The following is a 54838-nucleotide window of genomic DNA, read 5'->3' as shown; positions in this document are numbered from 1 at the left end:
ATCAGGGCGGCTCCGGCGGCCAGTGCCTGGGCCGGGGTGTAACGCACCCGTACGCCTCGCTCGCCGCGGTCGAAGGTGCCGCGCACCTCGATGACGCCTCGGATGTGGGTGCACACGGGTAGCTCGGTGTCGGGGACGGCGTGCACGGTGGGGCGTAGCGCCTTCGCTAGCGCGGTCCGTAGCTCGGCGCGCCTGCGTGCGACCTCGGCGTCCGCTCGCTGGGTCTCGGCGCGGGTGGCGGTTTCGTCCGCGTCGGTGTCTGTAGACAGCGTCAGCCCTTGGCTGCGGCCGGCGCGGGCGGCGGCCTCGGCATACGCGGTGGCGAGGGTGAGTAGTCGTTCAACGGTAGTCAAAGGGTCTCCCAATCGCGAGGGTGGTCGGAGGGCTCGGGCCGGGCTGTGCGGCTGTCGTGCCGCACCGCCCGGTGTTGGTTCATCGCGGGGTGGGTGCGGGCGCGCGGCCGGTGGCCGGGGAGTCGCCGGTGGTGGCCGGCGGCGGTTGGGTGGGTATTGGCGGCAGGACGCGGTCGACGTTGGTGCCGGTGCGGTCGAGGCCGATTGCGGCGTGCGCGGTCAGGTGCACGCCGACGGTGACGGCCTGCGCGCCGGTGAGCGCGACGACCACGGGGCGGGCGTGCTGGTCGCGGGCGTGGATCTCGACGTGGCCGTTGGGCAGTGTCCGGACGGGCAGGAACGCCTCGACCTGGGCGCGCCGCGCGAGTGTTGCCTGCACCGCGTCGGCTATGGCGGCGTATCGGGTGCGGGCCTCGGTGTCCCAATAGTGGGCGCGGGCGAGGTGGTGGTCACGTTCTTCGATGGTGGTGGCGTGCTCGGCGACGGTGCGGGCAACGTGCGCCTTCGCGTACGCCTCGCACAGTGCGGTGATCGAGGTCAGGACAGCGTCGGCGTTCGGCGTCGCGGCGACGGCCGTTGCGGGGTCGGTGGGCATGGACGGGGCCTCCATGGTGGAGTGAGTTCGAGGCGTTCGAGGTGCGGTGCGGCCGTGGCGGCGCCCGACGGGCCGGGGGTAGGGATCACCCCGGGGCAGGCAGAAGGCGGCACCGGCGGGTGCCGTGGGCCGGTTCGCGTGGCCGGGTGGGAGCGGACCGAGGTGCCCGGCCGCTCGGCGACGGTGGCGCGCTCGGCGGTGGTGGTGCCCGCCGGTGTCGGGGCCGGTCGCCGTTGACGGTGCCGGCCCCGATACCGGGCCACCACTCAGACCGCCAGCAGCTCGAACGCGCGGGCCTTGAGGTCGGCACCCGCGCCGGTGACCGCGCGCCGGGCACGCACGGAGGCATTGGTGGACTTGGCGTAGTGGTCGAGGTACTCGGTGATGGCCTGGTAGCCGGCCCACCGGGTGCCCTTGATCGCCTTCTGCGTGTCGGCGTCGCGGATCAGGTAGCGCAACGTGGCAGTGCGCTGCTTGGCGTTGTTGCGCGCGGTGTCGGAGGCGTCCTCGGCCACCGGCCACAGCTCGGCGACGATCCTGTCGAACTCGCCCATGGTGAGCGTCTCGTTGATCATCTTTTCGGCTTCGCGCTCGAACGCGGCGAAGTGCTTCCACACCAGGCGCAGGGCCTGCCGCGCCTCGCTGATCTTGGCGGTGATGTTCGAGGTGTGCCGGAACGTGTAGGAGCCCTGCGACCGTTCGTAGGCCATGCGCTGGGTGTTGGCGCACACGATGCGGACCGGGGTGGCGTCCACGCGCAGGGAGGCGGTGCCGTCGTGGCTGGTGGTGGCCGCGAGGTAGAGGTCCATCCGGTCGACTCCGGCGATCTCCATGCTCGTCGGCAGCTTCATGGTCACGAACACCGAGCGGCCGTTGCGCATGCTGCCGGCGGTCTCGAAGTGCGCCCCGGACTCGTCCACCAGCAGGTTGAGCACCTCGGCAACCTGCTCGTTCTGCACAGTGGTGTAGTCGTCGCCGACGACGCCGAGGTACTCGGTGGCGCCGGTCGCCGGGTTGGTGCGCACGGTCATGAACTTGTCGGTGCAGTCGACCTTCGTCACTCCCCTGTCGGTAATCTCGATGCCCTGCAGTGGGATCTTGCGGACCTCCCAGCCGCCGAGCCACGCCTTGCTCATGACCTCCTCGGCGGTCATGCAGTCGTCGGTGATCTGGCCGAGCTGGTGCCAGGCGGACAGCCGGGCGGAGGCGAAGGCGGTCTGGCCGTTGGCGAGGGTTTCGAGTTCGTGTGCCACGGGTGCTTCCTTCCGGGTCGTCGTATGCGATCGGTGGCGGCGGGCCGGGGGTTGCGACCCCGGCCGTGCCGTCACAAACAATGTTTCCTACCTAGGTGGGTGGATCAAGTCGATCCGGGCTGGTCTATCGAGGTTTCTGCGGCGAATCTGACGCCCGCCGCCGGCGTGCCCTACCGGGTTACCGGGTCAGGGTTCAGGCGCCCGTCCGGGCCGTAGGTGTACTCGTGGACGGTCTTGAACGGGGCCGGCAGGTACACGGTGAAGCCGTACTCGGGGATGAAGCGGGTCCGGTAGGAGCGGGTGATGCCGAGCAGGTACCGGTCGGGTTTGTCGCCGTGCGAGCCGGGCGGGATGATCCCGGCTCCGGGCCCGTCGGCGCGGACGCGCCGGTGCCGGGCGAGAGCGATGTGCGGGCACAGCGTGAGCGCGGCCGTCATGCACTCGACACAGCCGGGCGGGTCGGCGTAGCGCATCAGCTCTGCGGCGCGGGGACCGCCGAGGAATGCCACCCAGTAGCCGATCGGCTCGCCGCACAGCGAGCACCCCCGCTCGACTGCGAGCCGGGTCGCCGTCGTGGTGTTGATGGCGGTGAAGTCCACGTGCGGCGCGCCGCCGGACGGGTTCGGGTGCACGTTGACCGGCGGGATCGGCAACCCGCGCCGAGCGTCGTGGGGCCGTGCGGCCAGCCGCGCCGGGATGCCGGGGCCGTCCGGGGTGCCGGTGCCAGGTGGGCGGGTCACCGGGTGCCGCCTGCGCGTCCGGGCCGGGTGTCGGTGATGGTGACGCCGGGCACGCGCGCCAGCAGGCGCGCGCGGACCTCGTCCCATTCCACCGCGCTCAGGCGTGCGGTGATCGGTTCGAGGTTGGCGCCGGTCATCGTGGTGGCCATGATGTCGGCCGCGTCGCGGGTGTCGAACACGGCCACCATGTCGCCACCGGCGACCAGGTACACCGGGGCGGTCGTGCCGGGCCGGCTGGTGACCGTCGGGGCGGGCGCGTCGGGGCGGGCGCTGGTGCCGGGCGGCGGGGGTGGTGTGGTCATGTGAGGGAGTTCCTTTCGGTGTGGGTCGGGTGAGTGGGTCTGGATCGGGGTCAGTCGTGCGCCGGTCGCCACGCGCTCCACCGGCCGCCGGTTAACGTGCGCGTCATCGGCGTGCCACATCCCTCGCACCGCCAGTCCTGCCGGCCGGTGCGCCACATGCGTTGCGGCATGGCGTTGAAGTCCGCGCACACCAGGTGCGGGCCGAGCGGGCACATGCCGTCGTGGGCCGGGGTGTACGCGGCGGGGGCGGGTGTCGTCGTCATGGGGGCTTCCTCCTTGCGGTGGTCGGTGGTCACAGCGGGGCGCCGCGCCGGGGCCGGCGGGGAAGGCCGGCCCCGGCGCGCGGCGGCTCATCGCCCGGCGGCGGTCAGCTCGGCGGGGGCCTCGTCGATGGTCGGGGCGTCAGCGGTGGTCGCGGCCTCGTCGGTGGCCGGGGCATCATCAGTGCTCGCCGGGGTGTCGTCGTCGCTGATCACCGGGCGGGCCATCAGCGCGGCCACCTCGGCAGTGGGGGCGGGCGCGTCGTCGGCGAGGGCGTACTTCACCGGCGCCTCACTGGTCAGCACCAGCACCCCGGCGACCACGAGCTTCTCCATGGCGTTGCCGCACGCGCCCGAGCTACGTCCGCCCAACTCCCGCCCGACGGTGCCCGGGGTCACGTCGTGGCCGGGGCCGAGGTCGCGCATGAACGCCTCGACCAGGTTGCGCAGGCCGTTCTTGCCGAGCTTCGCCGACCCGTCACTGTTGATCTCGCCGGTGGTGCGGCCGGTGCGACGGGTGGTGACCGCGACGCCGGTCCTCACCCGGTGCCGGTGCCCGCAGGTGCACACGCACTCGCGGTACGGGGCCGCGTTGGCGAGGTCCACAGTGCTCAGGTCCGCCTCACCCCGAATCCACAGGTCGGCCCCGTCGGGGCCGTCGGCCGGCTTGCGCACCGCCGCCCCAGCAACCTCCATCGCGGTCAGCACCCGCGCCACGACCGCCGCCCGCAGGCCGGACTGCTCGACTACGTCGGCCGCGCTCACCCCGTCGGGGTGGTCACCGAGCACCCCGGCCACCATCACGATCTTCAGGTGGTCGCCGGTGCCGGACGGTGCGCCCGACACCGGCGCCCCGGACACCGGCGCCTCGACCAGCGTCACCGGCGCCGCGTCGTCGGCGGTGCTGGTCTCGCCGGTCGCGGGGGCCGCGTCGTCGGCGGTGCTGGTCTCGTCCGTCGCCGGGGACGCGTCGTCGGCTGCGGTGGTCTCGTCGGTGGTGGTCACGGTGGCCTCCTCGGTGGCGGTGGCGGTGGCGGTGGCGGGGCGCCAGATGTCTGCGGCCTTGCGGTTGCCGTTGGCGGTGCCGGCGGTGCGGGTGGCGGTGCCGGCGGTCTCCATGGCGGCGAGGATCTTGGCGGCGGTGGAGTTGCCGACCCCGGCGGCGGCGGCGAGGTCGCGGGCGGTGATGCCGTCGGGGTAGGCGGTCAGGGTGCGGGCGACGGTCTCGGCGGCGGGGGTGGTGGTGGGCGCGGTCATGGCGGGTAAACCTCCGTACGGAAATGGGGTTGGCAATAGCGATTCCGCTAATGCGGTGCGCTTTACTTTGGCGTTTCGCCGGGGCGGTTTTTGTTGCCCACGTCCATGGACGCTCGATGCCCGGTGATTGTCAATCCCGGTTTTCATGACTCTTTCCGGGAACCCCAACAGGGGGACGTTACGGTCTCGATGTCGGGGGGCGTTTCGGTGCGGGCGCTATTTGGTGGCCCTGTAATCGCCGTGGCACGACTTTCCATGGGGGGCGCGTGGCGATACATAGACGTGGCGGGGCACGGGGCGTACGGGGCCGTGGGCGGGCCGGGTCTTGGGTGCCCGGAAACGCACCGCGCCCGGCCGGTCGGCCGGGCGCGGGGTGACGGTGGGGCGGGGGTGGGTCAGCGCGCGGAATTGATCATGGCGATGAGTCCGTCACAGATGCCGCCCCACCGGTCGCGGCGTAGCGGCTCGGTCGGGGCTCCAGGGAGTTGAATGTGGTGGGTGCGCCCGGCCCGGTCAGCGGCGAACGCGACGCGCTCACCGGGCAGGACGACGGCGTACCCGGCCACGTCGGCGCCGAACATGCCGGGGTGGCGGGCGATCAGCCACGCCATGCTGGCAAGCGTCGCGGCGGCCGCGTCGGCGGTCAGCGCACCGCCGGGGACCGCTTCCGCGCGGCCGGTGACCGTGGCCCCAGTGCCGATCAGCGTGACCAACGTCGGGGCGGCACAGTCAGCCGCTACCAACTTCACGGCGTCGCGCACGGACTCGAATCGAACGCTTGCGGGGGCGGTAGTCGGCATTGTCTTTCCCCTTTCGTTCGGCAATTGCTTACATGTCCATGGACGCTCGATCCGGCAATGAAGTCAAGTCGATGACTGTGTGGAATCTCTCTTTACCGCACCGCCTTTTCCGTGTCCATGGTGAGCCTCGGTTATTGGGGAACGATTCTCCGAATAGCGGCCACCTCCGACACCCACCCGGATAGTTTGCTGACCTTCACCACGTCGCCGGTTTGGGGCGCTTGCACCAGCAACCCGGACCCGATCGCCATACCCACATGCCCGGGATCGTCGCGGGTGCCGTCGCTACCCGGAATCAGGATCAGGTCTCCGGGCCGCACATCGGCCAGACTGCCCACCGGCGTACCGGCGTGGACCTGTTCGTGGGTGGTGCGCGGTAGCCCGATGCCGGCCGCCCGGTACGCCTGTTGCATCAGCGACGAGCAGTCACATTGGTGCGACGGGACACCGGAATGCGGGGCCGTGCAGTCCCCGCCGAAGGTGTACGGGGTGCCGAGCTGGCCCAACGCCCACCGGATGGCCACCACCACCGGCGGCGGGGTGTCGGCCGGCAGCGTGAAGTCCGGCGGCAGGCTCGGAAGGTCCCCGCCCGGTCCCCCGGCGCCTCCGTCACAGGTGATCCCGCCGGTGTACGCGGCGACGATGGCCGCCGCCCGCGCCTCGTGCGTGGCGTACGCATCTGGGTACGCCGACCGTTGCACTGCCTGCGCCGCGTCGGTGAGCGTCATGGCCTGCCACCCCGGCACCCGCACGAGCCGTTCGTAGAACTTCGTCGCGGCGTAGTCCGGGTTCATGATCTGGTCCACGGTGCCCCACCCCTGGCTCGGGCGTTGCTGGAACAGCCCTACCGAGTCGTGGTCGGTGGCAACTGGCGAGTTGATCAGGTTGGACTCTTGCAGCGCCGTGGCGACCGCGATCACCCACCCGCGTGTCGGGACGGCCATGCGCTGACCGACGGCCACGATCACCCCGGCGTTACGGGTCTGTTCGGCGGTGAGCCCGGCCGGGGTGGCGCCGGGGTTGGCGAGGGTCGCTCGGCACGTCACCCCTGCGCCGGTGCCGGCTATCGCCCCGATGATGCCGGCGGCGGCAGCGGCCACCAGGACCACCAACGCCAGGGCCGCCACGGCTACGCAGGTGACTATCCGTCCCACGGCGCACCATCCCCCGACGCGGGCATGTCTGCCAGGCTGACCCGGCCGGGCCGCCCGACAACGCGCCATACCGCCCCGGCCGGGCCGTCGGGCGCGGTGTCGGCGGCGGCCGTCACCACGCTCACCCCGGCCGGGACGCCGGTACGGGCGAGATGGGCGTGCAGGTTGGCCTCACGGGCGGCCGTGGGCAGCCAGAACAGCACCGGATACGCCCGTGCCGGAAGGAGCGCGGCGTAGCCGGTTAGCTTGCCGACGACCCGCGCCAGCGTTTCGGTGCCGAGATCGGCCTCCAGCCAGAACGGCACCGCCCGGCCGCCGTCGTCCCACACGCCGTGACCGTCCGGGCGGACCACCGTGCCGACCGCTTCCCGGCACCGGGCCTCGTTCCACCACCGCGCCAACCGGCCGCCGTGGGTGCGGGCGTGCGCGGTCAGCGCCGCGAAGAACCCGTTGACGGTCAGCAGGTGCGCCAGCGTCGGGGACATGGCGAGTCGGGCCGTGGCGTCGCGCACGGCGGCCGGGCGGGGCAGCGTGTCACCGCGTCCGGCCGCCACGATGGCCGCGCCGACCGGACCGAGGGTCCACCGCCAGGCTTGCGAGCCGGGGCGCTGGTAGTGGCGGAACCGGTCGAGGATGTCGCGGGCGAGCAGGGTGTTGAGCCGGGCGCGGGCGCGGCCGACCGATCCGAAGGCGACGTCGACGAGCTGGCCGGTGGTGAAGGTCTTGTGCTGGTCGAGCAGGTCGAGCAAGAGCTGGTCACGAGGTGTGAGCCGGGTCAGTTCGCCGGCCACGATGGACGCCGTCAGGCGGTCCCCGGAAGGGGCAGAACGCAGGGTGCTAGTAGGAGTGATATCTCTTATCAGTCGGTTCCGGTCCACCAGTCCTCCTCAACCGGTGTGACGTGCGCGTACGACGTGTCATAGGGGGCGCGGTCTAACGAGCGTTCGGACTCGTTAGAAAACTCGTTAGATCGCTCGTTTGACGTCTCGTTAGAGGTCTCGTTAGACCGCTCGCCCGCAGCAGCGAAGGTGTTGCGGAAGACCAGCTCCGGCACCGCAACCTCGTCCGACGGCTCCTCCTCAGAGCCGGGGGCAACGGTCACCGCGGCGCCGAGCAGGTTCCTGCGTTCGTCGTGTGACAGGCCGGTGTGCTCCCGCGCCGCCTCACGCAGCTGCGTGGCTCTGCCCTTGACCGGCGGTGGGGGCGGTTCGGTGTCGGCGGTGACCGGGGGCACCACTCGGCCCTGGGCGACCGGCCGCAGCACGACCTCGTAGCCGCCGAGGCGAATCAGGTCCCCGTCGTCCAGGTACGGGCGCAGGTGCCTCGCCTGGTCGACGGCGTCTCGCGGGGCGAGGGCGAAGTACACCTTGTTGCGGGCATTGGCGTCGATGGCCTCCACCATCTCCCTGGACAACTGGCCCAGATACTGATGCGCGAGCACGAAGCTCGTGTGCAGGCCGCGGGCCTCGGCGAGAGCGTCATCGATACCGATGGGCAGGTGCAGGAAGTTGTGACACTCGTCAAGCACGACCATGGCGTCCGGCCGCTGGGCCTCCGGGATGCGGGCGCGGGCGGTAGTGGCCTGCCACAACCCCGCCAGCAGCAGCGACCCGATGAGCCGGGTGCCGTCCTCCCCGAGGACACCCTTCGGTAGCCGGGCCAGCAGCACGCCGCCGTCGAGGATGTCGGCGAAGGAGAACGTCGTGGCCGGCACGCCGAACAGCGAGTTCGCCATCGGGTGTGCGAGCACCAACCGGAGTCGGGATAGCAGCGGGGCGACCAGGCCGGCGCGCTGCCCAGCCGGGAGGCCGTCGAAGCCCTCCCAGAACTCGGCCAGGGTGGTTCCCTCCCACGCGTTCAAACCCTTGGTGACGACCTTGACCCGCTCGGCGCGCCACTTGGTGTCCGACAGCAGCCGCGGCAACTGGGCGAGGGTGGAGCCTTCCCGGTGGGCCAAGGTGAGCAGGGCGTGGTAGCAGATGTCGGCCGAGCGGTGGCCCCACCAGCGCGCCCATACCTTGGACATGACGGCGGTGACGTTGGCGGCCACGTCGTGCGGGGTGCCGCCGTGCACAGCCGGGTCGAGCAGGTTGATCACCGGGGGCGCGTGCCGCTCGTCCGGGTCGATCAGCACGAGGCGGTCACCGGCCTCTTTGGGCATCCGGTCCAGGAGGTCGCGGATCAGGTCACCTTTGGCCGGGTCGAACGCGGCGACACCGCGTCCGGCCTCGACGTCGTCGAGGATCATGTTCATCAGCAGGGTGGTCTTGCCGGTGCCGGTCGGGCCGAGCGCGTGCACGTGGTAGCGGCAGTCCGGCAGCGAGATCCCGACCCGCATGCGCGGGCCGGCGTTGGTGACGCCGATGACCTTCCCGCCGATGCCCTGCCGCTGGTCCAAGGGCACCAGGTTCAACCTCGGCCGCGCCGTGCCTGCCCTCTCCGTACTGCTGCCGCCGGCGGTGTTGTTGCTGGTGGGATTGATGGTCATGCGGGGCTCCAGACGCTCGGCAGGTCATCGTCATCGGGATCGGGCTTGGTGGTCGACGGCAGGCGGCGCGGCCGGTCGGCGGTGCCGATGCGGAAGGTGTCGCGGTTGGCGGTGCGGCGCCGGGACGCGGCACCGGGCAGCCCGTAGGCGGCGGGCTCTGCGGGCAGCCCGGCGAGGGCGGCGGCTTCGGCCACCGAGGCGAGGCTCATCCGGGCCTCCGGCACCCACCGCATCGCCTCGGTGGTGGCGCCTCGACGTAGCCGCCGGCGGGTCAAGTGCGCCGACAGCAGCCCGTACCCGGAGGTGATGTCGGCGGCGGCGGCCAGGGCGGCCGGCTTGGTGGGGCCGACCGCAACCGCGTGCACCGCGACGAGCAGGTGCGGCGCGTTGGCGTACTTGGCGCGTGCCCGCCGGGCCAACTCCGCCATGTACGGGTCGGCCGGCCCTGGGCGGCGCTTGCTCGCGGATGGGCCAGGGGTGACGAGATCGAGCACGCCGATGATCAACGTCCGGAGTCCGTCCGCGAGCAGCCCGACCGCGCGGGATGCACCCCGGGTGCGGCGGACCCGCTCGGGGTGGGTCATCGCCCGGCGCAACACCCGCAGCCGGTGCGCCGGTGCCCGGCTGATGTGCACCTGCAGCAGCCCGCCGCCGGTGCGCCCGGCCGAGGCGAGCCCGTCGTAGACGGCGCGGAGCTGGTCCTCCTCCGGCGCGTTCGGATCGGGGCCGCCGCGCCGACCGGCCTGGGCGGTGTCCTCGACCAGCGGGAGCCAGTCCGGCTGGGTCGGCACGAGCGCGAGGGTCGTCACGGTGCCGGTGGTCGGCACGGCCGGCGGGGCGCTCTGTTCGGCACGGACGCCGGGCCAGGCGCGTTGCAGCAGCCGGACCACGGCGGTCGGGTTCACCCCGGGCGGCAGCCACAGGCCCGCGCGCATCCCGTCGGGATCGGCGACGACCTCCCACACGATCCGGGCCGGGCGCAACGTCCACCGGCCCGGCACCGGCAGGGCGGTGGCGAGCAGCCGCCACAGCCCCACAGTGGCGGCCGGGGTGGCGGTGACCGGCGGGGTGATCTGCAACCAACGCGCCTGCGCGGCGTGCGAGCGCCACACCCGGCGTCGCCACGCCCGCCAGGCGAGGATCAGAGCGACGAGCAGGGCGAAGCTGGCGAGCAGCAGCGGCCACCGCTCGCGGACGAAGGACCACACCGCCGCCGGTGCGTCCGGTCCCCACGAGCCACACAGCACCTTGCCGAGCACTGAGTCGGGGATGCCGTCGCGGCCCGGCACACACCCGGGCGGGGACGGCGGGGGCGGAGCCGGGGACGGCGGGGACGACGCCGCCAGCAGGCGGGACGGTACGGTGAGCAGCGCGACGAAGGACATTGAGGGGTCTCCTGGATCAGCTGAGGGGATTACCGGCGGGCGGAACCTGTGCCGGACTGCGGGCCGGTCACGACCAGGTCGTGCTCGGCGTCGGAGGCGAGACTGTGGAACGCCACCCGCGAAGATCCACTTGCGAGGAGTGCGTCCCCGCGTGCGCTGGACAGCAGGAACGCCCGCTCGCCGTCGGTGAGCCCGAACGCCTCGGTGACGGCGTCGATGGCCTGTGGCGCCTGCCGCAGCAGCACCTGCGTGGCCGCGTTGGACACCACCGCCCGGCCGACCTCGGTGGCGAGCACGTCGGCGGCGTCCTGGGTGATCACCGACAGGCCCGCGCCGTACTTGCGGGCGCTCTTGGACAGGCGGAACAGGAACTGCGCACCGAGGCCGGCGCGCAGCATCAGCCACGCCTCGTCCACCAACACCAGCCGCCGGGCCTCCGATCGGGAGCCTGATGCTCCGGTGCGGTTGGCGGTGCTGACAGTGCGCCAGATCGCGTCGAGGATGAGTAGCGTGCCGATCGGCTTGAGCTCTTCGGGCAGGTCCTTGATCGCGTAGACCACGAGGTGCCCGTTCGGGGTGGTGCTGGTTGGGCCGTCGAACAGGCCCTTGAACGAGCCGGCCACGTAGGGGTGCAGCCGCGCGGCGAGGGTATGCCCGGCGTCGCCCGCCCCGGCGAGGGCTTCGGCGACGTCGGCCAGTAGCGGCGCCGGGCGCTGCCAGGTGCGCGGATCGGTGGTGATGCCCTTGGCCCGGTACGCGGCCAGGACCGCGACGTCGAGGGCGGCGGCCTCCTGTGGCGACACCGCAGCCGCGCCGGTGGTGCCGTCACCGCTGGTCAGGACGGCGACGAAGGTCTGCATGAACAGCGCCCGCCGCACCAGGGCGTCGTCACCGTCCGCCTGGGACAGGTCGAGCGGGTTGATCCGTACGCCGGGGGCGCCCGGTCGGATGATGGTGCCGCCGACAGCCTCGGCGAGCTTGACGTACTCGTCTTCGGGGTCGATGACGAACGCCTCAACCCCCAGGTAGAGGTTGCGCAGCAGGTCGAGCTTGGCCAGGTAGGACTTTCCCTCACCGGAGCGGGCGAGGATGACCGAGTTGTAGTTCGACTGCGCCCACCGGTCCCACACGACGACCCCGGGCGAGTACAGGTTCAGCCCGTACAGGACGCCCATGCCGCTGTCCCCCGCCGTGGTGGGCAGGTCCGGCGACGTGAACGGGAAGCTCGCGGCGAGGGCGTCGGTGTCGAACACCCTCTTCATGCCCAGGGCGTCGAAGGCCAGGGGCAGGCCGGTGATCCAGCCCTGCAGCTGCCGCCAGGTGGCCGGGGCCACGTCGAGCAGCAGCGACGATGCCAGGGCACGGACCTCGGTGACCCGATCGGCCAGCTCGTCCTCGGTGTCGGCGTGCACGGTCAGGTACAGGCCGAGGCGGAACAGCCGGGCCTCGCCCCGGGCGACGCGGGCGGCCAACTCGGCGGCGTCGACCGCGGCGGCGTCCAGCTCCGGGTCATCCAGGCGGCCCTTGGCCGCATCCTGCCGACGGCTCGCCTCGAACCGGCCGCGCTGCTTACGCAGCCGCTGCGAAGCCACCACGGACGGGACGGGCTCGATGTGCAGCGAGACGTCCACCCGACCCGGGTGGGCGAGCAGCGGCTCGAGCCAGCCGGGGCCGACTTCAGCCGGGTAGCCGGTCACGGCCAGGGTGGCGGTGTAACCGTCCCCGACGCGCACGGACCGTCCGCCGACCTCGACGGCGTCCGGGCTGCCGGGGACGATCGTCCCCACCTCGGGGACGGCGCGGGGACGACGACGAGTCAACAGGTTCACAGCTCCCCATTTCCATCAAGATCGAGGTCATTCGTCCCGGCCGTGGAGACGGGTCGTCCCGGCAGCGGGGACGACGAGGCGGCAGGGTTGAGGGCGCCGGCCAAGGTGGCTGCCGCGTCGACCGGGCCGAGCACCCTCGCCGCGACCTCACAGCCGGACAGCGCTCGGACGGTCTCGGCGGCCTGATGGCTCGTGTGGCCGGGGCTGCGGGTACTGCGCACGGCGACGGTGACGTGCCGGTGCAGCAGCTCCCGGCGGGCGGCGAGAGCATCGAGGAACTCCACGTGTGAGCGGGCCGCGTCCTCCAAGGCAGGATGCGGCAGGCCAGGTGCGCGGGAGATGATCCGGTCGGCCACGTGGGTCAGGTCGACCCGCTGCGCCCGAACGAGGATCTGCGCCGGCCCGCCCAACGAGTGCAGCCAGCGCGCGAACCCCGCCACCAGGCCGTTCTGCTCGGCCGCGGTCCTCAATCCGAACGCCACCGTCGAGGCCGCCACCAGGCCCGTCGTGCCGTCCGACCCCAGGTCAATGAGGCCCTCGGGCGTGATGCCCTTGGCCGGCAGCCGCAGCGGGGCGGGCAGCGGGAGCCGGTCGCCCGGCCCCCGCGTGGTGGACACCCACGCGGGGGCCGGGGCGATCGGCCCCTCGACCGGGACGAGCCGGTGCGGGGCGCGGCGGTGCCGCAGGCCGGCGAGCAGCCACCGGTCGAGGCTGATCCCGTCTCGGCGGCCGACCGCCAGGAAGAACGCCGCCCCGAGGATCGGCACCGCGCAGGCGACGAACACCAGCGGCGGCACCACCCGCACCAGCGCCGTCCACGCCGCGTACAGCACCAGACCGGTGACGGTGAGGATGACGAGCTGACGGCCGGTCAGCCCGAACGCGATGCGGTCTGGGCGCTCCACATCAGCGTGGACCCGGGCGCGCAGCGGTGCCTCGTCGTCGCGGCGGCTCACGGCTTACCTCCTGTCGGTGGCCGCCGGGCGGGCGGCGGGGGCGGTGGCGACGGCGCCGGCCGGAAGACCGGCGAGGCGCTCGGTCGCGGACGTGGGAACGGGCTCGGGGACGGCCGAGGCACGGGTGCCGGTGTCGTGGCCGGGCGTGGTGCCGGCGGTTGGCTACCGCTGGCGGCCGACGGCCGGGTGGTGGGCCGCTGCGCCGCCGTTGGCCGGCGACCCGGAGTGGGTGTGGAGGAGAACACCGGCGTCACGGACACCGGTGGCCGGCGCGGTGCGCTCTGCGCGGCCGGCAGGTTGGAGAACGTTGCCGCAGGTGGCGGCCCGGCCGGTGTGGGGCTGGCCGGCGAGGGCGGGGTGTTGCTGAACGCCACCGGGGCCGGGCGGCCGGGCGGGCGGGGCGTGGCCGGCTGCGCCGGATTGGGCTGGGAGAACCGGGCGGCCGATGCCGGGCCGGTGGGTGCCGGTGCCGGGGTGGCCGGCTGCTGGCCGTGGCTGAACGTCGGTGCCCCGTTGCTGCCGGCCGGCGCCGGCAGCGGCGTCTGCGTGGCCGGGGCGTGGCTGAACGCCACCGGGGCGGCCGGGGACGGCCGGGACGGCGCCGGGGACGGTCCCGGGGGACGGCCGCCCGCGTTGGGGACGCGCCGCGCCGGGGCCGTCCCCGTCCCGCCGCCGGCCCCGGAGCGGGCCGCCGCCCCGGCGGTGGCCGCCCGCTTGCCCTTGCCGAGGCCGGTGACGGCACCGAGGGTCTTGAACGTCAGGTACGCCTGCAGGAGCTGCCCGAACAGCCCTCGGCCCTGGTTGCGCAGCCCGAGCGGGCTGAGGACGAACTGCTTCATCAGGCCCGGCAGCTTGAGCAGCAACCAGAGCATCGTGATGCAGACCAGCACGCCGAGCAGGCCGCTGGCGGTGGCCGGCACCCCGAGCAGGACCAGGCCGGACGGTGTGAGGAACACCTTGATCGTGGCGAGCACGATCACCGCCTGCGCCACCTGCAGGCCCAGGCAGGCACCGAACGCGCGCCACCAGGTGTAGGCCAGGCCCTCGGTCTGCGGCGTGGCGTGGCACGCCAGCGCCAACGGAGCCGTGCCGACGAGCACGACCATCAGCGCCACCCGCAGCACGAAAGTGATGACCACGATCAGGGCAAGGATGGACGCGGCGATGACCAGCAGCGCGAGCAGCAGATTCGGGCTCGTACCGTTGAACGGCTGGTAGAGGATGCCCATGATGGCGTTCGCCGCGCTCGGCCCGTCGACGCCTTGACCGGCGATGGCGGCGGTCAGGGCGTTGGTGACCTCGATGGCCTTGCCGCACAGGATCAGCGAGACGTTGGAGATCACCGCGCCCAGGGCCAGCCGCGGCGCGATCTCCTTGAACCCGTACTGCGTTTGCAGGCTCTCCCGCGACGTGATGATGAAGGCGCCGGCGATGACGAACAGCACATAGATGCCGTTCGCGGCCACCAGGCACGTCGTCCAGATCGCCTTGACGTGCTCGTTGTTGGTCAGGTCCGGCGTGGACAGGGCCGTGGCGCCGAGGGCGTCCATGACCGGTTTGAGGCCGGTCTTGGCAACCCACATCAGGAACTCATTGATGGCCTTGCGGATCTGGCCCGGGATGTCGAACATCCCCGGGTCGTCGTCGGTGTCGTCCCCACCGGGGACGGGCATCGGGGACGGGATGACCGGTGACGGGGACGGCGTAGCCACAGGCGGGACGGTCGGGGACGACGGGCGCACGCCGGGGTCCGGCACGCTCGGGCCGGGGACGGGTGCCGGGGACGGCTCGGCCGCCGCCGGCCCTGCGAACACGGGACCGGCGGCGAGCCCGAGGCCGAGCACCACGGCCACCAGCAGCCGGTTGGGACGGCGGGACGGGGTGGAGTGGGTCATCACTTCACCCACTGACCGACGATGGTGACGAACAGCGGCGCCAGCATGGCCAGCGCGTAGCCGATCGCGGCGGACTTGAGCGCGAGCTTGGCCTTCTCGACCTCGCCGGGGTCGCCATTGGCCGCGAGATAGCGCAGGCCGCCGACGGTCAGGAACAGGGTGGCGACCGCGACGAGGATGCCGACCAGCCAGGCGCGGATGTTGTTGACAACCTGCGGGATCGAGTCGGCGGCGAAGGCCGCGTCCGCCGTCAGGGTCACGGCCAGGGCGGTGCCGGCGGTGACCGCGAGCGCCGGGGCAAGGCGGCGAACGGTGCGGGTCAGGCGCCTGCCCGGCCGGTCGGTGGCCGGGCGACGCGGGGTCGGGGTCGGGCGGTGCAAAGGGCGGTGGCTCATGGGACGTGGGCACCTCCGGGACAGCCCCGCCCCACACCCCGACAAGGCGTGGGGCGGGGCAAACGGGCGAGGGATCAGGTGACCTGCGACCGGCGCGGTGGCCGTCCTCCTTCGAAGGGTTCGGCGGGCCGTTGCGGGTGTCAGCGCCGTCGACGGGGCCGGTCGAAGAGGGTCACCAGGTGCGGGAAAGGCCCGCACTAAGAGATACAGATTTTGGGTCCGTTTTCGACATCGCGCCGTAAAGGCCCAGCTCAAACGTGATGCGCCGGGTCCGGGACAACGGTCATCGTCGCCTCGGCGATCACCTGCGCGTCCTCATCGGACAGATCACCGGAACACACCGCCGCGACCAAGCGCTCCTCGGCCCGGTCCCGGGCCTTGTAGACCGCCTTCGGTGCCTTGCCGAGCCGGGCGGCGTAGTCGGCCACCGCGACCCCGTCGAGACGGGTGGCGCCGATCAGCTCGGCCTCGGCGGGCGTGATGACCCCGACCGCGACGGCGCGGGCGAGCACCACGTCCGGGTGCCCGGTGGTCGGTGCCGGCACCGGCAGCTCCCCCGGGGCCTTGGCGCGCGGCTCGTCGGCGCGCAAGGCCGCGCGGGCGGCGGTGAACGTGGCGGACAGCAGCCGCTGCACCACCCGCGGCCCGCCGACCTTCACCTCGCGCAGGGCGGCGACGAAGGCGGTCAGCAGCTCGGCCTGCACGTCACCGGAGAAGCCGCGCAGCCGATAGGCCGCCTGCCGCAGTCCAGGCAGCGCCACCCCAACGGCGCCGACCACCCAGGCCGAGCCGTCAGTGCGCGCCCGCTCGATCAGCAGCCGCCACGCTCGGTCACTCGCGGCGTAACCGCACGAGGGGTGCATCAGGATCGCGGCCAACTCCGACAGCGCGATCCGCCGACGCGGCAGCCCGCCGCCGAGCGCAGCACCATCGATCGACAGCGGATCGGGCCCCGTGGTCAGCAGCCGAAACGCGGTCGCGGCGACGTCGAAGGGCTGCTCGCCGAGCACGAGACCGACGGCGGGCAGCACGGAACGAACGAACTTGGGCATGGAAGATCCCCCGAGAAGTGGGTACGGGATGCCGGGGCCTCGAAGGGGCGTCCCGGCTGGACAGCACCCATCCCTCCACTCGGGTGTAACAGATCATGAACACTGTGGATCTTGTTTGAGGGTCACAGCGCGTGTTCAACCTCTGCGCGACCGCCCCGGCCGAGCGCCCCCAAACTCCTGGTGTTGAACGCCTGCCGAGGGGTGTCACAGGGGAGCTGAGCTACGTGTTCAACCCTCGCCGGCCGCGCGCGCAGCCTCGACCCCCGAAGGTCGAAGACCCACCGTGAACATCAATATCTTGCGGAGTGTCGGTCGCCCTTGACGACCCACGCGATCGAGGGGGCAAGGCGTGCTCAACCCTCAGGCAGCCGAGAAACGCCGTCATTGATCTTGTTATACCCACAGGTGGATCTTGTTCGAGAGATTGGCGATCCCGTTAACCCTCAGCGGCGATCCTGATACTGGATCCCGTGATCTTGTTACAGGTGACCGCGATCACCCAACATCCCGTCGGCCGCTCGCTGCCGGGCGGAAATCATCCCAGCCACAGCTCCGGCCTGCGCGTTCAACCCTGAATCGATCTTGTTATAGGCGCCCAGCCGGTGGCGTTACCCAGGTTCGGCGACCCGCGCGGGGCCGGGGCCGATGTCGAAAACAGGCCCGGAACCTGTATCTCTATGTGTCAGCGTTCGTCGGCGGACATGGCCCACCGCACCCATGCCGCAGACCCGCACTCCCGACACCCGCCCTCCGGCGCCCGTCGGACTGCTCCTTCGCCCGACCCACAACCACCGACCCGCCGACCCGGCCGGGCGAGCGTTGCCCGACTGGTACGGCATCCACCCCGACCACGTCGCGCACCTGATCGCCCGCTACACCCGCGACGGCGACATCGTGCTCGACCTCGACGGCCACCCGACCGTCGCGGCAGCCGCGCGGTACCTGCACCGACGGCACGGCCTCGCCGTCACCGACGGTGGCAGCCCGCACGTCGGGCCCGAGCCCCTCGCCGGGTGCTCGGCCACCGCCCGAACCGAGGCCGGGCTCGTCCTGGCGACGCTGCCGCGCCTCGACGTCGACAACCGGGACCCGCACGACCTGAGCCGGGCCATCGGCACCTGGCGGGAGCTACTTCGCCCCGGCGGATACCTCGTCGTCCTGCTGACGGCCGGGCCGGGTGCCAGCACACCCGGGCACCGCTCGAGCGTCGTCGCCGCCGCCCGGACCGCCGGGCTGCTCTACCACCAGCACATCCCCGCGGTCCTGGTCCCCCTGGCCGAGACCGACCCGCGCACCGAACCCGAGCCGGTTGGCCGGCCGCCGCTGCTCGCCGGCCGACACGTGCGCACCCATCGGGATCTTCTTGTGTTCGCTGCGTCCACCTCGGAGGCCACCGATGCCTGAGCCTCGTCCCATCACGCCCGCCATCTTCGGCTCCCCGGCCCGGCTGACCGGCCAGGGCTACCCCGGCTCGGTCTGGATCACCGGACAGAAGCCCTCCCGGGAACTGCGCAAGGGTCGCTACACCGCCGAGTCGATCACGCACCCGGGCAAGATGCTGCCCACCATCGCCCGCTACGCCATCCACACCTACACCGACCCCGGCGACCTCGTGCTCGACCCGATGGCCGGCATCGGCACCACCATGGTCGAGGCCATGCACCTCGGCCGGCACGCTGTCGGCATCGAGTACGAAGCCCGGTGGGCAGCCCTGGCAGCGGTCAACATCGCCCTTGCCGAAAAGCAGGACGCCCCCGGCACGGGGCAGGTCTACACCGGCGACTCCCGCCAGTTGCCCACGCTGCTGCCGCCTCCCATGCGCGGCCGGGTCGCCCTGGTGGTCACCTCGCCGCCGTACGGGCCGTCCACCCACGGCCACGTCCGCACTCCCGGCCCGCGGCGCGGCAAGGTCCGCAAGCTCCACCACAGCTACGGCGGCAGCGACAACCTCGCCTACCGCGACCACGACACCCTCGCCGCCGGCTTCACCGACATCCTCGCCGGCTGCCACGCGATCCTGCGGCCCGGCGGACACGTCGTCATCACCGCCCGCCCGTACCGGCGCCACGGCGAACTCGTCGACATCCCCGGCATGGTCGTCGCCGCCGGCCAGGCCGCCGGGCTGGAACTGGTCGAGGAGTGCGTCGCCCTGATGGCCGGCGTCCGCGACGGGATACTCGTACCCCGGGCGTCGTTCTTCCAGCAGAAGAACGTCCGCGACGCCATCGCCAACGGCGACCCCCAATGGCTCGTCCAGCACGAGGACGTAGTTGTCCTAAAGCTGAGTCAAACCTCCGCCAGTTTCCACGAGCTCAAGGCTTCCCAACAGGAACCGAAGTGGCCATCAGCACCAACGTCGCATCTCGACACTCGGGTTCGTGATGAATCTGAGGGGTTGGCCTCGTGAAGTGCGTAGATGCGGCGGCATGCTGCCGACCGGGCGGTGAGCGGCAGCCCGGCCAGCGGCGCGCAGAGGCAGGAGGCCGCCTATGCCTCACTCCGGAGAGCGCGTATGTAGGCGCGCCGGCCAGCCAGGTACGGCTCGATGTCCTCGACTCGGACCAGGTTGATCTGGTCGGGTGTCAGCTCACGCGCTTCGATCACGACGCCGTACCCGCCGTGCCGGGTAGCGGCGTACCAGCCAGCACCGTCGTCCCACCGGTTGAAGGGCTCGAGCCGGCCGTTGATGGCGATCTCGACACCGGTGGTCGGTGTGGAGGCCAGACGCTCCCGCAGTTTGAGGAACGGGTCCTTGTCACGTGGATCGGAATGCGACCTCATGCGGAGGTCACTGACCACGGCTGCCGGGTCGTCGGTGGTGATCCGTACGTGTACGTACGGACCGCTACCGGACTGCTCGCCGTGGATGAGCCCGGCCGTGGTGAGGCGATCGTTTTGCCAATGCCAGTCGCCGGTCATGATCGATTCGGTAAGGTCGGCGGCCCCGTACAACGGCATGACATGCGCCGAGGCGCGTATCTGATCATCGATCTGGGCCATGCGCGCCCAGAACTGCTCGGGAGTGAGCTGGCCGGCTTTGCGCATGTCGAGAGTCTCTGTCGAGCGGCGCGGTACCGGCAAGCCCATCCAGGCCCTTGGGTTCAGCCGGGCCGGTGTGACGGGGACCGCGCCGAGCCCAGCCCAGAGATCCAGAGGCCACGTCAAGCTGGTGCAGGTACGCCCAGACGGGCCGGAACACGCTGGTCATCGCCGGTGGCTGAGCCGTGGGCTTCCGGTGTCCAACAGAGGAACCTACGCGTTGTCGCGCAAAGAGCCTCATCGCCTCTGGCTGCCGGGAACGCGGGGCACCGATGAGCGGCCCCCCGCGGGACGAAACCAGCAATGTACCGCTGCTCTACACCGCGGAACAGGCCGCGGCTCTCCTTCAGATCAGTCCATCGTGGCTACGAAAGAAGGCGACCGCGCGTGCCATCCCGTGCACCTTCGTCGGCAAGCACCTGCGGTTCTCCGCCAACGATCTGAATTTGATCATCGCGGCCGGCGCGTGCACGCCCACCCACCAGCACCACTGACCATCGACGTCCCCGGCGGCCGGTAGGACTTGACCTCCGCTGACATGGGGAGCGTCCATGGTGGTCCGGCCCTACCCCAGGGCCGGACCACCATGCGACAACAACGGACAGGAGAACGACGCCACCATGGCTTGGGTCGAAAAGCGCGGCGACCAGTGGCGGGTGCGATTCCGTACCCCGACCGGCAGCGTCGCCACCGACAGCAGTCACCCCACCAAAACGGCGGCCAACGCCCGCGCGCGGGCCATCGAAACCGACCAGCACCGTGACGTGTTCATCAACCCCGACAACGGCAAGATCACCCTCAACGAGTGGGTCGAGCAGTGGCTCGACGCCCACGACGTCGGCGCGTCCACGTTCGAGCGGTACCGCTCGCACCTCGACGTGCACATCCTGCCCCGCTTCGGCGACACGCCCCTCAACGCCATCACCCGCATGGCCGTAAAACGATGGGTCAAAGACCTCAACCGCCACCGCGCCGACTCCACCGTCGCCAGCATCCTCAGCCTGCTATCCATGATCATGGGCGAGGCGGTCGAAGAGCGGCGTATCGCCATGAACCCGTGCCGTCGCCTGCGCAACACCTCAGCCCACCGCCCAGAACGACCGTGGGCGACCGCCGAACAGGTCAACGAGATCGCCAGCCGCGTCAGCTCCCCGAACCAGGCGCTCATCATCACGGCCGCCTACACCGGGATGCGGTGGGGCGAACTCACCGGACTGCGCCGCCCCAACTGCAAGCTCGACGACGCACGCATCCTCATTGACCCCGACGAAGGCGCCCTCCACGAGGTCGGCGGCCACCTCGAACTCGGCCCACCCAAAACCCCGGCCGCCGTACGCGACATCCTGCTGCCACCCTTCCTGATCGATCTCCTGCGCACCCACCTCGAAAGCCACGACCACGATCACGTCTTCACCGGTCGCGACGGCGGACTGCACCGCCGCTCCAGCTTCCACCGCCGCCACTGGCGCCCCGCCACCGACGGCGACCCGGACAACGGCATCCCCGCCGTCGTGCGCGGTCTGCACTTCCACGACCTGCGACACAGCCACAAGACCTGGCTCATCGAAGACGGCGTGCCCGAGGTCGCCCAGGCCAAACGGCTCGGTCACCGCCTGCCCGGCGTCCGGGGCATCTACAGCCACGTCAGCGCCACCGTCGAACAACGCCTGGCCGACGGCCTCCAGGCACGATGGGAGCAAACCACTCCCCCACGGCGGCCCTCCGCGACGTGACCACCTTTGCGACTAGGAAGTGCTCACCCGGGGAGCAGGACAATCGGCGAACGGAAGTTGTCACACCCGGGGAGCGGCCGTGCTCCCCAAATGCTCCCACCGTAAGGCCTGAATAGCAGTTGACCCGCTACCGGGTCACCGGCAACGGGTCACATGAACTGCCTATTTAGATGGTGGGCGATACTGGGTTTGAACCAGTGACCTCTTCCGTGTCAAGGAAGCGCGCTCCCACTGCGCCAATCGCCCTGGGGTTTATCTGGTGGTGCCCCCGTGTACTCGGGATCGAGGTGGAGACGGGATTTGAACCCGTGTACACGGCTTTGCAGGCCGTTGCCTCGCCTCTCGGCCACTCCACCGAGGTGTCGCCTCGAGATTATCTGGCGGCCTCCGAGCGGACGACGGGACTCGAACCCGCGACCCTCACCTTGGCAAGGTGATGCGCTACCAACTGCGCTACGTCCGCATGTCTTCGGTTCTCTCGGCGTCCCCGTTTCCGGTTCCTGCCGCGTTTCCCGCTGACGGATGAGAACTTTAGCCCACGCCCGCCCCCACCGCCAAACCGGGGGGGCATCCGGCGTGTCGATGAATCGCCCCGAGCCCGCCATATGCCGATCAAGCAGGCAATTCACGACGGCTGGGCGGCGAGACCGGCACACTGGCGAAGGCCGGCGTAGCGCTGATTGATCTTGTTTCCCGCCTCCCCGGTCGCCGGCACCGGCTGTCCTGTGACGGACACCACCGCTGGCAGGAACTCGTTCCTGACCACCCGGCGACCGTCGACGGTCACCTTGAGCACACCGGTCTCGGTACTGAACGAGTCGCCGTACCAGAGGAAGTTCGCCAGCCCGTACGCCACGTACGTGCCGCCCAGCCAGCCGTCGCCCTGGAGCGTGTGCGCATGCGACCCGATGATCAGGTCCGCTCCGGCGGCGGCGAGCTTCGCGGCGAACGTCTTCTGCTCGCCGTTGGGGCACGACTTGCCCTCCTGGCCCCAGTGGTTGAACACGATCACCAGGTCGGCGTTCTTGCGGGCGGTGGCGACCGCGCCGGTGGCCCGGTCCAGATCCAGGGCCATCGCGACGCCCGGCCGGTTCGGCTTGGCCACCCAGGTGCTCTCCAGTTCGTGTACCTGGCTGAACGCCAGCAGCGCGACCTTGACGCCCTTCACGGTCACGTACAGCGGCGCGTACGCCTCGGCGGCGGCGCGCCCGACCCCAACGAAGGGGAACCCGGCGCGCTTCGCGTTGTCGAGGGTGTCGGCGAGCCCGACCTGGCCGTAGTCGAGGACGTGGTTGTTGGCCAGGGTGACCACGTCCACCCCGGCCGCACGCACCGCGTCGAACGCGGTGACCGGCGCCCGGAAGTGGTACTGCTTCGGCTCCGGGGTACCCCGGTCGGTGATCGCCGTCTCCAGGTTGAGCATGGTCAGGTCCGCGTCACGCAGCACCGTGGCGATCGGTCCGAACGCGGTCGCCGGGTCGTCCAGCAGTGGCGCGGTACGTTCGGTGAAGTGCACGTCGCCGGCGAACGCCAATGTGATCGACCCCGCCGGCCCGGACGGGTCCGCGGATCCCGGCGCGGCCGGGGCCCCCGACGCTCCGGACGACGCGACGGCCCCGGCCGGGTGGAACGTCGCCGTCTCCCGCGCACACCCTGCAACGGCGCCGGCCAGTACGAGTACGGTCGCGGCCAGTCCTGTCATCCTGCGTCGTCCGGTCACCGCGACAGGGTAGCGGCGCGGCGCCGTCGCCGACTGGCAACCGGTTCGACGCGTCCATCCCGGTACCGCCCCGTACGGGCCGGTACCGGACAGCTACCCGGTACCGGACGGCGAGGCCGTACCGGACGGCGAGGCGGTACCGGACGGCGAGGCGGTACCGGACAGCCCGGTACAGGACCGCAGGCCGGTGAACTCCTTGGTGATCCGGGTGGCCTCGGCACCGGTGACCGGCAGCGGCTGGCCGGTGGTCCGGGAGATCGACGCGGGCACCAGCTCCGACCGGGCCACCCGGCGGTCGTGCAGGGTCAGGCGCAGGACGCCGGTGTCGTTGCTGAAGGCGTCGTCACGCCACCACAGGAAGTTTCCCAGGCCGTACGCGACGTAGGTGTTACCCAGCCAGCCGTCGCCGAGCAGCAGGTGGGCGTGCGTACCCAGCACGACGTCCGCGCCGGCCTTCGCCATCCGGGCGGCGAACGTCTTCATCTCCGACGTCGGGCAGTCGTTGCCCTCCTGGCCCCAGTGCGCGTACACGATGACCACGTCGGCCTGCTTGCGCGCGGCGGCGACGGCGGCGACGGAGCGGTCGAGGTTGGCCGCCATCGCGATCCCGGGCCGGTCGTCCCGGGCGGCCCAGCTGCCCTCCAGCTCGTGGACCTGGCTGACCGCGACGACGGCGATCCGGGTACCCCGGACCGTCGTCACCCACGGCGCGTACGCCTCGTCCGCGGTACGGCCGGCGCCGATCGCCGGCATCCCCGCCTTGCGCGCGTTGTCGAGGGTGTCGGTGAGCCCGACCCTGCCGTAGTCGAGCGCGTGGTTGTTGGCGACGGTCACCACGTCCACCCCGGCCGCCTTGACCGCGTCCAGCGCGGTGGCCGGCGCCCGGAAGTGGAACTGCTTCGGCTCGGGGGTGCCCCGGTCGGTGACCGCGGTCTCCAGGTTGACCATGGCGACGTCGGCGCCGCGCAACGTCTCGGCCACCGGACCGAACGCGGTCGCCGGATCGTCCAGCAGGTCGGCGGTACGGTCGCTGAAGTGCACGTCCCCGGCGAACGCGAGGGTGACGTCGCCGCCCGACGCCGCAGCCGCCGACGCCGCGCCCGCCGCCGCCGGCGTGACGGGGGCCGCCTGCCAGGTACCCACCGGCGCACCGCTCGCGTCGGCGGAGCAGCCTCCGGCGACCATCAGTACCGCGGCCAGCACGGCCCACATCCGGGTTCTCACCCGCGACAGAGTACGGGCGCCGCGTCCAGATCACCGGTCAGCACTAGACTCGGGTGGTACTCGTGACTGGCGCAGCACAGAAGGTGGAATCGACCACCGGGGAGCGACCGTGATCGTGACACCGCGCGCCTGGGTGTCCGGTCGTTGGCCGACCTTGCCAGGAGGACGCTCATGCACGTACCGCCGATCCCGCACCTGACCGCCGCCGACCCGGACCTGGCCGCGCTCGTCGACGGTGAGGCCCAGCGCCAGCACGACGTCCTGCGGATGATCGCGTCGGAGAACTACGTCTCCCCGGCCGTGCTCGAGGCGACCGGCTCGGTGCTGACCAACAAGTACTCCGAGGGGTACCCGGGCAAGCGCTACTACGAGGGCCAGCGCTTCATCGACCAGATCGAGCAGCTCGCGATCGACCGCGCCACGGCGCTGTTCGGCGTCGACCACGCCAACGTCCAGCCGTACTCCGGCTCGCCGGCCAACCTCGCCGTCTACCTGGCGTTCGCCCAGCCCGGCGACCCGGTCATGGGCCTGTCGCTGCCGATGGGCGGGCACCTCACCCACGGCTGGGGCGTCTCGGCGACCGGCGCCTGGTTCCGCCCGGTGCGCTACGAGGTGCGCCGTTCCGACGGCCGCGTCGACATGGACCAGGTCCGCGACCTGGCCCGCCGGGAACAGCCGAAGATCATCATTGCGGGCGGCACGGCCATCCCGCGGACCATCGACTTCCCGGCGTTCGCCGAGATCGCCCGCGAGGTCGGGGCCGTACTGGTGGCCGACATCGCCCACATCGCCGGGCTCATCGCCGGTGGCGCGCACCCGTCTCCGGTCGGCCACGCCGACGTGATCACCACCACCACGCACAAGACCCTGCGCGGCCCGCGCGGCGCAATGATCATGACCACAGCCGCGCACGCGAAGGCGATCGACAAGGCCGTCTTCCCCGGCCTGCAGGGCGGCCCGCACAACCACACCACGGCCGGCATCGCGGTGGCACTGAAGGAGGCGTCGCAGCCCGACTTCAGCCGCTACGCCCATCAGATCGTCGCCAACGCGAAGGCCCTGGCCACCGCACTGATCGAGCACGGCTTCGACCTGGTGACCGGCGGCACCGACAACCACCTGATCCTGGTCGACCTGACCAACAAGGGCATCGGCGGCAAGCCGGTCGCCCGCGCACTGGACCGCGCCGGCATCGAGACCAACTACAACACCGTCCCATACGACCCCCGCAAGCCGTTCGACCCGTCCGGGCTGCGCCTGGGCACGCCGGCGCTGACCACCCGGGGGCTGACCGAGGCGCAGATGCCGCAGGTCGCCGCCTGGATCTCCGAGGCCGTCGACGCGGCCGTCAAGGACGACGAGGCCACCCTGGACCGGATCGCCGGGCAGGTACGCGAGCTGCTGGCCGGGTACCCGATGCCGGGCTGGGAGCCCACGCCCCGCTAGTCGGGCACCTGCCGGCCCGCTAGTCGATCGCGTGCTGGCTCCGGAACTTCTCGGCGTCGAACGTGCCGTGCAGTTCCGGAGCCAGCCACTCGGCGGCCCGCTGCCGGAACCAGGCCGGTTCGTTCCCGCCCACGCCGTCGGGTACCACGCCGGCCAGCGTCCCGGTCAGGTCGGTCAGGTTCGTGCGGTGCACCAGCTCCGGCCGGTCCGGCCAGGCACCGATCACCACCCGGGCCGGGATCTCCCTCCGGTCGAGCGCCTCGAGGGTGAGCGCGGTGTGGTTGAGCGTGCCCAGCCCGGCGCGGGCCACCACGATCGCGGGGGCACCGAGCGCGATGGCCAGGTCGGCGATGGTCCAGCCGCCGTCGCCCATGGCGACCAGCAGTCCGCCGGCCCCCTCGACGAGGACCAGTTCATGCTCGGCGGCGAGCTCCTCCACGGCCGTGAGCACGTCGGCGAGCACGAGCGGCGCGAGGCCCGCCACCCGGGCCGCGCTCAGCGGGGCGAGCGGGTCCGGGTACGACGCGAGCGTGCGTACCGTCACCGGGGCGGCCAGCCGGGCGACGACCTCGGCGTCGGTCTCCTCCCCTCCGGCGATCCCGGTCTGGCCGGGTTTGACCACGGCGACCCGCAGCCCGGAGTCGGTGGCCGCGGCGGCCAGCGCGGCGGTCACGACGGTCTTGCCAACTCCGGTGTCGGTACCGGTGACGATGACCGGCCCGCGCCACGGCGTCATGGGCGCTCCTCCAGGATGACGTCGACGGCGCGCGCGAAGTCGCTACGCGCCACTCCGATGTTGATCGTAAGCCGCAGCCGCGACCGGCCGTCCGGCGTCGACGGCGGGCGGAAGCAGCCGACCGCCACGCCCCGCTCCCGGCAGGCCGCCGCCCAGGCGAACGCCTGCTCCGGACCGGGTGCGGTGACCGACAGGACCCCGCCGGCCGGCGTGGGCACCTCCAGGCCGGCCGCGCGCAGCCGCGCGGTCGCGTACCCGGCCCGGTCGGCCAGCTCGGCGCGCAGCGCGTCGCCGGTACGCAGCAGCCGCAGCGCCGCGGCGGCGCCGGCGGCGACGGCGGGCGGCGGTGCGGTGTCGTAGATGAAGGTACGGCCGGTGTCGACCAGGTGCCGGCGCAGCTCGTCCGGGCCGGCCACCACCCCACCGGCCGCGCCGAAGGCCTTCGACAGGGTGGCCGTGACGACCACGTCGGGCTCGCCGGCCAGGCCGGCGGCCGCCACCCCGCCCGCGCCGTGCGGGCCGAGGACACCGACCCCGTGCGCGTCGTCGACCAGCAGCAGGGCACCGCGCTCGCGGCAGGCGTCGTGCAGCTCGCGCAGCGGGGCCAGGTCACCGTCCACCGAGAACACCGACTCGGTGACGACCACCGCCGGCCGGCCGGGGTGCGCGGCGAGCACCGCCCGCACCGCCGCCACGTCCGCGTGCGGGGTGACAACGGTCTGCACCCCGTCCCGCCCGGTCGCCCTGGCCAGCCGGCAACCGTCCACCAGGGACGCGTGGTTGTGGGCGTCCGACACGATGAGCGTCCCCGGACCGGCGAGCGCCCGGACCGCGCCCAGGTTGGCCAGGTAGCCCGACGAGTACACCAGCGCGGTCGGCGTTCCCAGCCACTCCGCGAGCCCGGTCTCCAGCTCGCCGTGCGCGCTGGTCGAGCCACGTACCAGCCGGGAGCCGGTGGCACCGAGCCCGTACGCGCGGACCGCCGCGACGACGGCCTCGACGACCTCCGGATGGCGGGCCAGGCCCAGGTAGTCGTTGCCGGCGAGGTCGACCACGCCGTCGGCCGGCCCGTGCGGGCGCAGTTCCCGGCGCAGCCCCGCCTGTTCCCGCTGGACGGCCTGGTGGGTGAGGGTGTCCAGCCACCCCGCGGTCAGCGTCACGCGGCGGCCCGCCCCGGCGCGTACACCCGCACCCGCTCGCGCGTGCCGGCCCGCACCCGCTCGGGCGCGCAGGCCGGCGGCTCGTCGGGTCCGGTCGGGTCGGTCGGGTCGGTCGGCTTAGGGTCGGTGGGCCCTTCCGGGTCGGTGGGGCCGGGGCCGCTCGGCCGGTCCGGGTCCGGCGGTGGCAGCGTCGGCGCCGCTCCACTGCGCACGGTCCCCAGTGACGTACCGGCCCGGCCGATGACCGTCCGTTGAGCACCGAACCACCGGCTGTCCAGCGGCGACGGTCGCCATGGGAATGCCACGTCGGGTTTGCGCCAGTTCACGGCACGCCTCCAGGTGTTGTGCGAGGTCCACCAAACGCCTTGTAGGGTACGTCCATGCCTGAGACCGTGCTCGCGAGCGCCAGACGCGTCCTGGAAACCGGTGTCGGTCTCGATGAGACCGGCGTCCTCGACGTCCTTCGACTTCCCGACGACCAGATTCCGGCCATCCTCGACCTGGCCCACCAGGTACGCATGCGCTGGTGCGGTCCGGAGGTCGAGGTCGAGGGCATCGTGTCGCTCAAGACCGGCGGCTGCCCGGAGGACTGCCACTTCTGCTCCCAGTCGGGGCTGTTCACCTCGCCGGTACGCGCGGTGTGGCTGGACATCCCCGCGCTCGTCGAGGCGGCCAGGCAGACCGCAGCCACCGGGGCGACCGAGTTCTGCATCGTGGCCGCGGTCCGCGGTCCCGACGCCAAGCTGATGGCGCAGCTCGCCGAGGGCGTGAAGGCGATCCGCGAGGCGGTCGACATCAACATCGCCGCGTCGGTCGGCATGCTCACCAAGGAGCAGGTCGACCAGCTCGTCGCGCTGGGCGTGCACCGCTACAACCACAACCTGGAGACCGCGCGCTCGTACTTCCCGAACGTCGTCACCACGCACTCGTGGGAGGAGCGCTGGGACACCCTGCGGATGGTGCGCGAGTCGGGCATGGAGGTCTGCTGCGGCGGCATCCTCGGCCTGGGCGAGAGCGTCGAGCAGCGGGCCGAGTTCGCCATCCAACTGCAGCAGCTCGACCCGCACGAGGTACCGCTGAACTTCCTCAACCCGCGCCCCGGCACGCCGCTGTCCGAGCAGCCGGTGCTCGACCCGAAGGACGCGCTGCGCGCGATCGCGGCGTTCCGCCTGGCGCTGCCGCGCACGATCCTGCGGTACGCGGGCGGGCGCGAGATCGCCCTGGGCGACCTGGGCACCCGCGACGGCCTCCTCGGCGGTGTCAACGCGGTGATCGTGGGCAACTACCTGACCACGCTCGGCCGCAGCCCGGACGAGGACCTGGCGCTGCTCGAGGAGCTGCGCATGCCGGTCAAGGCGCTGTCCGCCACGCTGTGACCCCATGATCGACCGTAACCCTTCGGCCGACCGTGACCCCACGGCCGGCCGTGACCCCATGATCGTCACAACTTCCCAGAAGTTGGGGCGATAGACCCGGCTGAGGCGACGACTTCCCGGAAGTTGTGTGGATCATGAATCTCTGGTGCGACCGGTGCGGCCGGGCCGTCGCCGACGGCGGGCACGAGGCGTGCGCGGCGGCGCGGGTACTCGAGCCGCCGCGCTACTGCGGGCAGTGCCGACGCCGGATGAAGGTTCAGGTGCTTCCCGCCGGCTGGCGGGCGACCTGCGTCGAGCACGGCGACCTGTCCTCGGCTGCCCCCACGTCCTCGGCTGCCCGTACCTCCTCGGCTACCCCCAGTCCGTGATCATGAAGACGTTGTGAGCCGTAGCCCTTCATGATCACGGTCAGGCGGGCGCGCGATCCGTCGGGCGGTCAGGCGATGGGTCGGTCGGGCGCGCGATCCGTCGGGCGGTCAGGCGATCGGTCGGTCGGGCGCGCGATCACGAGGAGCCGGACTGGGCGGGACTCTGCTCCGTGGCCGGCGGGGTCCAGTCGTCGGCGCCGGTGGCCGCCGCCTCGAACAGGCGCGGCGCGACGGTCCCGAGCGCGACTCCACGGGCCCGCGCGCCGATCCCGCTGCCCCGGCCCTGGAGGACGGTCGCCAGCCGCCGCGCCTGCCGGGCCAGCCGCACCGCCCGGGGGCGCCGGTCGTCGGCGTACGCCCGCAGCGCCCGGGCCAGCTCCGGGCCGGGCGCCGCGTCGCGCAGGTACGCCTGGAGCGTGACCGCGTCCTCCAGGGCCAGGCAGGCGCCCTGACCGAGGTGGTCGGCGAAGGCGTGGGCCGCGTCGCCGAGCAGGGCGTACCCGCCGCCGCCGGCCGTGACGACGAACGACTCCGGCAGCGGGCGCAGCTCGAACACGGCCTCCTGGACCAGGTCGTCGGGCTCGGTCGCGTCCAGCAGCCGGGCGATCGGCTCGTGCCAGCGGGCGAACCAGCGCCGGAGCAGCGACAGTTGCACGTCGGGCGGTTCGGGGCGGGCCGCGCCCGGCACGGTCGCCATCCAGTAGATCCCGCCCCGGCTGGACGCACCGGCCGAACCCCGCTCACCGAGCGAGGCGTGCACGAACCGGTGCCCCACGGTGAGCGTCTCCCCGGCAGCAGGCGTGCCTGCCGGCAGCTCCGGCGCCCGGTACCAGGGGATCACCGCCCGCCACGCGGCGTAGCCACCGCTGACCGGCCGGCTCTCGGGCACCAGCCGCTGCCGCACCGCGCTGCGCGCCCCGTCGGCGGCGACGACCAGGTCGGCCTCCCAGGTACCGTCCCCGTCCCCGACCGCGGGGCGCGGTCCGTCGGCGCGCACGGTCCGCACGGTCACCCCGGTACGGATGTCCACGCCGTCACCGAGCCCCGCCACGAACGCGTCGTGCAGGTCCTCGCGGTGCACCACGTACGGGGTCGTACCGGCGGCATCCGGGCGGGTGCGGCCCAGCCACTGCCCGTCGGGGCGGCGCAGGCCACCGGAGCGCACCGGAGTCGTGATCGCGTCGAGCCCCTCGTCGAGGCCCAGCGCCCGCAGTGCGCGCACCCCGTTGGGCCACAACAGCAGCGCGGCCCGCGCCGGCCGGATCCGGTCGTCGCGTTCAAGCAGCGTGACCTGCCAGCCGGTCCGGGCCAGCGCACCGGCCACGGCGAGGCCGCCGATGCCGGCGCCGACAACGACCGCGGAACGCATGCCGGGCCCGGCTACTGGCGGAGCGGACGGGGTTCGGCGGCGTCGGGCCCGGACCCGGCGGTATCCGCCTCCGGTTCAGTGGCGTCCGGTTTCGGCGCGGCGGCGTCGGCCTCCGGTTCGGTGGCGGCCGGCGTCGGCTCCGCGGCATCCGACGTCGATCCGGCGCCGCCCGCCTCCGGTCCGGCGGCGCCGGCGCCCGGCTCACCGGCGGTGCCGGTCGCCGGCACCACGGTGATCTCGCCGCTCTCCGCGACCACGAGGCGCTGTTGCGACCCGCGCACGCGCAGGAAGTAGACCAGCGCCCCGACGAAGACGATGATCGAGGTCCAGTTGTTCAGGCGCATACCGAGGATGTGGTGGGCGGCGTCGTCGCGCATCGCCTCCACCCAGAACCGGCCGACCGTGTACGCCATGACGTAGAGCGCGAACGCGCGACCCCGGCCGAACCGGTACCGCCGGTCCAGCAGCCACACCAGGACCGCCACCCCGATGTCCCACAGCGACTCGTACAGGAAGGTCGGGTGATACAGCCCGGGCATGGCGATCGGTTGTCCGGCCATGTCGGTCCGTGCCGCGCCCTGCCCGTCCCACTCGTAGATCTTCAAGCCCCAGGGCAGCGAGGTCTGCCGGCCGAACAGCTCGTTGTTGAACCAGTTGCCCCACCGCCCGATGCCCTGGGCCAGTGGCAGGCCGGGCGCGAGCGCGTCGGCGACGAACGACAGCGGGATACCCATCCGGCGGGCCGCGAGCCAGGCGCCGAGCGCACCACCGGCGACGCCGCCCCAGATTCCCAGGCCGCCGTGCCAGATGGCGAGCGCGTCCAGCGGATGGCCACCGGCGCCGAAGTACTCCTCCGGCGAGGTGATCACGTGGTAGAGCCGGGCGCCGATGATGCCGAACGGAACCGCCCACACGGCGATGTCGAGCACCGCCCACTCGGGCGCGCCCCGGCGGCGCATCCTGATCTCGGTAACGGCACACGCGGCGACGATTCCGAGCACGATGCACAGGGCGTACGCCCGGATCGGCACCGGGCCGAGATGCCACACGCTCCGCGTCGGGCTCGGGATCTCGGCGAGATAGGTGAGCGCGCCAGAATTCACGGTTGCACACGGTACCCCGTACGCGCGCGGGACGCGTTGCGGTGGTCACACCGCGGACCCGGTTCTAGGCTTCCGATATGAGCCAGCTCACTTCGGCGGTGAACGCCGATGCCACCTTCGCGAGCGACCATCCGTGCACGTCGGTGGTCGCCGCTGTCATTTCCGACGGGGCCGAACGGCTGCTGCTGTGCCAACTTCACCAGGGCCGACAGCTGTGGGGCCTGCCCGGCGGCCGGATCCGCAACGGCGAGAGCCCGATCCACGCCGTCCTGCGCGACGTCCGCGAGGAGACCGGCGCCGAGATCGAACTGTCCGACCTGGTCGGCTTCTACCAGTTGACCGGCGACGGCGGCGGTGACGGCCTGCCCGACGTGGTCGTACACGTCTTCCGGGCCCGGCTACGCGGTGGTGAGGTCTCGGTGAACGCGCCGGGCCGGGTCGTACGCCTGTCGTGGCACGACCCGGACTCGCTACCCGAACCGCTGACCGCCACGACCCGCGCAGCGTTGGCCGACGCGGTCGCCGGCCGCAGCGGGGTGCTGCGGGACGTACGCCGCGACCTGACCCGCGAACGGACCGACCTCACCGGCGCCCCGGAGGCCGCCCCGGTCGCCGCCGTCGGCTGACGCCGGGACGCGGTCCGGTGTCAGCGTCCGGACCGGTCACGCGCGCACCCCACCCGCCTCGGTTGGGCGCGCGCCCCGTCGGCTTCGGCCAGGCGCGCACCCCGTCGGCTTCGGTCAGGCGCGCACCCCGCCCGCGAGATCGGCGGCGAGCGTGCGCACCGCGGCCAGGCCGGTGTCCAGGTCCGCCGCGTCGAGCAGGCAGTTGACCAGCGCGCTGCCGACGATGACCCCGTCGGCGTACGAGGCGACCTCGGCGGCCTGCGCCCCGTCCCGCACGCCGAGCCCGACCGCGACCGGCAGGGACGCGTCCGGCGCCAGCCGGCGGACCCGGTCGACCAGGGTCGGCGCCGCGGCCGACGTCCGGTCACGGGCGCCGGTGACGCCCATGACGCTGCTGGCGTACACGAAACCGCGGCACGCCGCGGTGGTCATGCGTACCCGCTCGTCGGTCGACGACGGCGCGACCAGGAACACCCGGTCCAGGCCGTGCTCGTCGGAGGCGGCGAGCCACTCGCCGGCCTCGTCGGGGATCAGGTCGGGCGTGATCAGCCCGGCACCACCGGCGGCGGCCAGGTCGCGGGCGAACGCCGGCACGCCGTAGCGCTCGACCGGGTTCCAGTACGTCATGACCAGCACCGACGCGCCCGCGTCGGCCACCGCTTCGACGGCACGCAGGACGTCGGCGGCGCGGACGCCGTTCGCCAGCGCGGCCTCGGCGGCCCGCTGGATCACCGGCCCGTCCATGACCGGGTCGGAGTACGGGAAGCCGACCTCGACGACGTCGACCCCGGCCTCGACCATCGCCCGGATCGCCGCGATGCCGCCGTCGACGCTGGGGAAACCGGCCGGCAGGTAGCCGACGAGGACCGCACGACCCTCGGCCTTCGCCTTGCCGAACGCAACCGAAACGCTCATGATCCACACAACTTCCGAGAACGCGTGGCGTCAGGCGCCGTGGATGACCACAACGTCCGGGACGTTGCGGCGATCATGACACGGTTCCCGCCGATCATGCCGTCTCCTCCCGGTCCAGGACGCCGAACCACCTGCCGGCGGTCTCGACGTCCTTGTCGCCCCGTCCGGACAGGTTGACCACGATCGTCGGGGTACGCCCCAGCTCCGCCACCAGCGCCGGCGCGATCCGCAGCGCACCCGCGAGGGCGTGCGCGCTCTCGATCGCCGGGATGATGCCCTCGGTCCGGCACAGCAGGCGGAACGCCTCCATCGCCTCGGCGTCGGTCACCGGCTCGTAGACCGCCCGGCCGGTGTCGGCCAGCCAGGCGTGCTCCGGGCCGACCGCCGGGTAGTCCAGCCCGGCCGAGATCGAGTGCGACTCGATCGTCTGCCCGTCGTCGTCCTGCAACAGGTACGTCTTCGCACCGTGCAGCACGCCCAGGCCGCCACCGGTGATGCTGGCGGCGTGCCGGCCGGTCTCCACGCCGTCGCCGCCGGCCTCGAAGCCGTACAGGCGCACTCCGGCGTCGGGGACGAAGGCGTGGAAGATGCCGATGGCGTTGGAGCCACCACCGACGCAGGCCGCCACGGCGTCGGGCAGCGCGCCGGTCAGACCCAGGCACTGCTCGCGGGCCTCGACGCCGATACCGCGGACGAAGTCGCGCACCATCGCCGGGAACGGGTGCGGCCCGGCGGCGGTACCCAGCAGGTAGTGGGTGGAGTCGACGTTGGTCACCCAGTCGCGCAGCGCCTCGTTGATGGCGTCCTTGAGGGTACGGGAGCCGGTCTTCACCGGGATCACCGTCGCGCCGAGCAGCTCCATGCGGGCCACGTTGAGCGCCTGCCGGCGGGTGTCCTCCTCACCCATGTAGACCACGCACTCGAGGTCGAGCAGGGCGGCGGCGGTGGCGCTGGCGACGCCGTGCTGGCCGGCCCCGGTCTCAGCGATGATCCGCTTCTTGCCCATCCGGCGGGCGAGCAGGGCCTGGCCGAGCACGTTGCGGACCTTGTGCGCGCCGGTGTGGTTGAGGTCCTCGCGCTTGAGCAGGATCCGGGCGCCGGCGTGCGCCGACAGCCGGGTGGCGTCGTAGAGCATCGACGGGGTGCCGGCGTAGTCGCGCAGCAGCCGGCCGAACTCCGCCTGGAACGCCTCGTCGGTCATGGCCTTGCGGTACTCGACGTCGAGCTGGTCGAGCGCCGCGATCAGCGCCTCCGGCACGAACCGGCCGCCGTAGCGGCCGAAGTGACCGGTCTCGTCGGGACCGGAGGTCGCCGCCGCATCGGATCCGAGGTCGCCGCCCGCCGGCCCGGCCGCGGTGTCGCTCATCGGGCCGGCCTCGGCGTCGCCGGGTGGCTGCCGGCCGTCACCAGCTCGGCCACCGCCTCCCGTGGGCTCTTGTGGGTCACCAGGCCCTCCCCTACCAGTACTGCGTCGGCGCCGGCCGAGGCGTACCGGATGAGGTCGTGGGGACCTCGCACTCCCGACTCGGCGATCTTGACCACGTGCCCCGGCAGCCCCGGGGCGATCCGCTCGAACACCGAGCGATCCACCTCGAGAGTACGCAGGTCGCGGGCGTTCACGCCGATCACGCGGGCGCCCGCGTCGAGGGCCCGGTCGGCCTCCTCCTCGGTGTGCACCTCGACCAGGGCGGTCATGCCCAGGCTCTCGACGCGGTCGAGCAGGCCCGACAGCGCGTTCTGGTCCAGCGCCGCGACGATCAGCAGGACGACGTCGGCGCCGTAGGCCCGGGCCTCGTGGACCTGGTAACTGGAGACGACGAAGTCCTTGCGCAGCAACGGAACGTCCACCACGGCCCGTACCGCCGCGAAGTCCTCGAGACTGCCGCCGAACCAGCGCCCCTCGGTCAGCACGCTGATGCACCGGGCGCCGCCCGCCGCGTACTCCCTCGCCAGGTCCGCCGGATCCGGGATCTCGGCGAGCTGCCCCTTGGACGGTGACGAGCGCTTGACCTCGGCGATGACGCCGACGCCGGGCGCCCGCAAAATCGTGTACGCGTCCAAGGCCGGCGGCGCGACCGCGGCCAACTTCTTGATCTGATCCAGCGGAACCCGCTGCTGGCGTGCTGCGACGTCTTCACGTACGCCAGCCAGAATCTCGTCCAGCACGTGGCCTGACTCGGGCTGGAATCGCGCGGGGTTCTGCGGACTCCCCTCTTCCGCTGTCATGCGCCCGATGCTAAGCGGACCCACCTGCCGGTGAGTGTCCGGGGTATGGGCGCCGTCACGTAGCGGAGTAGGGCATAATGCCAAACCCGCCGTTCACCTGGTCGGGTCTTCGCCCCGGTCGAGGGCGTCCCAGATCTGTGCCTCGCTGCGTGCCGGACCGGACACCCGGGCCGGCCGCTCGTAGCGGGCCGCCATGCCCGGCCACTGCCGCCCACGCGCGACGGCCAGCCCGCCCGCGCCGGCGACGAGTAGGCCACCCAGCACCGTGGCCAGCGGCCAGACCGGCGAGGCGCCGGCGCCCAGCCGCGCGACGGCACCCACGGCCAGGCCCAGGCCCGAACCGACCAGCAGCACGCCCACCGCGGTGCGCAGCAGGCCGCGGGTGGCCAGCAGGGCACCGGCTCCGGCGAGCGCGACCAGGGCGAGGGCGGGCAGCCACGGCAGCAGGGCGCTGCCGGTCTTCGCCTCGTGCAGCGGCGGCAGTGGCGCCGCGCGGACGACGGTGACCCGCGCCCAGGTGCGCCCCACGGCGAACAGCGCCAGTCCGGCGCCGGCCGCGCAGGTGAGCACGGCCAGCAGTCGCCCCCGGACGGCGCCCGTCGGGCCGGTCGGGGCGCCTGACTGCCCGGCGCTCATCGGGCCGGCCGCAACGTCTCCGCGGCCGCGATCGCGGCGAGCACCGCGGCGGCCTTGTTGCGGGTCTCGGCTTCCTCGGCGTCGGGGTCGGAGTCGGCGACGACCCCGGCTCCGGCGGACACGTACGCCACCCCGTCACGCAGCAGCGCGGTACGGATGGCGATCGCGGTGTCCATGTCGCCGCCGAAGCCGAAGTAGCCGACGACGCCGCCGTAGACGCCGCGCCGGACCGGCTCCAGCTCCTCGATGATCTCCATCGCGCGTACCTTCGGGGCACCTGACAGCGTGCCGGCCGGGAACGTCGCGGCGAGCGCGTCGAAGGCCGAGTACCCCTCGGCCAGCTCGCCGACGACCGTACTGACGATGTGCATCACGTGGCTGTACCGCTCGACCGTGGCGAACTCGGGTACCTCCACGGTGCCCGGCCGGCAGACCCGGCCGAGGTCATTGCGGGCCAGGTCGACCAGCATCACGTGCTCGGACCGCTCCTTCGGGTCGGCCAGCAGCTCGGCCGCCAGCGCGGCATCCTCGGCCGGGGTGGCGCCCCGCCAGCGGGTACCGGCGATCGGGTGCAGCATCGCCCGCCGGCCGGTGACCTTGACGTGCACCTCCGGGGACGAGCCGACGATGTCGAAGCCGTCGAAGCGCAGCAGGTACATGTACGGGCTGGGGTTGGTGGTGCGCAGCACCCGGTACACGTCGAGCGGGTCGGCGTCGCATCTGCGCTCGAAGCGCTGGGCCACCACGATCTGGAAGCACTCGCCGGCCCGGATCGCCTCCTTCGCCGTCTCCACCGCCTTCGGGTACTCCCCGGGCGCGGTCCGGCTGGTCACGCCGGCGACCCCGGCGGGGTCGACGGTGGAGACCATCGGCGGGGTCGGGCGCGACAGCGCCGTGGTCATCGCGTCGAGCCGGCCGATGGCCTGGTGGTAGGCGGCCGTCAGGTCGTCGTCGGACGGGTGGTGCGGCAGGACCGCGTTGGCGATCAGCACCGCCGCGCCGGCGAAGTGGTCCAGCGCGACCAGGTCGGTCGCGAGCATCATGCCCAGCGCCGGCTGGCCGAGGTCGTCGGCGGCGAGCTCGGGCAGCCGCTCGAACCGCCGGATCATGTCGTAGGCGACGTACCCGACCATCCCGCCGGACAGCGGTGGCAGCTCGATCTCGTCGGGCTCCGGGGCGTGCAGCGCGGCGACGGTCGCGCGCAGCACGTCCGCCGGGTCGCCGTCGCCTGGCACGCCGGCCGGCGGGCTGCCCAGCCACCTCGCCCGGCCGTCCCGCTCGATCAGGGTCGCCGCGCTGCGCACCCCGATGAAGGAGTACCGCGACCAGACCGCCCCGGCCGACCCGACGCCCTGTTCAGCGGACTCCAGCAGGAACGTACCCGGGCCGCCGGCCAGCTTGCGGTAGACGCCCACCGGCGTCTCGCCGTCGGCGAGCAGGCGGCGCGTCACCGGTACCACCCGGCGGGTGCGCGCCAGCTTCCGGAAGGTCGCCTCGTCGGGTACGACCGCACCGGTGGTCATGCCGCCACCTCGCTTCGCTCGCTCATGACTTCTCCCCTTGGAGGACGTCGAAGAAGCAGCTGTGCTCGCCGGTGTGGCAGGCCGCGCCGGTCTGCTCGACGGTCAGCAGCAGGGTGTCGCCGTCGCAGTCGAGCGCCACGGACCGCACGTGCTGGTGGTGGCCGGAGGTGGCGCCCTTGACCCAGTACTCCTGCCGACTGCGCGACCAGTACGTGGCGCGGCCGGTGGTGAGGGTGCGGTGCAGCGCCTCGTCGTCCATCCACGCCAGCATCAGCACGGTGCCGCTGCCGGCCTCCTGGACGATGGCCGGGACCAGCCCGGCCGGGTCGCGCTTCAGTCGCGCCGCTATCTCCGGATCGAGCTGTGGGTGGGGATCAGGCTGCACAGTGCTCGATTCTCCCTCACCCGCACGGGGTGCCGGGGGCGGCCCCGGCTGGCCCACAGGGCTCGGCCGGCCCCCGGCACCTCTTCCCCATGATCCTGAAGGGATTGCGGGGCCAGGACCCCACGAAGTCCTCATGACCACGGGAAACGGTGGACGACCACGGGGTGCTTGCCCGGTCGCAGGAATTCACCTACCGTGATTTCAACATTCGATGACTTTTCGGAGACCACGATGGAGAACGCCATCACGATCGACGACCTCGTCGTCGTCCGCGGCGGGCGCCCGGTCCTGCACGGCGTGAGCTGCGCCATCCCGCGCGGCAGCGTCACCGGCCTGCTGGGCCCCAGCGGCAGCGGCAAGACCACCCTGATGCGCTGCGTCGTCGGAGTGCAGAAGATCAGGTCGGGCCGGGTGACCGTGCTCGGCCAGCCGGCCGGTGCCCCGGCGCTGCGCGACAAGATCGGCTACCTGACCCAGGCGCCGAGCGTCTACGCCGACCTCACCGTCCGCGAGAACGCCCGGTACTTCGCCGCCCTCTACGGCCTCGGTGCCGACGCGGCCGACCGGGCGGTCGCCGACGTCGGCCTGCGCCCGGCCGCCGGCCAGCTGGTCGGCACCCTCTCCGGCGGCCAACGGGCCCGCGCCTCGCTGGCCTGCGCGCTGGTGTCCAACCCCGACCTGCTGGTGCTCGACGAGCCGACCGTCGGCCAGGACCCGGTGCTCCGCAACGACCTGTGGCAGCAGTTCCACGCGCTCGCCCGGGCCGGCACGACGCTGCTGGTGTCCAGCCACGTAATGGACGAGGCGGGTCGGTGCGACCGGCTCCTCCTGGTCCGCGACGGGCGTGTCGTCGCCGACGACACGCCGGCCGCGGTACGCGCCGCCACCGGCACCGACGACCTGGAAGAGGCGTTCCTGCGGCTGGTACTGGCCCAGCAGAAGGCGGAGGTGGCGTGATGTCACCGCGGATCACCCTGCACACCACCGCGCGCATCCTGCGCCAGCTGCGCCACGACCCGCGCACGATCGCGCTGCTGCTGGTCGTACCGACGTTGCTGCTGACCCTGATGCGCTACGTCTTCGACTCCCAGCCGGCCATCTTCGACCGGATCGGCGTCATCATGCTCGGCGTCTTCCCGTTCATAGCGATGTTCCTGGTCACCAGCGTCGCCATGCTGCGGGAGCGGACCACCGGCACGCTCGAACGCCTGCTCACCACGCCGGTACACAAGCTCGACCTGCTCTTCGGGTACGGCCTGGCGTTCGCCCTCGCCGCCGCGGTGCAGGCGGCCGTGGCCGCCGGCCTGGCCTACGCGTTGCTGGGCCTGCACACGGCCGGCAGCGCCTGGACCGTCGCCGGGCTCGCCATCGGCAACGCCGTCCTCGGCATGGCGATCGGCCTGCTGGTGAGCGCGTTCGCGCAGAGTGAGTTCCAGGCGGTGCAGTTCATGCCGGCGTTCATCCTGCCGCAGATGCTGCTGTGCGGACTGGTCTGGCCGCGCGGTGAGATGGCAGGCTGGCTGGAGAAGATCAGTAACGTGATGCCGATGACGTACGCGGTCGACGCGCTCGTCGAGGTCGGCCACCACGCCGACCCGACCACCACGATGTGGCGGGACGTGGCGGTCGTGGTGGGATGCATCGTGGTCGCGCTGCTGCTCGGTGCGGCGACGCTGCGCCGGCGCACCACGTAGGCACGGTCAGTGACGTAGGAGAGGCATGCCCCGCACCGGACGACGCCCCGGCAACTCCGACACCCGCGAGGCGATCCTCACGGCCGCCCGGCAGGCGTTCGCCGAGCGCGGGTACGACAAGGCGTCCATCCGACAGATCGCGACCAGCGCCGGGGTCGACCCGGCGCTGGTCCACCACTACTTCGGAGCCAAGGAGCAGCTGTTCCTGGCCGCGATGGAGGCGCCGATCGACCCGGCCCGGGCAATCGAGGAGGTCATCGCCGGTGGCCTGGACGGGGTCGGCGAGCGCCTGGTCCGGATGTTCCTGACCGTCTGGGACTCCCCCGCCGGCGCCCCCGCGGCGGCGCTGGTCCGCAGCGCGGTCAGCCACGACTGGTCGGCGCGGATGCTGCGCGAGTTCATCACCAGCCAGATCCTGCGCCGGGTCGTCGGCGGCCTCCACCTCGACCCGAAGGAGGGGCCGCTGCGGGCGACCCTGGTCGCGTCGCAGCTGATGGGTCTGATCATGGCCCGCTACATCGTCAAGGTCGAACCCATCGCGAGCGCGCCCCGCGAGACGCTGGTCGCGAACATCGCGCCGACGATCCAGCGCTACCTCGCCGGCCCCCTGGACGGACTCGACCAGTAGCGGCGGTCGCCGAACCTAGTAGGTGCGGTCGCGGAACCAGGACCGGGCGGCCGGCAGGTTGAGCAGCACCACGCACACGACCGGGAGGACCAGGCCGACGAGCACGTTGGCGCGGGCCTGCCCGAGGAGACCGTCGTACAGCGTGACGGCGATACTGACGGCGGACAGCCCGACGACCGCGACCCGCACCCACTGCCGGCCGCGCTGCAACTTGCGCGCGAGCGCGAGGACGAACAGCCCGACGAACACGGACACCGCTCCGGCCGTGAGCCCCATCGCCCGCAGGTCCACGGTGAGCTCGCCGAACTGGAACAGGTCGGGAACCTGACCGTCGCCAAGGACAGCCGCCCAGGCCCCGGCTCCGGCCGCGACCAGCGCGAGCCCGGCGAGGTACCCGATGACCGCGACCGCGTGTACCGACGGCGGCGCGGAGCGGCGGCGGATGGCCGGCTCGACGTCGGTGGGGTGATCCGCGTCGTACCCCGCCGGCAGGTCGCTGTACACGTATCGGGACGACATGTCCCCAGCGTGCACCTTTCCCGCAAGTTCGGCGCGGCTTCGCCCGCGGCCGTCGGGATATCGCCTGCCCGGGTTAGGCCACCCGCCCGACCGGCCTGACCCTCCGACCGGTCGACCCACCCGGCCGGAGGGGCCCGGCCCCACCCGGTACGGATCAGGCCGCCCGGGTCTGCTCCAGCCAGGACGCGTACAGCCGCCCGTACACCGAGCCGGGGTCACGGACCAGGTCGTCGTGCGGGCCACGCTGGACGACCCGGCCGGCGTCGACGACGATCACCTCGTCGGCGGCCTGCGAGGTCGACAACCGGTGCGCGATCACGATCGTGGTACGCCCACGGGTGACCGCGTCGAGGGTGCGCTGGAGCCGCACCTCGGTGGCCGGGTCGACGGCGCTGGTCGCCTCGTCGAGTACCAGCAGGTCGGGGTCGGCCAGGTACGCGCGGGCCAGCGCGACGAGCTGGCGCTCGCCGACCGACAGCGCCTCGCCGCGTTCCCCGACCGGGGTGGCGAGGCCCTCGGGCAGCCCGTCCACCCAGTCGGCGAGGCCGAGCTCGGTGAAGGCGAGGTACAGGTCCTCGTCGGTCGCCTCGGGTCGGGCGAAACGCACGTTCGCCGCGACGGTCGCGTCGAACAGGAACCCGTCCTGCGGCACCATCACGACCCGGCGGCGCAGCGACGCGAACCGCACGTCGGTCAGCGGTACGCCGGACAGCAGCACGGCGCCCCGGGTGGGGTCCATCAGCCGGGTCAGCAGCTTGGCGAAGGTGGTCTTGCCGCTGCCGGTCTCCCCGACCACCGCGACCCGGGTCTGCGCCGGGATCGCGAGGTCCACGTCGGTCAGCACCTCCGGGCCCTGGGGGTAGGCGAAGTGGACGTGGGAGAACCGGACGTCGATCGGGCCGGGCGGCAGGTCACGGCCGACGTCGCCGGGGTCGGCGACGTCGGGCTGCTGGTCGAGCACGTCGAGGACCCGCCGCCAGCCGGCGAGCGCGTTCTGCGCCTCGTTGAGCACCTCGGTGGCGATCTGCACCGGCTGGACGAACAGCGTGACCAGGAACAGGAACGCGGTCAGCCGGCCCACACTGAGCTGCCCGTCCACGCCGAGCAGGACGCCGACGACCACCACCGCCGCCGTGGCCACCCCGGACGCCCACTCCCCGGCGGTGAAGCCGGTGACGCTGGTGCGCAGCGCGGTGAACTGGGCGGACCGGTTGGCCTCGATCGCCGCGTCGAGCCGGGCCTCGGTACGCCGGCGCACCCCGTACGCCCGGATCACTCCCGCCCCGACGACGCTCTCGGAGATGGCGGCGAGCATCGTGCCGACGTGGCCGCGCACCACGCCGTACGCGACGGTCAGCCGCCGCTGGAAGTGCCGGATGACGAACACGACCGGGGCGAAGGCGGCGTACACGACCAGGGTGAGCTGCCAGGAGTACAGCGCCATGACCACCGTCGTGACGGTGACCTGGCCCACGCTGACCAGCAGGGTGACCCCACCGTACTGGAGGAACTGGCTCATCTGGTCGACGTCGCCGGTCACCCGCGACACCAGCGAGCCCCGCCGCTCGCTCTGCTGGTGCAGCATCGACAGGTCGTGGATGTGGCGGAAGGTACGGGTCCGGATGCTGGCCAGCGCGGTCTCGCTGACCGTGTAGAGGCGCACGTTCATCAGGTACGCGCTGATCATCGTCAGGACCAGCGCGGCGGCGGCAACGCCCGCGACGGTCGTCACCACACCGAGGTCCGGTCCGCCCGGTGCCCGCAGGCCGTGGTCGATGCCCTGCTGGACGGCGATCGGTACGGCGACCCGCCCGGCCGTGGCGAGGACGGCCAGGCCGACCGTGCCGGCGAGGCCGGTACGCAACTCCGGCGACATGGTCAGGCCCCGGCGCAGCGTGGCCCAGGTCGACGCCCCGGTAGCCGTCGACGCGTCGGTCGTCGCCGTGGTCACGCGGAAACCTCCTGCTCGTCGTACGTCTTCTCGCGCTCCCGTTCGGCGTCGGCCCGCTCGTACGCGGTGACCAGGTCGGCGTACCCGGGGACGGTGGCCAGCAGCTCGGCGTGGGTGCCGTGGGCGACGACCCGGCCGTGCTCGACGTAGACCACCTCGTCGGCGAGCGCGATGGTGGCCCGGCGGTAGGCGACGACCAGGACGGAGGCACCGGCGCCGGCCGCGCGCAGGGACGCCAGGATGGCCGCCTCCACCCGGGGGTCCACCGCGCTGGTCGCGTCGTCGAGGACGAGCAGCCGGGGCCCGCCCGCGAGCGCCCGCGCGAGGGTCAGCCGCTGGCGCTGGCCGCCCGACAGTGACGTGCCCCGTTCGCCGACCGTGGTGTCGAGGCCGTCCGGCAGGGCCGCGACGAACGCGTCGGCCTGGGCGGTCCGCAGGGCCCGCCACGCGGCGTCGTCGTCGACGCCCTCCCGGTCGAGGGTGATGTTGCCCCGGACGGTGTCGTCGAACACGAACGGCACCTGGGGCACCAGCGCCACGGCGGCGGCCAGCGCGTCGTGCGTCAGGGTGGACACGTCGACGCCGTCCAGCTCGACCACCCCGGCGGTCGGGTCGACCAGCCGGGCGGCGAGCGAGGCGATGGTGGACTTGCCCGAGCCGGTGGGGCCGACGAGGGCGACGGTGCGCCCCGGCGGCACCTCGAACGTCACGTCGCGCAGGACCGGCGGCCCCTCAAGATAACGGAAGTCGACGTGTGCGAAGCGCAGGCTGGCGGGCTTGCCGTCCGCCGGCGGTGCGGCGTCGCCGTACGCCACGTCACCGCCGGCCGTGAGCACGCGCTGCACCCGGTCCCAGCCGACCGCGCTGCGCGGCAGCTCGGCGAGCACCCAGCCGATCGCCCGTACCGGGAACGCCAGCACCGTGAACAGGAACGCCACACTGACGAGGTCGGCGACGGTGACCGCACCCTGGCGCAGCCGCCAGGCGCCGGCGACGAGGACGACCAGGGTGCCGAAGCTCGGCAGCGCGTCGAGTACCGGGTCGAACAGGCCGCGCACCCGGCCCACCCGGATCAGCGCGTCGCGCAGCTCATCGGCCTTGGCCGCGAACCGCCGCGCCTCGTCGGCCTCCCGCCCCATCGTCTTGACCACGAGCGCGCCGTCGAAGCTCTCGTGTGCGACGGCGGAGACCTCGGCGCGCAGCCGCTGAGCCGCCGACACCCGCGGCGAGATGAGCCGCGAGTACCCGATGTTGAGTATCAGCAGGGCGACGAAGACGCCGACGCCGACCAGCGCGAGGACCCAGTCGGTTCCGAACAGCGATGCGACGGCGGCGACCAGCATGACGACCGTGCCGACCGCGAACGGCAGCGGCGCGATCGGGTAGAAGGCCGCCTCGACGTCGGCGTTCGCGTTGGACAGCAGGGTTCCGGTGGCGTGCCGGTGGTGCCAGGCCAGGGGCAGCTCGAGGTAGCGGCGGGTGACCCGGCGGCGGTACGTGGCCTGCAGGCGGAACTGCATCGCACCGGCGCCCAGGCGCCGGCCGAACAGGCCCGCCACCCGGCCCGCGCTGACCGCGAAGATCACCCCACCGCCGGCGGCCAGCGCCGCGGCTGAGGTGTGCGCCTGGTCGATCGCCGGTACCACCACCCGACCGACCACGCCACCGATGACGTACGCCCCGGCGATGATCAGCAGGCTGAACACGATGCTGCCGCCGACACCGATCGCGAACAGCCGGGGCTGCTCACGGATGCTGTGACCGAGTACCCGAAGTCCCTTGCCGAGTACGCGGTCGCCGTCCAAGATCACTCCCCAGGTAAGTCGTCATTGCGGTGTCCATCCTTACCAGAGAACGGCGCCACCCACCGGGGCGCCCGATGTGTCGGCCGTCACACGACGACCACGACCCACGGTACAAATAGGATGGACCGGTGACCCGATACGCCCGCGCCGAGCGCGCCGCCCTCGCCGACGCCCTGCTCGCCGCCGGCCCGGACGCCCCGACGCTGTGCGCCGGCTGGACCGCCCGCGACCTGGCGGCCCACGTCGTGATCCGCGACCGGCGTCCGGACGCGGTGCCGGGAGTGCTCCTCAAGCCGCTCAGCGGCTGGACCGCCCGGGTGCAGCGCGGCTACCGCGACGGTCACGACTTCCCCGACCTGGTGGACCTCGTGCGGCATCCTCCCGCCTGGAGCCCGCTCACCCTGCCCGCCCTCGACGAGGCCGCCAACACCGTCGAATTCTTCATCCACACCGAGGACGTCCGGCGCGCCGGGCCGGACTGGCAGCCGCGGCCGCTCGACGCCGGGCTGGCCGCCGCGCTGTGGCGGCGGGCGTCCACGCTCGCCCGGCTGGGCCTGCGCCGGGTCGGCGCGACGGTACGGGTGGAGGCGCCCGGCCACGGCGCGGTCACCGCCGGCGAGGGCCAGCCCGCGGCGACGGTCAGCGGCGACCCCGGCGAACTGCTGCTGTTCTTCTTCGGCCGCCAGCGCGCCGCCCGGGTGACCGTCAACGGCCCCGACGACCTCGCCGACCGGCTACGCGAGGCACGGTTCGGCGGGTAGGAGGCACGGTTCGGCCGGTAGGAGGCACGGTTCGGCCGGTAGGAGGCACGGTTCGGCCGGTAGGAGGCACGGTTCGGCCGGTAGGTCGGGCGGTGGGAGAGCACGGTCCGACCCGTGGGGCGGCCGCCGGGAGAGCACGGTTCGGTCTACAGATCGCAGCCACCACTAGCCCGAACAGGTCGTTTCAACTTACTCTTCGGTAACACCGGCCGTGACCCCCATCACGCGCACACCCCCATGCGGAGGCCACCGTTGACTGACCTGCCCTACCGGTCCATTCCCGACATGTTCCTCAAGCGGGTGGCGCAGACCCCCGACGCCCGCGCGTTCGCCTCCCCGGCGCCCGACGGCGCCGGCGAGCCGGTGTGGCTGACCTGGGCGCAGGTCGCCACGCGGGCGAAGGCGATCGCGGCCGGCCTGCACGAGCTGGGAGTACACCCCGAGGACCGGGTCGCGATCCTGGCCAGCACCCGGCTGGAGTGGGTACTCGCCGACCTCGGCGTGATGTGCGCGGGCGCGGCGACCACGACCGTGTACCCGACGACCGAGGCCGACGACGCCGCGTTCATCGTCCGCGACTCCGGGTCGAAGGTCGTCATCGCCGAGGACGCCGGCCAGGCCGCCAAGCTCACCGGCGCCGACCTGCCCGACCTCGCCGCCATCGTGCTGATCGACGGCGCCTGGTCCGGCGAGTCGGGCGTACCGGTGCTGACCCTCGCCGAACTCGAGCGCCGCGGCGGCGACGCGCTCGCCCGGCACCCGGGCCTGATCGAGGAGATCACCACCGGGATCGGCCCCGACCACCTCGCCACCCTGATCTACACCTCCGGCACCACCGGCCGACCCAAGGGCGTCGAACTGCTGCACGCGGGCTGGGTCTGGCAGGGCCGTGCCCAGTCCGACCTGGGCCTGCTGCTCCCCCACGACCTGCAGTACCTGTGGCTGCCACTGTCGCACTCGTTCGGCAAGACGCTGCTCTGCGGGGTCATCTACGTCGGCCTGCCCACCTACGTGGACGGCCGGGTCGACAAGATCATCGACAACCTCGGCACGATCCGGCCGACCATCATGGCGGCGGCGCCGCGGGTGTTCGAAAAGGTCTACAACGCCGTGGTGACCACCGCCAAGGCCGGCGGCGACACGAAGTGGAAGATCTTCACCTGGGCGCTCGGCGTCGGCAGGCAGGCGTCGGCGCTGGAGCAGGCCGGCAAGCCGGTGCCGGCCGGCCTGACGCTCAAGCGGGCGGTCGCACACAAACTGGTCTTCGCCAAGCTGCACGCCCGGATGGGCGGCCGGATGCGCGGCATGGTGTCCGGATCGGCCCCGCTGTCCAAGGAGATCGCCGAGTTCTTCGCCGCCGCCGGCCTGCCGATCCTGGAGGGGTACGGGCTCACCGAGACGTTCGCGGGCTCCTTCGTCAACCGGCCCGACCACGTCCGTGTCGGCACCGTCGGCCAGGCCCTGGGTGACCTGGAGATCACGCTCGACACCGACGGCGAGATCCTGCTGCGCGGCGTACCCGTCATGCGCGGCTACCACAACCTGCCCGAGGAGACCGCCGCCGCGTTCACACCGGACGGGTTCTTCCGCACCGGTGACATCGGCGAGCTGGACGCCGAAGGGTACCTGCGGATCACCGACCGCAAGAAGGACCTGATCAAGACCTCCGGCGGCAAGTACGTGGCGCCCAGCCACATCGAGGGGCTGTTCAAGTCGGTCTGCCCGTACACCTCGCAGGCGATCGTGATCGGTCAGGCCCGCAACTACTGCACCATGCTGGTCACCCTCGACCCGGACGCGATCACCGGCTGGGCCGCCGGTACCCCGCTGGAGGGCCGCTCGTACGCCGAGATCGCGGCTTCCCCGGAGGCACACGAGATGGTCGACGGCTACGTCAGGCAGCTCAACGAGCGCCTCAACCGGTGGGAGACGATCAAGCGCTTCGTCATCCTGCCCCGCGACCTGTCCATCTCCGACGGCGAGCTGACGCCGTCGCTGAAGGTCAAGCGCCGGGTGGTGGAGAAGACCTTCGCCGACGACATCGAGAAGATGTACACCGGCGCGCTCGCCCAGATCTGACCCGGCCGGACCGGGGCGCGGCACGATCGCCGCGCCCCGGTCTGTCACCGGTGACGGGCCGCACCACTACCATCGATGGCGGTGGTGGGCCGTCGACCGGCGCGACGACCGGATCGGCAGAAGGGGCGTGGGCTGACATGTCAGGGACATCGGGTGGCGCGCTGGCGCCGCTCCTCTTCATGCTCGTCATCGCCACGATCGACGCCTGGGTCTACCTGGACGCGAAGGCGCGGGCAGACCGCGGCCGCCCGGTCGTCTTCTCGGCCGGCTCCTTCGAGGTCGGCACGCCCGTCGCGTGGCTGCTCGGCTGCCTGGTCCTGTTCGTCGTCTTCCTGCCGCTCTACCTCACGAGTCGCACCGCCGGCGCCGCCAGCCGGTGACCGGCGGCAGGTGACCGGCGGCCGGTGACCGGCGGCCGCAGTCCACCCGCGCTCGCCGACCGCCCCTCAGGCCACGATCGCGGGTGGCCGCAGCGGGCGTACCGGCGCCCGGTCGAGGCTCTCCCGGGCCTGCGCCAGCCGCCGTACGGCCTCGACCAGGTCGGCCTCCGGCAGCGTGTACGGCAGCCGCAGGAAGCGTTCCATCGTCCCGTCGGCACCGAAGCGGGGCCCCGGCGCGACCCGTACACCCAGCTCCTCCACGGCGCGGGCGAGCGCGCTGGCGACCGGCGCGTCCAGCTCGACCCACAGGCTCATGCCGCCGTGCGGCACAACGAACCGCCATTCGGGCAGGTGGGCGCGCAGCGCCGCGACGAGCGTGTCCCGGCGGGCGGTGAGCTGCTCCCGCCGCGCCGCGACGACCCGCTCCCGGTGGGACATCAGGTGCGCGGCGACCAACTGGTCGAGCACCGGCGAGGACATGTCGACCGCGACCCGGGCGACCGCCAGCCGGGCGACGACCGAGGTGGCCGCACGGATCCAGCCGATGCGCAGGCCACCCCAGTACGGCTTGCTCATGCCGCCGATGGTGAGCACCCGGGCCGCACGGTCGAACGTCGCCAGGGCCGGGGGCAGCTCCGGCCCGTCCAGTCGCACCTCGGTGAACGTCTCGTCGACGACCACGTCGGTACCGACGGCGTGCGCCGCGGCGGGCAGCCGCTCCCGCAGCGCGGTGTCCATGAGGTGACCGGTCGGGTTGTGGTAGTCCGGGATCAGGTACGCCAGCCGCGCCCGGGCCTCCCGCACCGTGCTGAGCAGCAGCTCGCCGTCCCAGCCGGCGTCGCCGAGCGCGTACCCGACGACGCGGGCTCGGCTGGCGAGGATCGCGGTGAGGGCGTTGGGGTACGTCGGCATCTCCAGCAGGACCCGTTGGCCGGGCGCGACGAGCAGCCGTAGGACCAGGTCGAGCGCGTGCTGCACGCCGCTGGTGATCATGATCTGGTCGGGCAGCGTGGCCAGGCCGCGCCGGGTGTACCCGGCCGCCACCGCCTCGCGCAGCACGGCCAGCCCCATCGGGTGGTACCCGGCGCTGGTGAGGTAGGCCGGCAGATCCTCGGCGGCCGCCGCGACCGCGTCGGTCAGCTCGGGCGGGGCGGGCAGCGCCGCCTGTCCCAGGTCGATGACGTCGGCGTCCTCCATCGGCGCCCACAGGCCCGAGGTGCCCACCCGGTGCCCGCCGGGCAGCGCGGTCCAGCTTCCGGCGCCCCGGCGGCTGGTCAGGTGGCCGGACTCGCGCAGCGTCCGGTACGCCGCGGTCACGGTGGTACGACTCAGGCCCAGCGCCAGGGCCAGTTCCCGCTCGGCCGGCAGCCGTACCCCCAGCGCCAGCCGGCCGTCGGTCAGCAGGCCCCGGACGGCGGCGGCGAGCTGCGCGTACTCGGGACCGGGGCGCCGCCCCGACCCCCCACCCGGACGGCGACCCGCGCCCTGCCAGTCACCGAGCAGGCGAGCCAGTTGGGTGCCACGAACACTGCCAGCCAAGCCACTCACCCCGAATTGGCTCTATCAACATCAACTATTGGCCTTCAGAGTGTCATGCATGAGTGCCACAAGCAACCCCGTACCCATGCCACTACGCTTCCACTTCACGCGGCGCCTCGTCCAACTGCACGTCGGCCTGGTCTGCTACGGGGTCAGCATGGCCTTCATGATCCGGGCCAACCTGGGCCTGGACCCGTGGGACGTCTTCCACCAGGGACTGTCCGAGCTCACCGGCCTGCGCTTCGGGGTCGTGGTCATCGCCGTCGGCGCCCTGGTCCTGCTGCTGTGGATCCCGCTACGGCAGCGGCCGGGCATCGGCACGGTCGCCAACGTGATCGTGATCGGGCTCGCCGTGGACGCCGCGCTGGCCGTCCTGCCGGCACCGCACGCGCTGGCCGCCCGCTGGGCGTTCCTGCTCGGCGGGATCGTCCTCAACGGGATCGCCACCGGCCTGTACATCGGCGCCCGCCTCGGCCCCGGTCCGCGCGACGGCCTGATGACCGGGTACGTGGCCCACCGCCCCGGCCGCTCGATCCGGCTGGTACGCACCGTCATCGAGGTGACCGTGCTGACCGCCGGGTGGCTGCTGGGCGGCACGGTCGGCTGGGCGACGCTGCTGTACGCGGTCTCGATCGGCCCGCTGGCGCACGTGTTCATCCCGCTGCTGTCGGTCCGCCCGCCGGCCGACGCGGCCGCCGGAGCCGACGCGGCCGACGCGGCCGACGGAGCCGACGGAGCCGACGGAGCCGACGCGGCCGAGCCGGCGTCGGCCCCGGCGACCGCATGATCGTGGAGGATTTTCCGTGTCCGAGCACGGAAAATCCTCCACGATCATGGGCAGGAAGGGCGCGGTGGGTCAGCGGACCGGGTGGCCGGCCGCCCGCAGGGCGTCCTTGACCTCCCCGATCGACAGCTGCCCGAAGTGGAACACGCTGGCCGCCAGCACCGCGTCGGCGCCGGCCGCGACCGCCGGGGCGAAGTGCTCGACCACGCCCGCCCCGCCGGACGCGATCACGGGAATGTCCACGGCGGCGCGGACCAGGGTGATCAGCGGCAGGTCGAACCCGTCCTTGGTGCCGTCCCGGTCCATCGAGTTGAGCAGGATCTCCCCCGCGCCCAGTTCGGCCGCGCGCGCCGCCCACTCGACCGCGTCCAGGCCGGTGCCGCGCCGGCCGCCGTGCGTGGTGACCTCGAAGCCGCTCGGCGTACCGGGCGAGCGGCGGACGTCCAGCGACAGCGTGAGCACCTGGCGGCCGAAACGGTCGGCGATCTCGGCGATCAGCTCCGGCCGGGCGATGGCCGCGGTGTTGACGCCGACCTTGTCCGCCCCTGCGCGCAGCAGTGCGTCCACGTTGGACACCGAGCGCACCCCGCCGCCGACGGTCAGCGGGATGAACACGCTCTCGGCGGTACGCCGCACCACCTCGAACATGGTGCCGCGCTCGTCGGCCGAGGCGGTGACATCGAGGAAGACCAGCTCGTCGGCGCCGGCCGCGTCGTAGGCCGCGGCGAGCTCCACGGGGTCACCGGCGTCGCGCAGGTCGGCGAAGCGGACCCCCTTGACGACCCGGCCGGCGTCCACGTCCAGGCACGGGATCACCCGTACCGCGACACCCGTGCCGCTACGCTCGCTCACTGGATCTCCGACAGGGCGGTGAGCGCCTCCGGAACCGTGAACGCCCCGGCGTACAGCGCCTTGCCCACGATCACGCCCTCCACACCGGCCGGTTCCAGGGCCGCCAACTGGCGCAGGTCGTCGAGCTTGGACACGCCGCCGCTGGCGACGACCGGCTTGCGGGTCCGCTCGCACACCTGCAGCAGCAGGGTGACGTTCGGGCCGGTGAGCGTGCCGTCGCGCAGGACGTCGGTCACCACGTACCGGGCGCAGCCGGCCCGCTCCAGGCGGTCGAGGACCTCGAACAGGTCGCCGCCCTCCTTGGTCCAGCCGCGGGCGGCGAGGGTGTGCCCGCGCACGTCCAGGCCGACCGCGACCCGGTCGCCGTACGTGGCGCAGACGTGGTCGGTCCAGTCCGGGTTCTCCAGCGCGGCGGTACCCAGGTTGATCCGGGCCGCGCCGGTCGCGAGCGCCCGCTGGAGCGACTCGTCGTCGCGGATGCCGCCGGACAGTTCGACGGCGATGTCGAGCCGCTTGACCACGTCGGCGAGCAGGTCGGCGTTGGAGCCCCGGCCGAACGCCGCGTCCAGGTCGACCAGGTGCACCCAGTCGGCCCCGTCGCGCTGGAAGGCGAGGGCGGCGTCGAGCGGGTCGCCGTAGACCGTCTCACTGCCGGCGGCGCCTTGCACGAGGCGAACCGCCTGGCCGCTGGCGACGTCGACGGCGGGCAGCAGGGTCAGGGCCACGTCAGGTCCTCCGGTCCAGGGTGAGTACGAACAGCATCGGCGCGACGAGCGCGACGAGGGCGGTCAGGGCTATCCGGGTCGACACGTCGTCGACCAGCAACCATACGAAGACTAGTGCGGTCAGCGCACCGACGGTGATCCCGGCCCGCTGCGCCCGGCTGAGGCCGGACGACAGGCGACCGGTGCGGCCCCGCCGGGGCGGTCGCGGCCGGAGGCGGCGCAGGAATGCGCGGCGGCGGGCCGCCCGCTCCCGCCGTACCCGCGCCTCCTGCGCCTCGGCCTCGCGCACCGCGCGCCGTAACGCCCGCTCCTTGCTCATGGTCGACACAACGTCGGGGACGTCGTGGTCTCCGGGGTCCTCGGCGACCACGACGTCTCCGACGTTGCGCCCAGGACGGGGCTCACAGCTCCCCGACCCAGTTCGCCAGCAGCGCCGCGCCGGCGTCGCCGGACTTCTCCGGGTGGAACTGGGTCGCCGAGAGCACACCCTGCTCCACGGCGGCGGCAAACGCGCCGCCATGTGAAGCCGTCGCCACCGCCACGCCCTCGACCGACGCCGGGGCGGCGTAGGAGTGCACGAAGTAGAACCGGGTGTCCGGCGCCAGACCGGCGCCCAGACGGGAGGAAGCAGGCCATTCGACCGTGTTCCAGCCCATGTGCGGTACGACCGGCGCGGACAGCCGGGTCACCGTACCCGGCAGCAGACCCAGGCCCTTGGTCACGACCCCGTGCTCCTCGCCGGCGGTGAAGAGCACCTGCATGCCGACGCAGATGCCGAGCACCGGACGGCCGGCGCGGACCCGGTCGGCGATCACCGGTCCGGCACCCAACGCGTCGATGCCGGCCATGCAGGCGGCGTACGCGCCGACACCGGGGACGACCAGACCGTCGGCGTTCCGGGCCGCGTCGAGGTCAGCGGTCACGGTCACCGACGCGCCGGTCCGTTCGAGGGCCCGCTGGGCCGAGCGCAGGTTGCCCGAGCCGTAGTCGAGGACGACGACGCGCGCCGCCACCTACAGCACCCCCTTGGTACTGGGGATACCCGAACGCCCGTCGAGCGCCACCGCCTGGCGCAGCGCCCGGGCCACCGCCTTGAACTGCGCCTCCACCACGTGGTGGGCGTCGGGCTGGGCACCCGGCCGGGACGCCCGCAGCACGCTCACGTGCAGCGTGATCCGGGCGGTGTGGCCGAACGACTCCCAGATGTGGCGGGTCAGGCTCGTGGCGTAGACCGGCCCGATGTACGGGGCGATGTTCGTCGGCTCGTCGTGCACCACGTACGGCCGGCCGGACAGGTCCACGGCGGCCTGCACCAGCACCTCGTCGAGCGGCACGATCGCGCTGCCGAAGCGGGTAACGCCCGCCTTGTCGCCGAGCGCCTGCGCGAACGCCGTACCCAGCGCCAGCGCGGTGTCCTCGACGGTGTGGTGGGCGTCGACCTCGAGGTCGCCCTCGGTGCGGACGGTCAGGTCGAACCCGCCGTGCTTGCCGAGCTGGGCGAGCATGTGGTCGTAGAAGCCGATGCCGGTGCTGACCTCGACCGCGCCGGTACCGTCGAGGTCCACCTCGACGAGTACCTTCGACTCGTGCGTGTTGCGCTCCACGCGTCCGGTGCGGCTCACGACAGGCTCCGATCAAGTGCGGCCAGGAAGGCGTTGGTTTCTTCGGGGGTACCGGCGGTGACCCGCAGCCAGCCGGGCAGGCCGACGTCGCGGATCAGGACGCCGTGGTCGAGCATCCGCCGCCACACTCCGGCGCTGTCGGCCAGCCCGCCGAAGAGCACGAAGTTGGCGTCGCTGTCGGCGACCGTCAGGCCACGGGCACGCAGCTCGGTGACGATCCGGTCACGCTGGGACTTGATCGCCTCGACCGTGCCGAGCAGCGTCGCGGCGCAGCCCAGGGCCGCGCGGGCGGCGGCCTGGGTCAGCGCCGACAGGTGGTAGGGCAGCCGGACGAGCTGGACCGCGTCGACCACCGCCGGGTCGGCCGCGAGATACCCCAGCCGGGCGCCGGCCAGGGCGAACGCCTTGCTCATCGTGCGGGTGACGACCAGCCTCGGGTACGCCGGCAGCAGCGTCAGCGCGCTCGGGGTCCCGGGCCGGGCGAACTCGGCGTACGCCTCGTCCACGATGACCATGCCGGGCGCCTCGGCCGCCACCGCCTCGATCACGTCCATCGGCATCGCGGTGCCGGTCGGGTTGTTCGGCGAGCAGAGGAACACCACGTCCGGCCGGTGCTCGCGGACCTGCGCCACGGCGTGCGCCACGGACAGCGAGAAGTCTTGCGCACGCTTACCGTCGACCCAGCGGGTACCGGTGCCGGTCGCGATCAGCGGGTGCATCGAGTACGCCGGCGTGAAGCCCAGCGCGGTGCGCCCCGGCCCGCCGAAGACCTGCAGCAGCTGCTGGAGGATCTCGTTGGAGCCGTTGGCGGCCCAGGTGTTGCCGGCGGCCAGCCCGTGCCCGAGGTAGCCGGCCAGGTCGGTGCGCAGCGCCACCGCGTCCCGGTCCGGGTACCGGTTGAGGTCACGCAGCTCGGCCTGGAGGGCCTTGGCCATGGCCTCGACGACCTCGTCGGGCACCGGGTAGGAGTTCTCGTTGGTGTTGAGCCGAACCGGCACGTCGAGCTGCGGCGCGCCGTACGGTCGCAGCCCCCGCAGCTCGTCGCGCAGCGGAAGCTGCTGAAGGTCGGTCACCCTGCTTTCCTGCGTTCGCTCGCTGCGCTCGCTCACTGATCGAACCTCACACTCACCGCCTGGCCGTGCGCCGGCAGGTCCTCGGCCTCGGCGAGGGTGACGACGTGGCCGGCGACGTCGCGCAGCG

General features: G+C 72.6%; 57 protein-coding genes, 3 tRNA genes and 1 riboswitch (2 of these 61 running past the window's edge). Of the genes, 15 read left to right on the top strand and 45 right to left on the bottom strand.

Annotated features, from left to right (window positions below):
- From ACNTMW_RS12860 to ACNTMW_RS12780, 17 genes are all read right to left on the bottom strand, one after another.
- Window positions 1-353 carry the 5' portion of a hypothetical protein gene (locus ACNTMW_RS12860; RefSeq protein ID WP_426633695.1) on the bottom strand. It extends 121 nt beyond the left edge of the window, so only the first 353 of its 474 coding nucleotides appear in the window; the start codon lies at window positions 351-353; its stop codon lies off the left edge, out of view.
- Between the two features lie 79 nt (window positions 354-432).
- Window positions 433-948, bottom strand: a complete 516-nt coding sequence (locus ACNTMW_RS12855) for a hypothetical protein (RefSeq protein WP_426633694.1) — start codon at window positions 946-948, stop codon at window positions 433-435.
- A 266-nt stretch (window positions 949-1214) separates the two neighbouring features.
- On the bottom strand, window positions 1215-2201 hold the full coding sequence (locus ACNTMW_RS12850; RefSeq protein ID WP_426633693.1) for a DUF932 domain-containing protein: 987 nt from the start codon (window positions 2199-2201) through the stop codon (window positions 1215-1217).
- A 170-nt stretch (window positions 2202-2371) separates the two neighbouring features.
- A complete protein-coding gene (locus tag ACNTMW_RS12845; RefSeq protein ID WP_426633692.1) occupies window positions 2372-2941 on the bottom strand; it encodes a hypothetical protein in 570 nt (189 codons plus the stop codon).
- Window positions 2938-3243, bottom strand: a complete 306-nt coding sequence (locus ACNTMW_RS12840) for a hypothetical protein (RefSeq protein WP_426633691.1) — start codon at window positions 3241-3243, stop codon at window positions 2938-2940. Before ACNTMW_RS12840 ends, ACNTMW_RS12845 begins: the two co-directional genes overlap by 4 nt.
- A 50-nt stretch (window positions 3244-3293) precedes the next feature.
- Window positions 3294-3506 carry a hypothetical protein gene (locus ACNTMW_RS12835; RefSeq protein ID WP_426633690.1) on the bottom strand — a complete coding sequence of 71 codons (213 nt, stop codon included), beginning with the start codon at window positions 3504-3506 and terminating at the stop codon, window positions 3294-3296.
- A gap of 87 nt (window positions 3507-3593) precedes the next feature.
- Window positions 3594-4760: a MarR family transcriptional regulator gene (locus tag ACNTMW_RS12830; protein WP_426633689.1), complete on the bottom strand. Its 1167-nt coding sequence runs from the start codon at window positions 4758-4760 to the stop codon at window positions 3594-3596.
- Between the two features lie 395 nt (window positions 4761-5155).
- On the bottom strand, window positions 5156-5521 hold the full coding sequence (locus tag ACNTMW_RS12825) for a hypothetical protein (RefSeq protein WP_426633688.1): 366 nt from the start codon (window positions 5519-5521) through the stop codon (window positions 5156-5158).
- Between the two features lie 170 nt (window positions 5522-5691).
- Complete coding sequence (locus ACNTMW_RS12820) at window positions 5692-6714, bottom strand: C40 family peptidase (RefSeq protein ID WP_426633687.1); 1023 nt, start codon at window positions 6712-6714, stop codon at window positions 5692-5694.
- Window positions 6702-7505, bottom strand: a complete 804-nt coding sequence (locus ACNTMW_RS12815) for a replication-relaxation family protein (RefSeq protein WP_426633686.1) — start codon at window positions 7503-7505, stop codon at window positions 6702-6704. The genes ACNTMW_RS12820 and ACNTMW_RS12815 overlap by 13 nt, the downstream gene beginning before the upstream one ends.
- 68 nt (window positions 7506-7573) lie before the next feature.
- Complete coding sequence (locus ACNTMW_RS12810) at window positions 7574-9202, bottom strand: type IV secretory system conjugative DNA transfer family protein (RefSeq protein ID WP_426633685.1); 1629 nt, start codon at window positions 9200-9202, stop codon at window positions 7574-7576.
- Entirely contained in the window at window positions 9199-10587 is a 1389-nt protein-coding gene (locus ACNTMW_RS12805; RefSeq protein WP_426633684.1) for a hypothetical protein, read from the bottom strand. The genes ACNTMW_RS12810 and ACNTMW_RS12805 overlap by 4 nt, the downstream gene beginning before the upstream one ends.
- 29 nt (window positions 10588-10616) lie before the next feature.
- On the bottom strand, window positions 10617-12416 hold the full coding sequence (locus ACNTMW_RS12800) for a VirB4 family type IV secretion system protein (protein ID WP_426633683.1): 1800 nt from the start codon (window positions 12414-12416) through the stop codon (window positions 10617-10619).
- Window positions 12413-13321, bottom strand: coding sequence for a PrgI family protein (locus ACNTMW_RS12795; RefSeq protein ID WP_426633744.1), 909 nt, complete (start codon window positions 13319-13321; stop codon window positions 12413-12415). The genes ACNTMW_RS12800 and ACNTMW_RS12795 overlap by 4 nt, the downstream gene beginning before the upstream one ends.
- 47 nt (window positions 13322-13368) lie before the next feature.
- Window positions 13369-15003 (bottom strand): TrbL/VirB6 family protein, encoded by a 1635-nt coding sequence (locus ACNTMW_RS12790; protein ID WP_426633743.1) that lies wholly within the window; start codon window positions 15001-15003, stop codon window positions 13369-13371.
- 263 nt (window positions 15004-15266) lie between these two features.
- Entirely contained in the window at window positions 15267-15662 is a 396-nt protein-coding gene (locus ACNTMW_RS12785) for a pilin (RefSeq protein WP_426633682.1), read from the bottom strand.
- A 251-nt stretch (window positions 15663-15913) separates the two neighbouring features.
- On the bottom strand, window positions 15914-16714 hold the full coding sequence (locus tag ACNTMW_RS12780) for a hypothetical protein (RefSeq protein ID WP_426633681.1): 801 nt from the start codon (window positions 16712-16714) through the stop codon (window positions 15914-15916).
- 717 nt (window positions 16715-17431) lie between these two features.
- On the opposite strand from ACNTMW_RS12780, the gene ACNTMW_RS12775 reads away from it, so the two are divergent.
- Window positions 17432-18118, top strand: coding sequence for a polysaccharide deacetylase family protein (locus tag ACNTMW_RS12775; RefSeq protein ID WP_426633680.1), 687 nt, complete (start codon window positions 17432-17434; stop codon window positions 18116-18118).
- Entirely contained in the window at window positions 18111-19121 is a 1011-nt protein-coding gene (locus tag ACNTMW_RS12770) for a TRM11 family SAM-dependent methyltransferase (RefSeq protein ID WP_426633679.1), read from the top strand. Before ACNTMW_RS12775 ends, ACNTMW_RS12770 begins: the two co-directional genes overlap by 8 nt.
- 80 nt (window positions 19122-19201) lie before the next feature.
- On the opposite strand, the gene ACNTMW_RS12765 is transcribed toward ACNTMW_RS12770, so the two are convergent.
- Window positions 19202-19759: a hypothetical protein gene (locus tag ACNTMW_RS12765; RefSeq protein WP_426633678.1), complete on the bottom strand. Its 558-nt coding sequence runs from the start codon at window positions 19757-19759 to the stop codon at window positions 19202-19204.
- A gap of 266 nt (window positions 19760-20025) precedes the next feature.
- Here ACNTMW_RS12765 and ACNTMW_RS12760 point away from each other — a divergent pair, with 266 nt between their 5' ends.
- Both ACNTMW_RS12760 and ACNTMW_RS12755 read left to right on the top strand, forming a co-directional pair.
- Entirely contained in the window at window positions 20026-20247 is a 222-nt protein-coding gene (locus tag ACNTMW_RS12760; RefSeq protein WP_426633677.1) for a helix-turn-helix domain-containing protein, read from the top strand.
- Between the two features lie 126 nt (window positions 20248-20373).
- Window positions 20374-21486, top strand: a complete 1113-nt coding sequence (locus ACNTMW_RS12755) for a tyrosine-type recombinase/integrase (protein WP_426633676.1) — start codon at window positions 20374-20376, stop codon at window positions 21484-21486.
- Between the two features lie 171 nt (window positions 21487-21657).
- Here the strand turns inward: ACNTMW_RS12755 and ACNTMW_RS12750 are convergent.
- The 5 genes from ACNTMW_RS12750 to ACNTMW_RS12730 all read right to left on the bottom strand — a co-directional run bounded on the left by ACNTMW_RS12750 (window position 21658) and on the right by ACNTMW_RS12730 (window position 24430).
- Window positions 21658-21732, bottom strand: a tRNA-Val gene (locus tag ACNTMW_RS12750).
- 39 nt (window positions 21733-21771) lie between these two features.
- A tRNA-Cys gene (locus ACNTMW_RS12745) sits at window positions 21772-21842 on the bottom strand.
- 34 nt (window positions 21843-21876) lie between these two features.
- Window positions 21877-21949, bottom strand: a tRNA-Gly gene (locus ACNTMW_RS12740).
- Window positions 21950-22111: 162 nt separating this feature from the next.
- Window positions 22112-23206, bottom strand: coding sequence for a CapA family protein (locus ACNTMW_RS12735; protein WP_426633675.1), 1095 nt, complete (start codon window positions 23204-23206; stop codon window positions 22112-22114).
- 93 nt (window positions 23207-23299) lie between these two features.
- Window positions 23300-24430, bottom strand: coding sequence for a CapA family protein (locus ACNTMW_RS12730; protein ID WP_426633674.1), 1131 nt, complete (start codon window positions 24428-24430; stop codon window positions 23300-23302).
- Window positions 24431-24482: 52 nt separating this feature from the next.
- Window positions 24483-24572: riboswitch (ZMP/ZTP riboswitch) on the top strand.
- Window positions 24573-24601: 29 nt separating this feature from the next.
- Here ACNTMW_RS12730 and ACNTMW_RS12725 point away from each other — a divergent pair.
- On the top strand, window positions 24602-25876 hold the full coding sequence (locus ACNTMW_RS12725) for a serine hydroxymethyltransferase (RefSeq protein ID WP_426633673.1): 1275 nt from the start codon (window positions 24602-24604) through the stop codon (window positions 25874-25876).
- Between the two features lie 19 nt (window positions 25877-25895).
- On the opposite strand, the gene bioD is transcribed toward ACNTMW_RS12725, so the two are convergent.
- Genes bioD through ACNTMW_RS12710 form a run of 3 tightly spaced genes read right to left on the bottom strand, consistent with a single transcriptional unit; the run spans window position 25896 to window position 28098 of the window.
- Window positions 25896-26612 (bottom strand): dethiobiotin synthase, encoded by a 717-nt coding sequence (bioD, locus tag ACNTMW_RS12720; RefSeq protein ID WP_426633671.1) that lies wholly within the window; start codon window positions 26610-26612, stop codon window positions 25896-25898.
- On the bottom strand, window positions 26609-27766 hold the full coding sequence (locus ACNTMW_RS12715; RefSeq protein WP_426633742.1) for an 8-amino-7-oxononanoate synthase: 1158 nt from the start codon (window positions 27764-27766) through the stop codon (window positions 26609-26611). Before ACNTMW_RS12715 ends, bioD begins: the two co-directional genes overlap by 4 nt.
- A gap of 2 nt (window positions 27767-27768) precedes the next feature.
- Complete coding sequence (locus ACNTMW_RS12710; RefSeq protein ID WP_426633670.1) at window positions 27769-28098, bottom strand: hypothetical protein; 330 nt, start codon at window positions 28096-28098, stop codon at window positions 27769-27771.
- Window positions 28099-28152: 54 nt separating this feature from the next.
- On the opposite strand from ACNTMW_RS12710, the gene bioB reads away from it, so the two are divergent.
- The gene (gene bioB, locus ACNTMW_RS12705; RefSeq protein ID WP_426633669.1) at window positions 28153-29148 is read left to right on the top strand and encodes a biotin synthase BioB; all 996 of its coding nucleotides are present in this window, start codon (window positions 28153-28155) and stop codon (window positions 29146-29148) included.
- 134 nt (window positions 29149-29282) lie between these two features.
- The gene (gene bsaP, locus ACNTMW_RS12700) at window positions 29283-29516 is read left to right on the top strand and encodes a biotin synthase auxiliary protein BsaP (protein WP_426633668.1); all 234 of its coding nucleotides are present in this window, start codon (window positions 29283-29285) and stop codon (window positions 29514-29516) included.
- Between the two features lie 136 nt (window positions 29517-29652).
- Here bsaP and ACNTMW_RS12695 read toward each other — a convergent pair whose 3' ends face one another.
- Complete coding sequence (locus tag ACNTMW_RS12695) at window positions 29653-30885, bottom strand: FAD-dependent oxidoreductase (protein WP_426633667.1); 1233 nt, start codon at window positions 30883-30885, stop codon at window positions 29653-29655.
- A gap of 11 nt (window positions 30886-30896) precedes the next feature.
- Entirely contained in the window at window positions 30897-31988 is a 1092-nt protein-coding gene (gene lgt / locus ACNTMW_RS12690) for a prolipoprotein diacylglyceryl transferase (RefSeq protein WP_426633666.1), read from the bottom strand.
- A 77-nt stretch (window positions 31989-32065) separates the two neighbouring features.
- Between lgt and ACNTMW_RS12685 the strand changes: the two genes are divergently transcribed.
- Window positions 32066-32614, top strand: a complete 549-nt coding sequence (locus tag ACNTMW_RS12685) for an NUDIX hydrolase (RefSeq protein ID WP_426633665.1) — start codon at window positions 32066-32068, stop codon at window positions 32612-32614.
- Between the two features lie 114 nt (window positions 32615-32728).
- Here the strand turns inward: ACNTMW_RS12685 and trpA are convergent, their stop codons facing one another.
- The 6 genes from trpA to hisI all read right to left on the bottom strand — a co-directional run bounded on the left by trpA (window position 32729) and on the right by hisI (window position 38299).
- A complete protein-coding gene (gene trpA / locus ACNTMW_RS12680; RefSeq protein WP_426633664.1) occupies window positions 32729-33529 on the bottom strand; it encodes a tryptophan synthase subunit alpha in 801 nt (266 codons plus the stop codon).
- Window positions 33530-33623: 94 nt separating this feature from the next.
- Entirely contained in the window at window positions 33624-34895 is a 1272-nt protein-coding gene (gene trpB / locus ACNTMW_RS12675) for a tryptophan synthase subunit beta (protein ID WP_426633663.1), read from the bottom strand.
- Window positions 34892-35695 carry an indole-3-glycerol phosphate synthase TrpC gene (gene trpC / locus ACNTMW_RS12670; protein ID WP_426633741.1) on the bottom strand — a complete coding sequence of 268 codons (804 nt, stop codon included), beginning with the start codon at window positions 35693-35695 and terminating at the stop codon, window positions 34892-34894. The genes trpB and trpC overlap by 4 nt, the downstream gene beginning before the upstream one ends.
- A 153-nt stretch (window positions 35696-35848) precedes the next feature.
- Window positions 35849-36391, bottom strand: a complete 543-nt coding sequence (locus ACNTMW_RS12665; protein ID WP_426633662.1) for a Trp biosynthesis-associated membrane protein — start codon at window positions 36389-36391, stop codon at window positions 35849-35851.
- Window positions 36388-37914 (bottom strand): anthranilate synthase component I, encoded by a 1527-nt coding sequence (locus ACNTMW_RS12660; protein WP_426633661.1) that lies wholly within the window; start codon window positions 37912-37914, stop codon window positions 36388-36390. The genes ACNTMW_RS12665 and ACNTMW_RS12660 overlap by 4 nt, the downstream gene beginning before the upstream one ends.
- 22 nt (window positions 37915-37936) lie before the next feature.
- A complete protein-coding gene (gene hisI / locus ACNTMW_RS12655) occupies window positions 37937-38299 on the bottom strand; it encodes a phosphoribosyl-AMP cyclohydrolase (protein WP_426633660.1) in 363 nt (120 codons plus the stop codon).
- Between the two features lie 231 nt (window positions 38300-38530).
- Here hisI and ACNTMW_RS12650 point away from each other — a divergent pair, with 231 nt between their 5' ends.
- The 3 genes from ACNTMW_RS12650 to ACNTMW_RS12640 are packed head-to-tail and all read left to right on the top strand — an operon-like array spanning window position 38531 to window position 40621.
- The gene (locus ACNTMW_RS12650) at window positions 38531-39256 is read left to right on the top strand and encodes an ABC transporter ATP-binding protein (protein ID WP_426633659.1); all 726 of its coding nucleotides are present in this window, start codon (window positions 38531-38533) and stop codon (window positions 39254-39256) included.
- Window positions 39256-39993, top strand: coding sequence for an ABC transporter permease (locus ACNTMW_RS12645; protein WP_426633658.1), 738 nt, complete (start codon window positions 39256-39258; stop codon window positions 39991-39993). Before ACNTMW_RS12650 ends, ACNTMW_RS12645 begins: the two co-directional genes overlap by 1 nt.
- 25 nt (window positions 39994-40018) lie before the next feature.
- Complete coding sequence (locus ACNTMW_RS12640; protein ID WP_426633657.1) at window positions 40019-40621, top strand: TetR/AcrR family transcriptional regulator; 603 nt, start codon at window positions 40019-40021, stop codon at window positions 40619-40621.
- A 15-nt stretch (window positions 40622-40636) separates the two neighbouring features.
- Here the strand turns inward: ACNTMW_RS12640 and ACNTMW_RS12635 are convergent, their stop codons facing one another.
- The 3 genes from ACNTMW_RS12635 to ACNTMW_RS12625 form a co-directional block, all read right to left on the bottom strand.
- On the bottom strand, window positions 40637-41140 hold the full coding sequence (locus ACNTMW_RS12635) for a hypothetical protein (RefSeq protein WP_426633656.1): 504 nt from the start codon (window positions 41138-41140) through the stop codon (window positions 40637-40639).
- 154 nt (window positions 41141-41294) lie between these two features.
- On the bottom strand, window positions 41295-43016 hold the full coding sequence (locus ACNTMW_RS12630) for an ABC transporter ATP-binding protein (protein WP_426633740.1): 1722 nt from the start codon (window positions 43014-43016) through the stop codon (window positions 41295-41297).
- A 71-nt stretch (window positions 43017-43087) separates the two neighbouring features.
- Complete coding sequence (locus tag ACNTMW_RS12625) at window positions 43088-44896, bottom strand: ABC transporter ATP-binding protein (RefSeq protein ID WP_426633655.1); 1809 nt, start codon at window positions 44894-44896, stop codon at window positions 43088-43090.
- A gap of 128 nt (window positions 44897-45024) precedes the next feature.
- On the opposite strand from ACNTMW_RS12625, the gene ACNTMW_RS12620 reads away from it, so the two are divergent.
- The 3 genes from ACNTMW_RS12620 (at window position 45025) to ACNTMW_RS12610 (ending at window position 48116) form a co-directional block, all read left to right on the top strand.
- Window positions 45025-45657: a TIGR03085 family metal-binding protein gene (locus tag ACNTMW_RS12620; protein WP_426633654.1), complete on the top strand. Its 633-nt coding sequence runs from the start codon at window positions 45025-45027 to the stop codon at window positions 45655-45657.
- A 285-nt stretch (window positions 45658-45942) separates the two neighbouring features.
- Window positions 45943-47736: an AMP-dependent synthetase/ligase gene (locus tag ACNTMW_RS12615; RefSeq protein WP_426633739.1), complete on the top strand. Its 1794-nt coding sequence runs from the start codon at window positions 45943-45945 to the stop codon at window positions 47734-47736.
- Between the two features lie 137 nt (window positions 47737-47873).
- Complete coding sequence (locus ACNTMW_RS12610; RefSeq protein ID WP_426633653.1) at window positions 47874-48116, top strand: hypothetical protein; 243 nt, start codon at window positions 47874-47876, stop codon at window positions 48114-48116.
- A gap of 66 nt (window positions 48117-48182) precedes the next feature.
- Here the strand turns inward: ACNTMW_RS12610 and yczR are convergent, their stop codons facing one another.
- Window positions 48183-49655: a MocR-like transcription factor YczR gene (yczR, locus tag ACNTMW_RS12605; protein ID WP_426633652.1), complete on the bottom strand. Its 1473-nt coding sequence runs from the start codon at window positions 49653-49655 to the stop codon at window positions 48183-48185.
- 58 nt (window positions 49656-49713) lie between these two features.
- On the opposite strand from yczR, the gene yczE reads away from it, so the two are divergent.
- Window positions 49714-50442, top strand: a complete 729-nt coding sequence (yczE, locus tag ACNTMW_RS12600; RefSeq protein WP_426633651.1) for a membrane protein YczE — start codon at window positions 49714-49716, stop codon at window positions 50440-50442.
- Window positions 50443-50511: 69 nt separating this feature from the next.
- On the opposite strand, the gene hisF is transcribed toward yczE, so the two are convergent.
- The 7 genes in view from hisF to hisD are tightly spaced (at most 32 nt apart) and all read right to left on the bottom strand, a layout consistent with a single transcriptional unit that may run on beyond the window.
- The gene (gene hisF / locus ACNTMW_RS12595; protein ID WP_426633650.1) at window positions 50512-51291 is read right to left on the bottom strand and encodes an imidazole glycerol phosphate synthase subunit HisF; all 780 of its coding nucleotides are present in this window, start codon (window positions 51289-51291) and stop codon (window positions 50512-50514) included.
- Window positions 51288-52016: a bifunctional 1-(5-phosphoribosyl)-5-((5-phosphoribosylamino)methylideneamino)imidazole-4-carboxamide isomerase/phosphoribosylanthranilate isomerase PriA gene (gene priA / locus ACNTMW_RS12590; protein WP_426633649.1), complete on the bottom strand. Its 729-nt coding sequence runs from the start codon at window positions 52014-52016 to the stop codon at window positions 51288-51290. Before priA ends, hisF begins: the two co-directional genes overlap by 4 nt.
- Window position 52017: 1 nt before the next feature.
- Window positions 52018-52386: a tetrahydromethanopterin S-methyltransferase subunit F gene (locus tag ACNTMW_RS12585; RefSeq protein WP_426633648.1), complete on the bottom strand. Its 369-nt coding sequence runs from the start codon at window positions 52384-52386 to the stop codon at window positions 52018-52020.
- A 31-nt stretch (window positions 52387-52417) separates the two neighbouring features.
- The gene (gene hisH / locus ACNTMW_RS12580) at window positions 52418-53029 is read right to left on the bottom strand and encodes an imidazole glycerol phosphate synthase subunit HisH (RefSeq protein ID WP_426633647.1); all 612 of its coding nucleotides are present in this window, start codon (window positions 53027-53029) and stop codon (window positions 52418-52420) included.
- A complete protein-coding gene (hisB, locus tag ACNTMW_RS12575) occupies window positions 53030-53638 on the bottom strand; it encodes an imidazoleglycerol-phosphate dehydratase HisB (protein WP_426633646.1) in 609 nt (202 codons plus the stop codon).
- Window positions 53635-54711 carry a histidinol-phosphate transaminase gene (locus tag ACNTMW_RS12570; protein WP_426633645.1) on the bottom strand — a complete coding sequence of 359 codons (1077 nt, stop codon included), beginning with the start codon at window positions 54709-54711 and terminating at the stop codon, window positions 53635-53637. Before ACNTMW_RS12570 ends, hisB begins: the two co-directional genes overlap by 4 nt.
- A 32-nt stretch (window positions 54712-54743) precedes the next feature.
- Window positions 54744-54838 carry the 3' end of a histidinol dehydrogenase gene (gene hisD / locus ACNTMW_RS12565; protein ID WP_426633644.1) on the bottom strand. Its footprint extends 1243 nt past the window's final position, so 95 of the gene's 1338 nt are visible here — the last part of the coding sequence; the start codon falls outside the window, past its right edge; the stop codon is at window positions 54744-54746.

Origin of the sequence: Planosporangium spinosum, assembly GCF_049999945.1 — a bacterium.
GTDB classification, from domain to species: Bacteria; Actinomycetota; Actinomycetes; order Mycobacteriales; family Micromonosporaceae; genus Planosporangium; species Planosporangium spinosum.
This window is presented reverse-complemented; position numbering and strand designations above follow the sequence as displayed.

What these genes read in the sequence shown, in the direction of transcription:
- ACNTMW_RS12855 (WP_426633694.1), bottom strand. Translation starts at nt 948, where the DNA reads ATGCCCACCGACCCCGCAACGGCCGTCGCCGCGACGCCGAACGCCGAC.
- ACNTMW_RS12840 (WP_426633691.1), bottom strand. Translation starts at nt 3,243, where the DNA reads ATGACCACACCACCCCCGCCGCCCGGCACCAGCGCCCGCCCCGACGCG.
- ACNTMW_RS12835 (WP_426633690.1), bottom strand. Translation starts at nt 3,506, where the DNA reads ATGACGACGACACCCGCCCCCGCCGCGTACACCCCGGCCCACGACGGC.
- ACNTMW_RS12830 (WP_426633689.1), bottom strand. Translation starts at nt 4,760, where the DNA reads ATGACCGCGCCCACCACCACCCCCGCCGCCGAGACCGTCGCCCGCACC.
- ACNTMW_RS12810 (WP_426633685.1), bottom strand. Translation starts at nt 9,202, where the DNA reads ATGACCATCAATCCCACCAGCAACAACACCGCCGGCGGCAGCAGTACG.
- ACNTMW_RS12805 (WP_426633684.1), bottom strand. Translation starts at nt 10,587, where the DNA reads ATGTCCTTCGTCGCGCTGCTCACCGTACCGTCCCGCCTGCTGGCGGCG.
- ACNTMW_RS12790 (WP_426633743.1), bottom strand. Translation starts at nt 15,003, where the DNA reads ATGTTCGACATCCCGGGCCAGATCCGCAAGGCCATCAATGAGTTCCTG.
- ACNTMW_RS12785 (WP_426633682.1), bottom strand. Translation starts at nt 15,662, where the DNA reads ATGAGCCACCGCCCTTTGCACCGCCCGACCCCGACCCCGCGTCGCCCG.
- ACNTMW_RS12780 (WP_426633681.1), bottom strand. Translation starts at nt 16,714, where the DNA reads ATGCCCAAGTTCGTTCGTTCCGTGCTGCCCGCCGTCGGTCTCGTGCTC.
- ACNTMW_RS12775 (WP_426633680.1), top strand. Translation starts at nt 17,432, where the DNA reads ATGCCGCAGACCCGCACTCCCGACACCCGCCCTCCGGCGCCCGTCGGA.
- ACNTMW_RS12770 (WP_426633679.1), top strand. Translation starts at nt 18,111, where the DNA reads ATGCCTGAGCCTCGTCCCATCACGCCCGCCATCTTCGGCTCCCCGGCC.
- ACNTMW_RS12765 (WP_426633678.1), bottom strand. Translation starts at nt 19,759, where the DNA reads ATGCGCAAAGCCGGCCAGCTCACTCCCGAGCAGTTCTGGGCGCGCATG.
- ACNTMW_RS12760 (WP_426633677.1), top strand. Translation starts at nt 20,026, where the DNA reads ATGAGCGGCCCCCCGCGGGACGAAACCAGCAATGTACCGCTGCTCTAC.
- ACNTMW_RS12755 (WP_426633676.1), top strand. Translation starts at nt 20,374, where the DNA reads ATGGCTTGGGTCGAAAAGCGCGGCGACCAGTGGCGGGTGCGATTCCGT.
- ACNTMW_RS12725 (WP_426633673.1), top strand. Translation starts at nt 24,602, where the DNA reads ATGCACGTACCGCCGATCCCGCACCTGACCGCCGCCGACCCGGACCTG.
- bioD (WP_426633671.1), bottom strand. Translation starts at nt 26,612, where the DNA reads ATGACGCCGTGGCGCGGGCCGGTCATCGTCACCGGTACCGACACCGGA.
- bioB (WP_426633669.1), top strand. Translation starts at nt 28,153, where the DNA reads ATGCCTGAGACCGTGCTCGCGAGCGCCAGACGCGTCCTGGAAACCGGT.
- bsaP (WP_426633668.1), top strand. Translation starts at nt 29,283, where the DNA reads ATGAATCTCTGGTGCGACCGGTGCGGCCGGGCCGTCGCCGACGGCGGG.
- ACNTMW_RS12695 (WP_426633667.1), bottom strand. Translation starts at nt 30,885, where the DNA reads ATGCGTTCCGCGGTCGTTGTCGGCGCCGGCATCGGCGGCCTCGCCGTG.
- ACNTMW_RS12685 (WP_426633665.1), top strand. Translation starts at nt 32,066, where the DNA reads ATGAGCCAGCTCACTTCGGCGGTGAACGCCGATGCCACCTTCGCGAGC.
- trpA (WP_426633664.1), bottom strand. Translation starts at nt 33,529, where the DNA reads ATGAGCGTTTCGGTTGCGTTCGGCAAGGCGAAGGCCGAGGGTCGTGCG.
- trpB (WP_426633663.1), bottom strand. Translation starts at nt 34,895, where the DNA reads ATGAGCGACACCGCGGCCGGGCCGGCGGGCGGCGACCTCGGATCCGAT.
- ACNTMW_RS12665 (WP_426633662.1), bottom strand. Translation starts at nt 36,391, where the DNA reads ATGAGCGCCGGGCAGTCAGGCGCCCCGACCGGCCCGACGGGCGCCGTC.
- ACNTMW_RS12660 (WP_426633661.1), bottom strand. Translation starts at nt 37,914, where the DNA reads ATGACCACCGGTGCGGTCGTACCCGACGAGGCGACCTTCCGGAAGCTG.
- ACNTMW_RS12650 (WP_426633659.1), top strand. Translation starts at nt 38,531, where the DNA reads ATGGAGAACGCCATCACGATCGACGACCTCGTCGTCGTCCGCGGCGGG.
- ACNTMW_RS12645 (WP_426633658.1), top strand. Translation starts at nt 39,256, where the DNA reads ATGTCACCGCGGATCACCCTGCACACCACCGCGCGCATCCTGCGCCAG.
- ACNTMW_RS12640 (WP_426633657.1), top strand. Translation starts at nt 40,019, where the DNA reads ATGCCCCGCACCGGACGACGCCCCGGCAACTCCGACACCCGCGAGGCG.
- ACNTMW_RS12635 (WP_426633656.1), bottom strand. Translation starts at nt 41,140, where the DNA reads ATGTCGTCCCGATACGTGTACAGCGACCTGCCGGCGGGGTACGACGCG.
- ACNTMW_RS12630 (WP_426633740.1), bottom strand. Translation starts at nt 43,016, where the DNA reads ATGTCGCCGGAGTTGCGTACCGGCCTCGCCGGCACGGTCGGCCTGGCC.
- ACNTMW_RS12615 (WP_426633739.1), top strand. Translation starts at nt 45,943, where the DNA reads ATGTTCCTCAAGCGGGTGGCGCAGACCCCCGACGCCCGCGCGTTCGCC.
- ACNTMW_RS12610 (WP_426633653.1), top strand. Translation starts at nt 47,874, where the DNA reads ATGTCAGGGACATCGGGTGGCGCGCTGGCGCCGCTCCTCTTCATGCTC.
- yczE (WP_426633651.1), top strand. Translation starts at nt 49,714, where the DNA reads ATGAGTGCCACAAGCAACCCCGTACCCATGCCACTACGCTTCCACTTC.